At 43.9% G+C, this 42,387-nt stretch carries 47 protein-coding genes, 1 pseudogene and 1 riboswitch; of the genes and pseudogenes, 15 read left to right on the top strand and 33 right to left on the bottom strand.

The window, feature by feature from the left end:
- Nucleotides 1–273: 273 nt before the first annotated feature.
- On the bottom strand, nucleotides 274–1,191 hold the full coding sequence (locus tag VK097_RS00710; RefSeq protein WP_324209877.1) for a DUF7916 family protein: 918 nt from the start codon (nucleotides 1,189–1,191) through the stop codon (nucleotides 274–276).
- 570 nt (nucleotides 1,192–1,761) lie between these two features.
- Between VK097_RS00710 and VK097_RS00705 the strand changes: the two genes are divergently transcribed.
- The 3 genes from VK097_RS00705 (at nucleotide 1,762) to VK097_RS00695 (ending at nucleotide 4,739) form a co-directional block, all read left to right on the top strand.
- Nucleotides 1,762–3,336, top strand: a complete 1,575-nt coding sequence (locus VK097_RS00705) for a BCCT family transporter (RefSeq protein WP_324209876.1) — start codon at nucleotides 1,762–1,764, stop codon at nucleotides 3,334–3,336.
- Between the two features lie 127 nt (nucleotides 3,337–3,463).
- Entirely contained in the window at nucleotides 3,464–4,165 is a 702-nt protein-coding gene (locus VK097_RS00700; protein WP_324209875.1) for an NAD-dependent protein deacylase, read from the top strand.
- A gap of 385 nt (nucleotides 4,166–4,550) precedes the next feature.
- A complete protein-coding gene (locus VK097_RS00695) occupies nucleotides 4,551–4,739 on the top strand; it encodes an aspartyl-phosphate phosphatase Spo0E family protein (RefSeq protein ID WP_324209874.1) in 189 nt (62 codons plus the stop codon).
- Nucleotides 4,740–4,779: 40 nt separating this feature from the next.
- Here the strand turns inward: VK097_RS00695 and VK097_RS00690 are convergent, their stop codons facing one another.
- Together VK097_RS00690 and VK097_RS00685 are read right to left on the bottom strand one after the other, a co-directional pair.
- Nucleotides 4,780–5,043, bottom strand: coding sequence for a hypothetical protein (locus tag VK097_RS00690; RefSeq protein ID WP_324209873.1), 264 nt, complete (start codon nucleotides 5,041–5,043; stop codon nucleotides 4,780–4,782).
- Between the two features lie 57 nt (nucleotides 5,044–5,100).
- On the bottom strand, nucleotides 5,101–6,027 hold the full coding sequence (locus VK097_RS00685; RefSeq protein ID WP_324209872.1) for a DMT family transporter: 927 nt from the start codon (nucleotides 6,025–6,027) through the stop codon (nucleotides 5,101–5,103).
- A gap of 202 nt (nucleotides 6,028–6,229) precedes the next feature.
- Nucleotides 6,230–6,326: riboswitch (SAM riboswitch) on the top strand.
- Between the two features lie 120 nt (nucleotides 6,327–6,446).
- Between VK097_RS00685 and VK097_RS00680 the strand changes: the two genes are divergently transcribed.
- Nucleotides 6,447–7,553: a 5-methyltetrahydropteroyltriglutamate--homocysteine S-methyltransferase gene (locus VK097_RS00680; RefSeq protein WP_324209871.1), complete on the top strand. Its 1,107-nt coding sequence runs from the start codon at nucleotides 6,447–6,449 to the stop codon at nucleotides 7,551–7,553.
- 128 nt (nucleotides 7,554–7,681) lie between these two features.
- Here the strand turns inward: VK097_RS00680 and VK097_RS00675 are convergent, their stop codons facing one another.
- The 5 genes from VK097_RS00675 to csaA all read right to left on the bottom strand — a co-directional run bounded on the left by VK097_RS00675 (nucleotide 7,682) and on the right by csaA (nucleotide 11,430).
- Nucleotides 7,682–8,560, bottom strand: coding sequence for a cytochrome c oxidase assembly protein (locus tag VK097_RS00675; RefSeq protein WP_324209870.1), 879 nt, complete (start codon nucleotides 8,558–8,560; stop codon nucleotides 7,682–7,684).
- 182 nt (nucleotides 8,561–8,742) lie between these two features.
- Nucleotides 8,743–10,125 (bottom strand): FAD-binding oxidoreductase, encoded by a 1,383-nt coding sequence (locus VK097_RS00670; RefSeq protein ID WP_324209869.1) that lies wholly within the window; start codon nucleotides 10,123–10,125, stop codon nucleotides 8,743–8,745.
- Between the two features lie 188 nt (nucleotides 10,126–10,313).
- Nucleotides 10,314–10,700 (bottom strand): VOC family protein, encoded by a 387-nt coding sequence (locus VK097_RS00665; RefSeq protein WP_324209868.1) that lies wholly within the window; start codon nucleotides 10,698–10,700, stop codon nucleotides 10,314–10,316.
- A gap of 217 nt (nucleotides 10,701–10,917) precedes the next feature.
- Nucleotides 10,918–11,067, bottom strand: a complete 150-nt coding sequence (locus tag VK097_RS00660) for a hypothetical protein (protein WP_324209867.1) — start codon at nucleotides 11,065–11,067, stop codon at nucleotides 10,918–10,920.
- A gap of 30 nt (nucleotides 11,068–11,097) precedes the next feature.
- Complete coding sequence (gene csaA, locus VK097_RS00655) at nucleotides 11,098–11,430, bottom strand: chaperone CsaA (RefSeq protein WP_324209866.1); 333 nt, start codon at nucleotides 11,428–11,430, stop codon at nucleotides 11,098–11,100.
- Nucleotides 11,431–11,813: 383 nt separating this feature from the next.
- Here csaA and VK097_RS00650 point away from each other — a divergent pair, with 383 nt between their 5' ends.
- From VK097_RS00650 to VK097_RS00630, 5 genes are all read left to right on the top strand, one after another.
- Nucleotides 11,814–12,257: a DUF5392 family protein gene (locus tag VK097_RS00650; RefSeq protein ID WP_324209865.1), complete on the top strand. Its 444-nt coding sequence runs from the start codon at nucleotides 11,814–11,816 to the stop codon at nucleotides 12,255–12,257.
- Between the two features lie 289 nt (nucleotides 12,258–12,546).
- The gene (locus VK097_RS00645) at nucleotides 12,547–13,092 is read left to right on the top strand and encodes a sigma-70 family RNA polymerase sigma factor (protein ID WP_324209864.1); all 546 of its coding nucleotides are present in this window, start codon (nucleotides 12,547–12,549) and stop codon (nucleotides 13,090–13,092) included.
- Nucleotides 13,089–13,766 carry a hypothetical protein gene (locus VK097_RS00640; RefSeq protein WP_324209863.1) on the top strand — a complete coding sequence of 226 codons (678 nt, stop codon included), beginning with the start codon at nucleotides 13,089–13,091 and terminating at the stop codon, nucleotides 13,764–13,766. Before VK097_RS00645 ends, VK097_RS00640 begins: the two co-directional genes overlap by 4 nt.
- Nucleotides 13,767–13,798: 32 nt before the next feature.
- A complete protein-coding gene (locus VK097_RS00635) occupies nucleotides 13,799–15,049 on the top strand; it encodes a D-alanyl-D-alanine carboxypeptidase family protein (protein ID WP_324209862.1) in 1,251 nt (416 codons plus the stop codon).
- Between the two features lie 208 nt (nucleotides 15,050–15,257).
- Nucleotides 15,258–16,751, top strand: coding sequence for a BCCT family transporter (locus tag VK097_RS00630; protein WP_324209861.1), 1,494 nt, complete (start codon nucleotides 15,258–15,260; stop codon nucleotides 16,749–16,751).
- 61 nt (nucleotides 16,752–16,812) lie between these two features.
- Here the strand turns inward: VK097_RS00630 and VK097_RS00625 are convergent, their stop codons facing one another.
- Nucleotides 16,813–17,727, bottom strand: coding sequence for a ketopantoate reductase family protein (locus VK097_RS00625; RefSeq protein ID WP_324209860.1), 915 nt, complete (start codon nucleotides 17,725–17,727; stop codon nucleotides 16,813–16,815).
- Between the two features lie 324 nt (nucleotides 17,728–18,051).
- On the opposite strand from VK097_RS00625, the gene VK097_RS00620 reads away from it, so the two are divergent.
- Nucleotides 18,052–19,206, top strand: coding sequence for a pyridoxal-phosphate-dependent aminotransferase family protein (locus VK097_RS00620; protein ID WP_324209859.1), 1,155 nt, complete (start codon nucleotides 18,052–18,054; stop codon nucleotides 19,204–19,206).
- On the top strand, nucleotides 19,207–20,790 hold the full coding sequence (gene serA, locus VK097_RS00615) for a phosphoglycerate dehydrogenase (RefSeq protein ID WP_324209858.1): 1,584 nt from the start codon (nucleotides 19,207–19,209) through the stop codon (nucleotides 20,788–20,790).
- A 78-nt stretch (nucleotides 20,791–20,868) separates the two neighbouring features.
- Here the strand turns inward: serA and VK097_RS00610 are convergent, their stop codons facing one another.
- The 15 genes and pseudogenes from VK097_RS00610 to VK097_RS00545 all read right to left on the bottom strand — a co-directional run bounded on the left by VK097_RS00610 (nucleotide 20,869) and on the right by VK097_RS00545 (nucleotide 30,297).
- On the bottom strand, nucleotides 20,869–21,408 hold the full coding sequence (locus VK097_RS00610) for a histidine phosphatase family protein (protein WP_324209857.1): 540 nt from the start codon (nucleotides 21,406–21,408) through the stop codon (nucleotides 20,869–20,871).
- Nucleotides 21,409–21,415: 7 nt separating this feature from the next.
- Nucleotides 21,416–22,201, bottom strand: a complete 786-nt coding sequence (locus VK097_RS00605) for an HAD family hydrolase (protein ID WP_324209856.1) — start codon at nucleotides 22,199–22,201, stop codon at nucleotides 21,416–21,418.
- Between the two features lie 170 nt (nucleotides 22,202–22,371).
- The gene (locus VK097_RS15510; RefSeq protein WP_491712954.1) at nucleotides 22,372–22,473 is read right to left on the bottom strand and encodes a hypothetical protein; all 102 of its coding nucleotides are present in this window, start codon (nucleotides 22,471–22,473) and stop codon (nucleotides 22,372–22,374) included.
- A gap of 66 nt (nucleotides 22,474–22,539) precedes the next feature.
- Nucleotides 22,540–22,866, bottom strand: coding sequence for a hypothetical protein (locus VK097_RS00600; RefSeq protein WP_324209855.1), 327 nt, complete (start codon nucleotides 22,864–22,866; stop codon nucleotides 22,540–22,542).
- A 155-nt stretch (nucleotides 22,867–23,021) separates the two neighbouring features.
- Nucleotides 23,022–23,171 (bottom strand): hypothetical protein, encoded by a 150-nt coding sequence (locus tag VK097_RS00595; protein WP_324209854.1) that lies wholly within the window; start codon nucleotides 23,169–23,171, stop codon nucleotides 23,022–23,024.
- Nucleotides 23,172–23,195: 24 nt separating this feature from the next.
- Nucleotides 23,196–23,391, bottom strand: a pseudogene (locus VK097_RS00590) (GNAT family N-acetyltransferase); the annotation flags it as partial.
- 451 nt (nucleotides 23,392–23,842) lie between these two features.
- Complete coding sequence (locus tag VK097_RS00585; protein ID WP_324209853.1) at nucleotides 23,843–24,361, bottom strand: GNAT family N-acetyltransferase; 519 nt, start codon at nucleotides 24,359–24,361, stop codon at nucleotides 23,843–23,845.
- 21 nt (nucleotides 24,362–24,382) lie between these two features.
- Nucleotides 24,383–24,559 (bottom strand): hypothetical protein, encoded by a 177-nt coding sequence (locus VK097_RS00580; RefSeq protein ID WP_324209852.1) that lies wholly within the window; start codon nucleotides 24,557–24,559, stop codon nucleotides 24,383–24,385.
- 70 nt (nucleotides 24,560–24,629) lie between these two features.
- Nucleotides 24,630–26,381 carry a putative ABC transporter permease subunit gene (locus tag VK097_RS00575; protein ID WP_324209851.1) on the bottom strand — a complete coding sequence of 584 codons (1,752 nt, stop codon included), beginning with the start codon at nucleotides 26,379–26,381 and terminating at the stop codon, nucleotides 24,630–24,632.
- Entirely contained in the window at nucleotides 26,378–27,160 is a 783-nt protein-coding gene (locus VK097_RS00570) for an ABC transporter ATP-binding protein (RefSeq protein WP_324209850.1), read from the bottom strand. Before VK097_RS00570 ends, VK097_RS00575 begins: the two co-directional genes overlap by 4 nt.
- Nucleotides 27,161–27,344: 184 nt before the next feature.
- Nucleotides 27,345–27,497: a small acid-soluble spore protein P gene (locus tag VK097_RS00565; protein WP_010529733.1), complete on the bottom strand. Its 153-nt coding sequence runs from the start codon at nucleotides 27,495–27,497 to the stop codon at nucleotides 27,345–27,347.
- Nucleotides 27,498–27,564: 67 nt separating this feature from the next.
- On the bottom strand, nucleotides 27,565–28,197 hold the full coding sequence (locus tag VK097_RS00560; protein WP_324209849.1) for a YczE/YyaS/YitT family protein: 633 nt from the start codon (nucleotides 28,195–28,197) through the stop codon (nucleotides 27,565–27,567).
- A 601-nt stretch (nucleotides 28,198–28,798) separates the two neighbouring features.
- A complete protein-coding gene (locus VK097_RS00555) occupies nucleotides 28,799–29,092 on the bottom strand; it encodes a hypothetical protein (RefSeq protein WP_324209848.1) in 294 nt (97 codons plus the stop codon).
- Between the two features lie 23 nt (nucleotides 29,093–29,115).
- Entirely contained in the window at nucleotides 29,116–29,670 is a 555-nt protein-coding gene (locus VK097_RS00550) for an SLOG family protein (RefSeq protein WP_324209847.1), read from the bottom strand.
- A 24-nt stretch (nucleotides 29,671–29,694) separates the two neighbouring features.
- Nucleotides 29,695–30,297 carry a Dph6-related ATP pyrophosphatase gene (locus tag VK097_RS00545; protein WP_324209846.1) on the bottom strand — a complete coding sequence of 201 codons (603 nt, stop codon included), beginning with the start codon at nucleotides 30,295–30,297 and terminating at the stop codon, nucleotides 29,695–29,697.
- Nucleotides 30,298–30,510: 213 nt separating this feature from the next.
- Here VK097_RS00545 and menC point away from each other — a divergent pair, with 213 nt between their 5' ends.
- Entirely contained in the window at nucleotides 30,511–31,626 is a 1,116-nt protein-coding gene (gene menC / locus VK097_RS00540; RefSeq protein ID WP_324209845.1) for an o-succinylbenzoate synthase, read from the top strand.
- 76 nt (nucleotides 31,627–31,702) lie between these two features.
- Here the strand turns inward: menC and VK097_RS00535 are convergent, their stop codons facing one another.
- The 3 genes from VK097_RS00535 to VK097_RS00525 form a co-directional block, all read right to left on the bottom strand.
- Nucleotides 31,703–32,635 (bottom strand): manganese-dependent inorganic pyrophosphatase, encoded by a 933-nt coding sequence (locus VK097_RS00535; RefSeq protein ID WP_324209844.1) that lies wholly within the window; start codon nucleotides 32,633–32,635, stop codon nucleotides 31,703–31,705.
- Nucleotides 32,636–32,706: 71 nt separating this feature from the next.
- Nucleotides 32,707–33,267 (bottom strand): hypothetical protein, encoded by a 561-nt coding sequence (locus tag VK097_RS00530; protein ID WP_324209843.1) that lies wholly within the window; start codon nucleotides 33,265–33,267, stop codon nucleotides 32,707–32,709.
- Between the two features lie 83 nt (nucleotides 33,268–33,350).
- Nucleotides 33,351–33,863, bottom strand: a complete 513-nt coding sequence (locus VK097_RS00525; RefSeq protein ID WP_324209842.1) for a hypothetical protein — start codon at nucleotides 33,861–33,863, stop codon at nucleotides 33,351–33,353.
- 101 nt (nucleotides 33,864–33,964) lie between these two features.
- Here VK097_RS00525 and VK097_RS00520 point away from each other — a divergent pair, with 101 nt between their 5' ends.
- Together VK097_RS00520 and VK097_RS00515 are read left to right on the top strand one after the other, a co-directional pair.
- On the top strand, nucleotides 33,965–35,080 hold the full coding sequence (locus tag VK097_RS00520; RefSeq protein WP_324209841.1) for an NAD(P)/FAD-dependent oxidoreductase: 1,116 nt from the start codon (nucleotides 33,965–33,967) through the stop codon (nucleotides 35,078–35,080).
- Nucleotides 35,081–35,212: 132 nt separating this feature from the next.
- Nucleotides 35,213–35,377 (top strand): hypothetical protein, encoded by a 165-nt coding sequence (locus tag VK097_RS00515; protein ID WP_324209840.1) that lies wholly within the window; start codon nucleotides 35,213–35,215, stop codon nucleotides 35,375–35,377.
- Nucleotides 35,378–35,454: 77 nt separating this feature from the next.
- Here the strand turns inward: VK097_RS00515 and VK097_RS00510 are convergent, their stop codons facing one another.
- Nucleotides 35,455–36,414 carry a cation diffusion facilitator family transporter gene (locus tag VK097_RS00510; RefSeq protein ID WP_324209839.1) on the bottom strand — a complete coding sequence of 320 codons (960 nt, stop codon included), beginning with the start codon at nucleotides 36,412–36,414 and terminating at the stop codon, nucleotides 35,455–35,457.
- Between the two features lie 179 nt (nucleotides 36,415–36,593).
- On the opposite strand from VK097_RS00510, the gene VK097_RS00505 reads away from it, so the two are divergent.
- Nucleotides 36,594–36,896 (top strand): hypothetical protein, encoded by a 303-nt coding sequence (locus VK097_RS00505; protein WP_324209838.1) that lies wholly within the window; start codon nucleotides 36,594–36,596, stop codon nucleotides 36,894–36,896.
- On the opposite strand, the gene VK097_RS00500 is transcribed toward VK097_RS00505, so the two are convergent.
- The 5 genes from VK097_RS00500 to VK097_RS00480 form a co-directional block, all read right to left on the bottom strand.
- On the bottom strand, nucleotides 36,877–37,338 hold the full coding sequence (locus VK097_RS00500) for a GtrA family protein (RefSeq protein ID WP_324209837.1): 462 nt from the start codon (nucleotides 37,336–37,338) through the stop codon (nucleotides 36,877–36,879). The genes VK097_RS00505 and VK097_RS00500 overlap by 20 nt on opposite strands.
- Before the next feature lie 42 nt (nucleotides 37,339–37,380).
- Entirely contained in the window at nucleotides 37,381–38,550 is a 1,170-nt protein-coding gene (locus VK097_RS00495; protein WP_324209836.1) for a glycosyltransferase family 4 protein, read from the bottom strand.
- A gap of 46 nt (nucleotides 38,551–38,596) precedes the next feature.
- Nucleotides 38,597–39,745: an NAD-dependent epimerase/dehydratase family protein gene (locus VK097_RS00490; RefSeq protein WP_324209835.1), complete on the bottom strand. Its 1,149-nt coding sequence runs from the start codon at nucleotides 39,743–39,745 to the stop codon at nucleotides 38,597–38,599.
- A 245-nt stretch (nucleotides 39,746–39,990) separates the two neighbouring features.
- Nucleotides 39,991–41,388, bottom strand: a complete 1,398-nt coding sequence (locus tag VK097_RS00485; protein WP_324209834.1) for a hypothetical protein — start codon at nucleotides 41,386–41,388, stop codon at nucleotides 39,991–39,993.
- Nucleotides 41,389–41,565: 177 nt separating this feature from the next.
- Nucleotides 41,566–42,210, bottom strand: a complete 645-nt coding sequence (locus VK097_RS00480; RefSeq protein WP_324209833.1) for a YczE/YyaS/YitT family protein — start codon at nucleotides 42,208–42,210, stop codon at nucleotides 41,566–41,568.
- Nucleotides 42,211–42,387: the final 177 nt, after the last annotated feature.

The following is a 42,387-nucleotide window of genomic DNA, read 5'->3' as shown; positions in this document are numbered from 1 at the left end:
TTTTATTTCACTAAACTGTTAAATGTAGGTGATGAGAATGAAAAGTTATGAGCAAGAAAATCAGACCTCTATCGACATGAAGTCGCTTTACAAACAATTGGTATCAGCCGGCAAAGCCTGCAATACCGGATGCGGAAGTTTGGGCTTTAATGGGTCATCTATTGAAAATCACATTAGTCAGGTCAGTACATGCTAAAACGAAAGATTACACAGTTGATTCGCCAGATATTCACCCGCCCAGAACGCAGCTGTCTCAAAGAAAGGCCGCAACTCTTATCGATTAATCGACGTGGCCATTCTTACATAAGTATGCCGTTTCCCGCGAATCGCAAGCGAATAGTCCATGATATTTTCCGGTACAGCAATCCCATGCTCGCCAGCATCACCTATATGATGAATATCAGCCCCGGCCATTTTATTTTTTAATGCCATTTGCTGAATCGTTTCTTTTGCCGCCCCTTCCTGGCTTGTGCCAATCGCCGTCAACGCCAATGCGCCCTGTTCATGGACTGTCTGAACGAGCTGATTCGATTTCTCGAGTGTCGTCCCCGGAACACTGCCGACTGAAGGCAAAAGAATCACGTCAGCGCCCGCCCGAGCGAATTCCGTCACCACGTCCTTGCTCACAATCCCAGTGCCTGCTTCATTTCTGACACCGGCGCCATGCATTTTTCCGGCGATGATCATGATGTCATCCTGAAAAATTTCTTTTGCCTGCCTGATCGATTTTAAAATCGCCGTGTTCGTAACACCTGTTTTTGGATTGCCCGTCAGGCAAATAAAATCCACACCCAGGTCTTTGGCCTTTTTCAGTGATTCAGGGATTGCAGTACGTCCTCCCGGCAGATTATCCAGCATCTCCGAACCATCTGCTCCAGGATCAACCGGCTCCAGATTAATACCGACAGGACGGCCAATCAATTTTTTTAACTCTGTAATGACTGTCAGCGGATTTTCCACAGAAACACCTTCAACATTAGGCTTATCAACGTCAATTAAGTTGAGCAAAATCAGATCCGCTCCGAAAGCTGCCGCATATTCCGCATTGGTCAAACCCGGATATAGCGGTGTCGTTGCACAAATCACTTCGGACAACACCACCCTGCCCTCTGATGCTTCAATAGCTTCTCTCAGCTGATGTCCATTCATTTCCATAAAATCAGATGCCGTGCAATTCAGCAATCGCTTCATTCACCGTAACACCCTTTCTATTTAATTTATAACTATCATCATACTGCAAATGCCAAAAAGGAACACCATGGGGCCTATTAAACTGTGCCTCACATTTAAAAATACTTAAAAGTGCATGTTATGTAAACATGCCTGGTTCGCACATTCTACTATTTATCCAATAGCAGTGATTCGTCTTCTATTATTATAATCGTATCTAACTTTAAAATGGGGGTATATGAAAAATTTTTTGGTGTCACCAAAACGGAATTTGTTTCGATTATAGAAATGAAAGTAGTTCCAGCTTGACTGTCGAAATAGTCCTTCGTTTAAAAGTATCTTCAAACAACAAATATCATAGGCTGACGAAACAGCAATTCCAAGCGGGAATAAGCAATACGAATATCACGAATCAATTCAATACCTGCCAAACTATGTTCATTTTCGACAGAAACTATGATAATATAATTGATTGTATTCTTATTGAAGTTTATTAAAAAAATTAAATAAGATTGCTTGGCGACAACTTGTTTTACAACATCGGATAACCTGCAAACATAAGAAAAACTGGCTTAAGAAAGGATGAACATCATGAACAAAAAAATAATCGATTGGCCAACTTTTATAGCTGCTATAATTCTATTACTTGCTGTTTCAATACCTTTAGCGGTTTTTCCGGAGACAGGCAAAGTAATTGTCAATTTGGCTAACGATTTCATGACCGAAAACTTTGGCGTTATTTACTTAATTTTTGGTTTGACTACTTTTGCTTTTTTGTTATTTGTCGCGTTCAGCAAAAACGGACATATCAAGCTTGGAGATCAAAATGAAGATAAAGAATTTGGTACGTTTTCCTGGGCAGCCATGCTATTTGCTGCCGGAATAGGGTCGAGTATCCTTTATTGGGGAATGATCGAGTGGGCCTTTTACTATGAGGGACCGCCCTTTGGTATTGAAAGTGGATCACAAAAAGCTATTGAATGGGCGCCGGCATACGGGATTTTTCATTGGGGTCCAATTGCCTGGGCAATCTATACATTGCCTGCACTGCCTATAGCTTATTTTTACTACGTCCGAAAAAAACCCGTTCTGAAAATAAGCGAGGCGGTCCGTCCGGTGCTCGGCAAAGCTGTCGATACGCCTCTTGGTAATACCATTGATGTGCTGTTCATGTTCGGACTTATGGGAGGCGCCGGGACAACACTGGCCTTAGGCACACCGATGATAGCACAAGGTGTTAACAATATCACGGGACTTCCGGCCAACCTGGCAACTAAGACTATTATCATGCTGGTATGCACAACTATTTTTGCGATTAGTGCCTATTCTGGGCTCCGGCGTGGCATAAAAATACTAAGTGACATAAATTTATGGCTTGCCATCTTTGTTCTTGCTTTTATATTTATTATGGGGCCGACTCTATTTATTAGTGAGACTACCTTTACAAGTTTGGGGCTGATTTTGAATAACTTTTTCAAAATGGCGACATGGCTTGAACCGCTTGCAAATGTTGAGGGCTTTTCGGAAACTGGTTTCCCGGAGACCTGGACCGTCTTTTACTGGGCCTGGTGGGTTGTGTATGCGCCGTTTGTTGGTTTATTCGTGGCACGTATTTCCCGTGGACGTACCATTCAAGAAATGATTGTCGGCACGATTTTGTACGGCACGATTGGCAGTGTTCTCTTTTTTGGCATCATGGGAAACTACGGACTGCATCTGCAGCTTTCCGGAGCCTTCGACGTTATCGGGTACATGAATGAAACGAGCCCGCAAGCTGCCATTATTGCTATTTTGGATCAATTGCCAATGGCTGGGATTATGGTGACTCTATTTACTATACTGGCCATCGTATTTCTTGCAACAACGTTTGATTCTTCTTCCTATATTCTTGCAGCGGTTGTGCAAAGGAAAGTTCAAAAAGAACCATTGCGGTGGAATCGATTGTTCTGGGCTTTTACACTTTGTCTGATGCCATTGGTTCTTATGTATGTCGGTGATTTACAGACATTACAAACAGCCAGTATCGTCGCCGGGTTCCCAGTTCTGTTTATTATGGGGCTCCTGGCCTGGTCTTTTATGCGGGCATCCAATGAAGATATCCGTGCTACCAAGGATTATCAACCGCCTACCATTCATATTGATCAGAAAGAAAAGCGGAAGAAGTAAAACCCTGCTAAGAGCAGGCGATGGAAATGACTGTCAAAACCATTTAGAATGGGAATCATTTAATTGTGAGAACACATAATACGTGATACATTTTTCATATGAGGTCAATCACAAGGAGGTATAACTCATGAAACATTGGCTGAACGAATCGAATCATACGGTTGTTTTTACCGGTGCCGGCATGTCTACGGAAAGCGGTCTGCCTGATTTCCGCTCGGCCAATCAGGGATTGTGGAATCAGAAAGATCCAAGCAAAATTGCCAGTACCGATGCATTGAACAATAATGTTGAGGCTTTCATCGACTTTTACCGGACGCGGGTGCAAAGTGTAAAGGATTATAAGCCGCATAAAGGGCACCAGATTTTAGCAGAATGGGAAAAGCAAGGACTTGTCCAGTCGATCATTACGCAAAATGTCGATGGTTTCCACCAGGAAGCAGGCAATCAAAATGTTGCCGAACTGCATGGCACCCTAACTAAATTGCACTGCCAGTCGTGCGGGAAAGAATACAACAGTGAGGAATACGTCAATCAGGAATACTATTGCGAATGCGACGGCATTTTGCGGCCTTCGATCACACTGTTCGGGGAAATGCTTCCACAGGACGCTTTCCAATTTGCGCTGGCTGAGTCAGAAAAAGCTGATCTGTTTATTGTGCTGGGATCCTCATTGAGTGTCACACCGGCCAATCAGTTTCCGTTGATCGCCAAGGAAAATGGTGCCAGGCTGGTGATTGTCAACCGGGATCCGACTGACCTTAACAAATATGCCGATGAGGTCATTCATTCAAGAGAAATCGGCGACGTGCTGGGAGAATGGGACAGCTGAGTTGAAGTTTGCAGCACTTCCTGAACGCCTTTTCCTCCGCCTGCCCCGCTGTCAACACAAGAATGCGGTCCATCCTCCAATTCATCGCGGACCCTCTTTTTCGCCTTTCATATACGACGGGAAGCTTGTTAGGATCGGGGATTTGTATTGTCTGGAACACCTGAAACTACATCTGCCTACAAAAATTGATCATGACTCGCATTCCCGCCCTTTTTTAAATCTAATTCAATCTCCCTTTCTGATAAATTATGTCGCATTATGTAATGTTTTGACTTTGTTTGTAGAATCTATTGCGTTTGATATCAGTAATGGACATAATAGTTTTTGTGCGCGTTTTTAAGTCAAAGGTCCCGATAATTTTACATATTATGAAAGGTGGATATATATGAAAGTTTTTGAAGCAAAACCGCAACAATCGGGGTTGGAAATGGCTATCCTGGCCAAACAAAAGGAAATGATTGAAGCGGGATTGACATATGGCTTAACAGATCAAAAAACAATAAGGTGCAGTCAGCAACTTGACAAACTTTTAAACATGTATAAAAGCAACAGGGACTTTGAGCTCACTGGATGATCCCTGAATCCGGACAAATGACTTGTATATTAAATCAGAATTACTGAAACCGGGACTTGATGGTATCAAGGTCATTTATAAATTGCTCAACTTCCTCCTGATTCAGACGGACGAGCACTTGATCATATAACGTCAGAACTTGTCCGTCCTCTTCGCGTCTGTTTTCAGTCAAATAATCGAAAAGTGCATTCAGCTGCTTTTTGCTAAGGATTGTTTCGGTAGAGAAATGCTTCACCTTTTGCAGTATAAATGCTTGAGCCCTCGAGTCAAATTCTCCGGAAACGATCTCTCCGTTTAGCGCCATAACTTCACTCCTGTATCACTCTCAGTCGTTCTGTTAGTTTATGTAAACTGTAAGATTTTAATCTATTTCGTTAACGGCTTGCCGTATGTTTGATTCGGTCATTTCCTTACGTTTTTTTGTCGTCAAAATAACACCGGAAATGACGACCAAAGCACCAGCAATCTTCATCAATGTGATCGTTTCATCGAGCCAAAGATATGCTCCGATCATCGTGACCACCGGCAGAAAGTTTAAAAATATTGAAGCTTGTGAAGCACCAAGCTTCCCCACAGCACGATTATAAAAAATGAGTGCTATAAACGATGGAAAAATGCCGAGATAAGTCAGTCCTAACATGTTTGACGGAATCTTTAATTCAGTTGGCACTCCTGTGATAAACCATTCAACCATAACAATGGGCAGCAGCACAACTGCTGAAATACCGCTCATGACGAAAAGAGCTCCGAATTGCGGGAACAAATGCATATATTTATTTACCAGAATGGAATAGACCGCCCATGATATAATTGCACCGATCATAATGGCATCGCCGATATTCCAGTTCATAGCTGCGAGCGAGAAAATGTTGCCATCCAGCACGACCCAAACAGCACCCAACAAAGATATAAGCACCCCTAATAATTGCACGTTACGGAGTCTTTCCTTTAAAAGGATGGCACTCAGGACAACCGTTGCAACCGGAATAACCGCTTCCAGAACGGACACATTCGCAGACGTTGTAAACTGCAGCGCACTATAAATGAACGTATTGAAAAACGTAATCCCTGTTAATGTCATGATCAAAAACGGTTTTTTATATTTCAAAAACTTATGACGATATCGCCAGGCGCTGCGCAGACCTAAAGGCAGTGTAACGATAAACGCCACCGCCAGACGGAAAAACGCAATCGTGAATGGCGGCAGCTCATTAATCGCCCTTCCCGTTAGAATATTCCCCGCATAAAAAATCACCACAAAAAGCATCATGATGTAAGCATAGACCATGGAACCCCTCTTTTTATAACACTTAAAACATTGGCTTTTATCATCAATTAATTCTAATAACACTTGTATTGTCCTCGTTAAATATCAGTAAGTATAGATTATTGTAACATAACCACCTGACTTCTTTTTTTGAAAATTCCTTCTTGACATTCAAATATAACTGGTGTAATCTGTTCATTAATCTCATAATTGAATTAAAACATTCTTATCCAGAGAGGCGGAGGGACTGGCCCTTTGAAGCCTCAGCATCGGTCTATGACTGTGCTAATTCCAGAAGGCGTAATGCTTACAGATAAGAAGAGTGATGATGAATTTCAAACCTCTTCTTATCTGAAGAGGTTTTTTACGTTTCCGTTATTGATTCGGTTATCAATCACCTTGTATCCAAAACCAAATTTTAACAGAAAGAGGGTATGACAATGACTCAAACTGTAACAAAAGCACCATTCCGTGCAGACCACGTTGGAAGTCTGCTGCGCCCTGACCGGCTGCATGAAGCTAGAAGTGAATTTCAAAACGGCACGATTTCCGCCAACCGGTTACGTGAGGTGGAAAACGAAGAAATCAAACGGGTTGTTGACAAGCAAATTGAAGCGGGGTTGCAGGCTGTAACTGACGGTGAGTTCCGACGGACATGGTTCCATCTTGATTTCATGGAGCATCTGAACGGGTTTGAAGGCTATGTTCCTGAACACGGTTATGCATTTCAGGGCCAAGAATCGGAAAAATATAATGTCCGGAATTCGGGTGACATTTCCTTCAATCCGGACCATCCGTTTCTTGGAGATGTCAAAGATTTGATTGATATCGTGGACGGAAGATCTTCCGTAAAATTTGCCATCCCAAGTCCGAATATGTTTTTTAATGATGGGATCAGAAACCCTGATATTTACCCGGATCTGGAGAAATATGCTGAAGATATCATCCAAACATACCAGGATGCGGTTCAGGCGTTTTACGACGCGGGTCTTCGCTACCTGCAGTTGGATGATGTATATATTGCAGGACTTGCGGCAGACAGCGTGCCTTGGAATGAGGACTCCGGTGATGCCCGGGATTTTCTGATTGATTTGGCTGTCCGAGTCCTGAATGAAAGCCTTGCGAAGAAACCGGACGATTTAACCGTTACGGTACATCTTTGCCGCGGCAATTACCGCTCAACATGGGCATTTGAAGGCAGTTATGACCGTATTGCCCCAAAACTGTTTGCGAAGGGTAAAGTAGATGGATTTTTCCTTGAATATGATGACGAGCGTTCAGGGGGATTCAACCCACTCAAATACATTCCGGAAGATGGGCCGCGTGTTGTGCTCGGTGTGGTGACATCGAAAACGGGCGCATTGGAAGACAATAAAGACGTGGTTGACCGCATCAAAACAGCATCAGAATATGTCCAGTTGAACCAGCTGTGTCTGAGTCCGCAATGCGGCTTTGCTTCCACCCATCACGGCAACGAACTGAGTGAAGAACAGCAATGGGCAAAGCTGAAATTCATTGTGGATGTGGCAAAAGAAGTTTGGGGATAACGAAAAAACAGCTTGCAGATGATTTCTGCGAGCTGTTTTTTGCTCCCATAAAATTGCCGCTAAACTGTTCCGCCTATAATTGGAATTTCATTGAGTAATTGTTTGTCAAAGTTTGGCAAGTGTATAATTTATCGTTTTTTCCCTTTATTTCGTCTGTTGCGCTCATTCAATTTAATGACGACACCTTGAACAACACGCGTATCGTCATCCACTTTTCCTTCGTTTTCTTCCTCCTGCAACCCCCACATTTTCAACAGGTAAAACAGAGCGACCGAGTAACTGGACAACTGCAGAAATTTCAGCACACCGCCTGCCAGCTGCTGATCATAAACAGCTGTCAATGCAGGAAGCAGTTCGCCGGAAACCGCTGTGTAGGAGGTATACATCGGATCCTGTATGACCAACAGGAAAATACCAATCGGCATTAAAAACAATGCGGTGAAAAATACATAGGCCACACGCATGAAATAGCTATGATCGGATATTTCCCTCGATGGCTGAATGATGATCCACCATGTAAGAAGTGCGAATGTCACGAGCAATACCTCATAGAGAAACTGCAGCAGCGCATTTCCAGTAACGGCATTAAAAACCGACGGGATAAGGAATACCGTGACAAGGCCATTGAATACGACCGCCAGCGGCCATGGATGCGCAAATAAGAATTTGGCAATTTTTGACCGTTTGTGACGCCAGAAAAAGATTTTCAGATATGCTTTCGGGAAACTCAGAATAAATAGCGGCGCCACAATAAAGGCCATCGTAGACAACTGAAATACCAGCGCACTGACCAAATAATCATCAGCAGCCAGAGCAAATGGTGACCCTTCCACAAGATAGAATAAAATGACTGCTGAGAAAAAATAAGTCTTATGCTTACTTGTCACGTTATAGTGAGGTGATCTGATAATTGTTTTTCCATACCAATAACAAAGCAGCACCGCCGTCACCAGAGTAACGGGGCTAACCAGTTCATACCACGCATAATCGGCAAGTAAAGAGCCCATTCTGAATCACCACCATTCTTTCGCCGGCTGGCTTTTGTCCCTTTTAGTTTACCAAATTATGAAGAAAATTGATACAAATCACTTTCGAATTGCGGGATGAGCTTACTACGCCGCACTTCACATTAGTGTCCATTTCGATCGAGTATTAGCGGGAACTTTGGCAGTGCCAAGGTGTTTCCGCTTCACTCAATTATTTTTCCAGGATTCAAAAGATCTTCAGGATCGAGTGCCTGCTTAATTTTGCGCATGACACCGAGCGCCTCACCGTGTTCACGTTTCTGATATTTCTGTTTGCCTGTGCCGACACCATGTTCGCCGGTGCAGGTACCGCCGCGCTCGAGTGCGTAACCGACAATCCGTTCGTTCACCTGGTTGGCACGCTCAATATCATCCGGATTGTCCGGGTCAAGCATCAGCAGAATATGATAGTTCCCGTCACCAACATGTCCGACAATGCCGCCGGAAAGCCCTGATTCGCCAATGGCTACTCTTGCATCTTTAACCGCACCGGCCAATTCGGATATCGGCACACAGACATCGGTGACCATTTGTTTTCTGCCCGGGTGATTATGAATGAATGCATAGGCTGCATTATGCCGGGCCTCCCACAGTTTGTTACGTCCGGCGGTTTCCGTTTCGAATTCAATCTGCCGGCAGCGCATGTCACTGACGATTTCCTCCATGAACGCAATATCATGCTTCAGGCCTGCTTCATTACCGTGCAGTTCCAAAAATAATGTCGGTACTTCACTATAATCTGTTTCACTATACCGGTTCATTTGCTTAATCGATTCTTCATCGACCAATTCCACACGGGCAATTGGAATACCGGCTTGCATGATGGCGATGACAGCATCAACTGCATCATCCACACTGGTAAATTCCGCTCTGGCAGCCATAATATGCTCGGGAATCCCGATGACTTTCAGTGTCAGCTCGGTAAAACAGCCAAGTGTCCCTTCCGAACCGATAAAAAGTCCGTTCAAGTTGTAGCCGGACGACGATTTTGCCGCCATGCTGCCGGTATGTATAATGGTGCCATCTGCCAGTACAACTTCCATATCACGCACATTGTCCCGCATAATGCCATATTTGACCGAAGTTGTCCCGCTCGCGTTGGTCGATGCCATGCCCCCAAGCGTTGCATCTGCACCGGGGTCAACTGTGAAAAACAGGCCGTACTTTTTTAACTCTTTGTCCAGCTGCGACCGGGTGACACCAGGCTGCACCTTCACAAGAAAATCATCCTCGCGAACTTCCAGCACTTTGTTCATGTTGGCAAAATCAATCACAATCCCACCGTGCTCCGGGATGACATTGGCCTCAAGACTGGACCCGTAGCCATATGGCACAACAGGTATTTCGTACTTATTTGCCAGTTTAACCGTTTCACTCACTTCATCTGCATTTTCCGGAAACACAACAATATCCGGCAAATGCGGTGTGTGATATGATTCATCCGAGCTGTGCTGCTCCAGCATCGTCTGATTCGTGGTAACACGATCTTTTGCCAAAACTTGCTGCAATTCCTCCACCAGTTTTGTGTTCGTTTGTGTCCCCTCCATAAATACATTCCCCCTATTGTTTTTGCCTTATCCTTTACTCCGCATGTAACTGGCAGTAAGACCCCCTCTTCATGACGATGAGGTGAAAACAAAGAAGATTAGTCGGGAATTCAACTGCCAGGAAATGTCCGATTCGGCTCAACTAACATTCAGTGGCGGCAAAGCGCACCACTGAATGAAGTTTCACTTTAGCGGGCCTGTGAGATTTGAATCAGGTTGCCGCACGTATCATCAAAAATCGCAAATGTGACAGGTCCTGCTTCAGTCGGCTCCATCGAAAATTCCACATCGTGCTCCTTCAAGCGATCATATTCCTTATTAATGTCATCAACGACAAATGATGTGATTGGGATTCCCTGTTCATAAATCGCTTTTTGATAAGCCTTTGCCGCATCGTTTTCATTTGGCTCCAGGAGCAGTTCAACCCCATCCGGCTCTTCCGGCGATACAACGGTCAGCCATTTAAAGTCCCCTGCCGGCATATCCATTTTTTTCTGGAACCCAAGAACTTCCGTATAAAATTGCAAGGCTTTCTCCTGATTTTCTACAAATACACTTGTGATTTTAATCCGCATGTCGATCCTCCATTCAGTTATTTCTATTATAGCAGGAATGTTGGAATATTTTAAAGTTGCTATCAAAAAACGTCCCCATATCCATTCTGAAATGATTATGGAGACGTTTTGGATGATGTTTTTTTATGGAACCAAGTAGAATCAACCTCAGCATACCCCTCAGCATGATTCAACTGCTGTATCGCAGTAAAATCATCGTCATGAAATGGACGTACCTTTACTTGTTGATTGATTTTTTAATGTCAGCTCCATGTCTGACTTCCTTTCCAAGGTTACTTGTATTGATTGGACTAATTGTGAACTTTGGCGATTTAATTGTGAACTCCAGCGAATTTCCTGTGAACTTTGGCGAATTCCACGTCGGCATCGAACGCCTCCTCCCCCATTCAATCACTCACTACGATATCCGCGTACCATTCGCAACCGGTTCATCCGGTCTCAGCAGCACAACGTCATCTTCCTCCTGGACACCGCCAATGACCAGAACTTCAGATTTGTATCCGGCAATCCGCATCGGCGGGAAGTTCACGACACCGACAACCTGGCGTCCCTCCAGCTCTTCCGGCTCATATCTCCGGGTAATCTGTGCCGAGGATTGTTTCGTTCCAATCGCCTCACCAAAATCTATCTCCAGTTTAATGGCCGGCTTTTTGGCTTCCAGAAAAGGTTCAGCCTTTAAGACCGTACCAACACGCATTTCAATTTCCATAAAGTCATCAATCGTAGCCAACGTAAATCCCTCCAAATAATTTTCCTGCGGGACAACCATGCCCCAATTAACAATTTCGCGAAAGTGCTTGTATATTCCTGCTTTTTTGCCGTAACTGAGCAAAAAATTCTATATTAAGCTTTTAATATGACAAATAACGGCTATCATTATATAATAAAAATAAGAATAAATTCCTTAAGGGGAGTAGCTTTTACAGCAAAGCCGTCATTTCGGAGTGGACCTCATATTCCCGGCTTTGCTGGCAACGGACAGTTGTTAGCAAGACCTTGCCATTCGAATCGGCAGGTCTTTTTTCATACCATGGAGCATTTTGATCGGCACAACCTGAAGCCGATTCACGATATAAACTTGTTTAAATCATTTTTGAGGAGCGGAGAAGATATATGAATCAATTCATGTCCAAAGGGATGCCCACATTCATTGAGAAGGAACTGGAGATTATTGATGAGCTGGTCAAACCAAAACTCAAGAAAAGTTCCAAATATATGTTTGTTGCCCTTCCTTTATTGAGTATTTCGATTATCAATCTATTTTTCATGCTGGTTATTGAAGGGTACAGTCAAGACATGATGCTTGCGCTGGGCATCTACGCCTTGTTAGGTGCGATTGGTGCCGCACTGTATAAAGAATCCAAGCATATGAATAAAGAAATACGGCAAATCGGGATGGATCATATCATTAAGCGGATTAAGGAAAGCGAGCATGTGAATGATTATATGAAAAATCAGTACATCAATAATGTGAAAGCCAAGCCAAAATTCAGCATGCAAACCTTCTTTAACTTCCTGTCAGAAGAACACCGACGGAAAAAAATGATGGAAAACTGAAGTTCCAATGGAGAACCCCACATCATGGGATTCTCCTTTTTTTACTCTGCCATTTTCCCCAAAATCACTTGAGGTTGACCCCCCGGGTATCACGGTGACATTCTCTTTTACAATTTACCAATGCCGTAAAATCTGCATGATTTCCACCAAAATACTTAATTCTTATGTTAATTCCCCTTTCAATCTATTTTATAATGACTATAGCAAATTCTATCCACACAGTTGAATGATTTTATGATTTGATTCGTCTAATAATCAGAGGACAATAAGACGGGAGGTTGGTGCTCCGTTGGAAGAACTCGTCGAGCAATACCGAAACAACCAAATCGATAAAGATCAGCTGATCCAAACACTGATGACTCAATACGGGGCACAGGTCACCAGACTGGCCTACTCCTATGTCAAAGATGTACAGATTGCGGAAAATATAGCACAGGAAGTTTTTATTAAATGCTATAAAAAGATGCATCATCTTAAGAAAAACACGGCTGTTAAAGCCTGGATCAACAGTATTACCGTCAATAAATGCAAAGACCATTTCCGGAGCGGGTGGGTGAAAAACCTTAATCTGAATGCCAAGTTTATGCACCGGCTCCGGGGCACGGCTCCGTCTCCGGAAACAGAGCTGTCACAAAGAATTCAACATGACGAACTGACGGAAGAAGTCCTAGCGCTGCCTTTCAAGTACAGAGAAGCGATTATCTGTTATCACTTTCAGGAAATGTCGATCAATGAAATCAGTGCATTATTGAAAATCAAAGTACCGACAGTCTCGTCCCGATTACGAAGAGGACGTCAAATGCTGAAGGAAAGACTGGAGGGAGACCGGAAATGAAAGACAGACTTAACGATTTTTCCAAAAAATCCACTTTGAATGACATCCAATTCTCGGAAAAGAGTCGTCAGCAGGTGATGCAGCGCATATCTGCCATCAATAAAAAGCGCAGGTACGCAGGTTGGGGGAAAACAACATTAAGTGCAGCTGCATTAATCATCTTATTGATGATTCCCGGTTATTTCGTCATCGATTCGCTTCAGAATCAGACGTCAACGCCGGAAGAAAATTTGGCTGTGGAGAAAGACCAGGCTGTTACCGAAGAAGCATCTGAAATCACACCGGAAACGCCCCCGGTTGAAGAGCTGGAAAAACGGTACCGTGATTTGGTCGATCCGGAAATCGACGGACTCGAGGTAGTCAATTATAATAGTAAGGATGAATTAATCAACACGTTTACCGAGGTCATGAGTCAAAATCTGGCTGAACAAACTGCTGACGATTTTTTCCGGGAAGCTGACGGAGATTTGTATGTAAGTGAATCTGACAAACCGGTATATTTCAGTACAGAAAATGACTACGACCTGACCAAAAACAGCGATACACAATTTGAACTTGCCCAGACGGTGGAAAACCAGCTAAGCGGACGATACCGAATAAATATTACCTATCAATACCAGGATGATCACTGGACTATCCGGGAGCGAAAGGTGAATTTTCCGGAAAGCCAATAAAAAGACAATTAACAACCCAGGAGGTGACATTGATGTCTGTTAAAAAAGCAGGATTGCCGTTGCTGGCAGCCATTCTATGCTTCATTACACTTGTAGCTTGCACAAGTAATGAGCAGGTTGCAAATGATAACGGCAGCCAACAGGCGGAACAGCAGACAACGGAGAAACAGAAAAACAACTCTGACCAGTCTAACAATGAAACATCACAAAAAAACGACAGTAAACAAAAAGACGATGACAACCAAAATGAGAGTAATAAACAAAAGAATGAGTCGCAACACCAAAACGAAGAAAACACTGATAAGAAAAACACAAATACCCCGGAGGATGATAATATCTCTTCCGAAAATCAGAATTCAAGCGTTAACGACAAAAGGATGCTGCCGGATGGTACATTAACAAAAGGTGACCGAGGCAATAAGGTAAACATGATACAGTCAGCATTCAATAAAATGGGCTACTCATTGACGGAAGACAGTGTGTTTGGACCCGCTACCGCTTGGGCGGTAAAAGATTTTCAGGCACAGCAGTCAGCTTTAACGGTTGACGGTGTCTATGGCCCGGGCACACGGGAGTCTATAAAAAAAGCAATCAATGGGCAACTGAACATTACGCCCGGAAGCGGCATCAGTAAAGAGAAAATCAATGAGGAACAAACTGAAGACAAACAGGATCACAATCAGGATACGAATCAAGATCAAAACAATGTCATTTCCGATCCATCCAGCATTCTCGCCCTGGTCAATAAAAGCCACGAATTGCCGGCAGGTTACGTCCCGGATAATCTTGTCATACCGGATGTCCGTTTCCCGTTTGATGCCGACTTGCCAAAAAAGCAAATGCGCCGGTCAGCAGCAAACGCGCTTGAAAAAATGTTTGCCGCCGGGGACAAAGCCGGTATTGACCTTTTTGCACAATCCGGTTATCGTTCATACGATCGGCAGGAAGCTATTTTTGCATCAAATGTCCGGGAACATGGCAAAGAAACGGCTAATCAATTTAGCGCTCAGGCCGGTGAAAGCGAGCATCAGACCGGACTCACGATGGATGTCACAAGTGCTGACATCGGGTTCAAACTGACCACAGAATTTGCCAATACCGATGAAGGTCAATGGGTCAAACAACATGCCAGCGAATATGGATTCATTATCCGCTATCCAAAAGGCAAGACGAGTATAACCGGTTATCAATATGAACCGTGGCATCTGCGTTATGTTGGAAAGAGTGCCAGGGCAATTGATGTACAGAATATAACGCTTGAAAAATTCCTTGGCGTCCAGTAAAAAATGACTGCTCCATTTCAATTTGGAGCAGTTTTTAACTGTTATATCTCCTGTCTGTGACTGTCCATTAAATATTATTTGTATTTCTTAAGCATTGGCGTATAATAATAAAAATAGCGGTTCTTTTAACGTTGCATAGGGATCATTTGTCCATATGATAAGATTATACATATCATTGTCACTACGTCAAAATTCACCAGGGGGTTTCATGAAAAACAACGTATCAAGGGTTTTTTACATCACAGTTACTTTAGTCATCATAACCGTTATATTCGGAGCTGTATTTCCGGCTCAATTTGAGGAAATAACCGGAAGCATCAAATCTTACGTGGCCACGACATTCGGATGGTATTACATGCTCCTCATGTCCGCACTGGTTATCGTGGCCATTTTTATTGCCCTTAGTCCAATGGGCAAAATCCGATTGGGAAAGGATAACGACAGTCCTGACTTCTCAACATTAACATGGACTGCCATGCTTTTCTCAGCGGGAATGGGAATCGGGCTCGTGTTTTACGGTGCCGCTGAACCGCTCTTCCACTATATGTCAGATGCTCCGACAGCAGAAGTTGGCTCTGATCAGGCATTCAAGGAGGGTCTTACATACGCTTACTTCCATTGGGGGCTCCATGTGTGGGCCATGTATGGTGTTACAGCACTGGCACTGGCTTTCTACCAGTTCCGAAAAGACGAGCCGGGACTGATTTCCACAACACTGAAACCATTATTCGGTAAAAAGATGGATGGTCCGCTTGGCACATTGATTGACGTGCTTGCTGTCTTTGCAACCGTTTTTGGGGTGGCCACCTCACTCGGTTTCGGCGCTGTACAAATTAACGGCGGGCTGGCACATTTGTTTGATTTCGAGGTTGGCTTCACCGCACAATTCATCATTATTACCGCTGTGACGCTGCTGTTTCTTATCTCAGCATGGTCCGGTTTGAGCAGAGGCATTAAATATTTATCAAATACTAATATGGTGCTTTCCATTATCCTGCTGATTGCTGTATTGGTTATCGGTCCGACATTGCTCATCCTTAACATGTTTACCGAGACCTTTGGCATGTACATGCAAAACATCATTCAAACAAGTTTCCGTACGGCACCACTGGAAAGCGACAACCGCGCCTGGCTTGATGGGTGGACCATATTCTATTGGGCATGGTGGATCTCATGGGCGCCATTTGTCGGAATGTTCATTGCCCGTGTATCACGCGGACGTACTATCCGCCAATTTATGACCGGTGTATTGATTTTGCCGACATTGCTTGTTGCCATTTGGTATGCGACGTTTGGTACGACAGCAGGTAACATGCAAAACAGCGGTGTTGAACTGACACAATACACAACTGAGTTGGTACTGTTCAATATGTTTGATCAACTGCCCTTGTCACTTATTCTGTCAGTCATCGCGATTCTGCTGATTGGCTCATTCTTTATCACATCTGCCGACTCAGCAACATTCGTTCTTGGAATCCAATCGACTCACGGTTCGCTTGAGCCGCCAAATAGAGTGAAGATTGCATGGGGGATTGCCCAGTCATCCGTTGCATTGATTTTACTTTATGTCGGGGGACTGCAGGCGATTCAGAATACCATCATAGTCGCGGCACTCCCGTTCTCGTTTGTGATGATACTTATGATTATTGCACTGTTTAAAGCACTCAACGAAGAAACGCAAGCGATTAAAGGACGCAACTAATGAAACTTTTAAAAGCCATCCTGCATGCTATTCAGCGTGCAGGGCGGCTTTTATTCTGCTTTTAACCATGTTCAAAAGGCTTTATCATCCCCAGGACAGCCCTGGTATAAGGAACATCCAAATTCACACTTTCAGCCAATCTTACAGCTCCTCCCTGCAAATGATCGACTTCAAGATGCAGCCCCTTACGCCGGTCCTTATGCATGGATGATGTGGCTTCAGGATCCAGCGATTGTGCATTCTTCATTGCCGCGTCAACATCGGTGTCAGTGATGACGGCACCATATTTTTTCGCCAATTCCTGGATTTCGCGAAGCATCATTTCGGCAACATGCAGTGTTTCAGGGTGCTCCCGTATTGTTCCGATCGGCAAATTTACAGCCGTGGTCACTCCTGACAGTGCCGTGATGAACATATATTTTTTCCAGAGCTCCTGCATCATCTCAGTGCTGTTTTTCGAAATGAATCCTGCGTTCTCTGAAATATCCGCCAGCTTTTTGCAGACTTTTTGCTGGGAAGATTCGAGCGGTCCAAAATATAAATGATGCATATCCCCGGCCTGTTCAACATGCCCTTTATCATTTAATGTCGCAAAAATGTATGACAAGCCGCCAATCACATATTCCTTGCCGATTCTTTCCTGCAAAATCTTTATATGTTCGATGCCATTGAGTACCGGCAAGATATAAGCCCCTTTTGACGCTAGTGCGATTAAATTGTCCAATGCCCCTTCAAGATGAAATCCTTTGACACTGAACAGTACAAGGTCTGCTGATTCTATCTCACTGGGAGACGTTATTACGTGAGGGGCCTTGATCTCGTAATCCCCGTGTGTACTTTCAATTTTCAATCCCTTTTCTTTGATTTGCGCTGCTCTTTTTTCTCTGACCATAAATGTCACATCGGCTCCTGCTTCAATCCAACGCCCGCCGAAATAGACACCTAATGCTCCTGCGCCCAATACAACAATTCGCATAAGAAACATCTCCTCCCAGTTTGGGTTGTTAATATTAAGAATAATCTTCACATATCATTTTGTCTACCTTTCCAAGTTAAAGAAAAATCTGAACTAAGTAGAGGTTATAGTTGGTGCATTTACCCCGCTACGGAAATATACTACGCTTTCCACGGGCGGCTGGCGAGCCTTCTCGTGCTGCGCGGGGTCTCACCTATGCCCTTTCTCCCGCGGGAGTTTTCGTATACAATTTTTCTGATATTAACGAATTATTGACAATAATAGCATTTTTGCTATGATGGATGAATCAAACTAACGACGTTCAAGACAGAAAGGAGATGTAGCATGCTGCCGGATCAGCAATTTTTACGGATTCCGGGGCCAACACCTATCCCGCCAAGCGTCCAGCACGCGATGAGCCAGCCAATGATTGGCCACCGTGATCAGGAAACGAAAGATTTACTACATAGTATTAAACCAAAATTAAAGCCAGTGTTTGGAACCAATCAGGATGTCCTGATGATTGCCGGAAGCGGCACTGCCGGTTTGGAGACCGCGGTCACTAATGCCGTTCAGCCGGGTGATGAAGTTATGGTCATTGTGACAGGTGCGTTTGGTGACCGTTTTGCCCAAATTTGCACTGAACACGATATCTCCACTCATCGTTATGACGTGGAGTGGGGAGAGGCTGTTGCTCCGCAGGCAATCGAAGAACACTTAAAAAAACATCCGCATATTAAAGCAGTTTTTGCGACACTTTGCGAGACTTCAACCGGAGTTTTGAATCCTGTTAAGGAACTTTCCCGGGTTATCCGGTGGCATTCGGATGCGCTTTTTATCGTCGATGGCGTTTCCGCTGTTGGTGGTGTGGACGTTAAAATGGATGAATGGGAGATTGATATACTTATAACCGGTTCACAAAAAGCGATGATGCTCCCGCCGGGTCTGACATTTGCTGCCGTTAGCGAACGGGCCTGGGAAGTGATTGAAAATAATAACCGTCCTTCCTTTTATTTTGATTTAGCAAAGCACCGCAATCAACTGGACAATGACTCGACACCTTTCACCCCGGCTTTATCGTTATTATTTGGACTCAGCCAGGCGCTTGAGCTTATAGAGCAGGAAGGACTTGAGGCAGTTTTTTCACGCCACCGGCAGTTGATGAATATGACCCGGGCGGCTTTTAAAGCACTTGGCATCCCGCTTCTGACGAGTGATAAGGACGCATCCACAACGGTGACAGCCATGAAACCGGACGATTTTGATCCGGATGCTCTCAGAAAAGTGCTGAAAAATGAGTTCAATCTGACTGTTGCTGGCGGTCAGAAGCACTTAAAAGGAAGTATATTCCGGATTGGTCATATGGGATACTGCTCACCGGCGGACATATTGCAGACCATAAGTATGATTGAAGTGGCATTAAATAAAATCGGAAAATCTGTGGAGCTTGGAAAAGGAATAAGTGCAGCTCAGGAAATTATGCTTTCGGGAGGTTCTTAAATGTTTCATATTTTAATAGCAGACCCTGTCAGTGATGAAGGACTGGACGTTCTGCATAAAGGTAAAGATGTTTCCATCACAAAGGAAACCGACTTAAAACCCGAAGAACTGGAAAAACGGATACCTGAGTTCGATGCCCTGTTGGTAAGGAGCCAGACTAAAGTGACCCGCCGCATCATTGAACAAGCAGAGAAGCTAAAAATCATTGGGCGTGCCGGTGTCGGTGTTGACAATATTAATCTTGATGCTGCAACTGAAAATGGGATTATCGTCGTCAACGCACCCAACGGCAACACCAACTCAGCGGCCGAACACACCATGGCCATGATTATGACGCTTTCCCGCAAGATCCCGCAGGCACACTCAGCCTTAAAAAATCATAAGTGGGAACGTTCAAAATATATCGGTGTTGAAGTAAAAAATAAAATACTCGGCATTGTCGGCCTCGGGCGAATTGGAACTGAAGTAGCTTATCGTGCCAAGGGACAGCGGATGAACGTCATCGCTTATGATCCGTTTTTAACAAAAGAAAAAGCAGACAAAATGGGCATTGAGTGCGGAGAGCTTGAAGATGTTTTAAAGAAAGCGGACTACATTACCGTCCATACACCGCTCATGAAGGAAACGCGGCACATGATCAGCACCGATGCTTTCCGGCAGATGAAAGACGGGGTGCATATCGTCAACTGTGCACGCGGCGGCATCATTGAGGAAGAAGCACTGTATGATGCAATTGTTTCCGGAAAAGTTGCCGGTGCTGCCATCGACGTACTGGAAGAAGAACCATTTCAGGATCATAAACTGCTGGAATTGCCGCAAGTGATTGCCACACCGCACTTAGGGGCCAGCACCGTTGAAGCACAGGAAAATGTGGCCATCGATGTCTGCCATGATGTACTCAGCCACTTGAACAACGAAATGGTCAAAAATCCGGTCAACATGCCGTCAGTCCCAAGTGACATCCTCAGTCAGATTGAACCGTATTTCAATCTGGCCGAAAAGCTCGGCAAATTCCTGATTCGTTTAACAGAGGATGTACCGGAAGAAGTAAACATCTACTACTCGGGAGACCTGTCAGATGTTGAAATAGCTCCGATCACCAGGAACGCCGTAAAAGGACTGCTGGAGCGCCACCTTGGCAGTCACGTGAATGATGTGAACGCGCTGTTTCTTGCCGAGAAAAAAGACATTACCATACATGAAAACAGGACATCAACTACAAAAGGGTTCACTAACCTGATGACTGTTGAAGTTAAAACGAAGTCGGGCGTACGCAGTGTTTCCGGAACACTTCTGAATGGACTCGGGGCCCGCATCGTCCGGGTTGACGATTACAGCGTGGACGTGATGCCTGAAGGTCACCTCGTTGTCATCCATCACAAGGACCAGCCAGGTGTCATCGGGAAAATGGGAAGCCTCCTCTCCGATCAGAATATCAACATTGCCACCATGCAGGTCGACCGCTCTGATGTCGGCGGCAATGCCATCATGATTCTGACCATTGATAAATATCCGGAGCATCATGAACTTGGAGCATTGGAAGAACTTGAAGAGATTAACGACGTGACCGCAGTTGATTTGTAATAGCGAGTAAGATGGCTGCCGTTAGGCTGTTGCACGTAAAAAAGCGCTTGGAGTATTTCAAGCGCTTTTTTATCCTTCTTACCACAAATGCTCTGCCTTTACTCCTTTGTTTTCAAATCTTAACAAATAAATATCCGGATTTGTCATATTTTTCCATTGTTCAAACCCAAAGTTGCCATGATAATGTTTGAGGAGCAGAGCCATCAGATTTCCGTGGGTAACCAGAATTGTGCTCTCATGCTCACTGCCCAAAACATCAGCCACAACACCGCTTGCACGCCTGGCAGCGTCATTCCCGGACTCCCCGCAGTCATACACCAAATCCATATCATCAAATGATGCTTTCAGTTTTTCTGGCCAGTCAGGGAGGTTTTCTGCACTGAGAACCCTTTCCGTTAAGCGTTCATCTTTCTCAATGATAAGCTGATGCCCCTCGCTGATTGGCCCAACCGACTGAATTGCCCGCTTGAATGGGCTTGAAATAATATGGTCAATCTTAATATTAGAGAAAAACTCCGCTAAAGCTCCTGCCTGTTTTAATCCTCTATCTGTTAACGCCGCATCACGCGGTTGACCCTCTGCCTCACAATGTCTGATAACGTATATCTTTTTCTCCATGTATATCTCAATCCACCCGCTCCAGTACATCCAAAACCTCTTTTAACCGCGCGATTTCAAATGTAGGTTTGATATCACCGATTTCATATTTTTGGTGATTGATCCAAACAGATTGAATACCAGCCCGTGAAGCGCCCAATATGTCTGAATTCGGGTTATCACCTACCATCAGCGCTTCGTCTTTTTCAACGGCTAACAACCCAAGTACATGGTCAAAAATAGATGGATCCGGTTTACCTTTTCCAAACGCACCTGAAATGACGATATGCTCAAAATAAGGCTTTAATTCCGGTGTGATATTCAGCTTGGTCTGCTGGAGATCAGGTGAACCATTAGTCAGCATGATCAGATGATATTTACCTTTCAATTCATTCAACACATCAAATGTTTCTTCAAACAGAAACTGATTTTTCCGCCGCTCTGCCTGGAATGTCTCAGCCAGCTCCGTTGCCAGATTCGGATCATTAACGCCCGCTTCACTTAACGCTTTCGTCCAGGCCTCATTGCGATAAACCGGGGCAATTTCATTCAGCTGACGGAAAGATTCACCTTCATCATCAAATTCAGCCCACAGCCCTTCGAACGGACTGATGCCGATCATTTTGGTAAAGTCATATGTATCATAAGAAGCAAAGAGCACCTGCGCATTTTCCCGGATCTTTTGTTCAAGCAGCTCTGGATCAATATCTGACTTGTCAGCAGCATGTCTGCAAGCTACCTTAAACGCTTCATCAACACTTTTTTCATCCCAGATCAATGTATCATCCAAGTCAAACATGATTGCTTTAACCATCTGTGTACCACCTTTTTTAAAATGATAGATTAATATTATCATGTTCCGGTGAAAGTTTATAGACTATTTAGGTTAAAAGCTTTGGGGAAGCATCATAAACGTCGTGAGTTAAAAAATGACATGAACATTACATTCACGCCACTTTTTAGGAAGTTGGAAGCCTCCCTTAGTTAACGGTTGTACTGTTTATTTTTTCGTTTGTTCAAAAACTTTCGCACCATCGGATAAATGATTGGACCGTATTTGATTAATCGTCTTATCAGCTTTTTCATATGATTTCCTCCGCTTTCATTTGGTTGTTTATATTGTTCCTTTTCCACGGAGTTTTAAAACAAGAGTCATTTCCAATTCATTAAAATCCAGAATGGGAAAAACAGCCATGATCTGACGAAGACGACCAGCAATGCACCAATAATCAGACCCAACAGCAGAAAAAACATATAGTGCAGACTACTCTTTATCCAATGGAACGAATGCGCTGCAGCCAGTGTGATAAATACAAAGGTTAACCCAACAGTAAGCTGGCCAACTGAAAAACCTGCCAAAAAGCTGAAAATATAGCTGCTCAGCGCTGCAATCCAATACATTCGATATCTGCCCATAACAGCAAGTATGACTGATATCAACGTAACCAATAACATGGCATATGCGATAACTGTGAGCATATTATACCGCCTCTGTTCAATATTCAGACTGCCTGGCCGGAACAATCACGGAGCAAATGTGTTATTTTTCCCCATTTCAAGCTGCCGATAATGGCAAAATCGCTGTAGTTCAGCTGAGAATCGTTATAGATTGAGCAGAAATCGCTATAGATTGATTAATCCTCATACTTAATCAGGGCTGCATAACTTCCAAACCCGGCGGAAATTTGGATATCGATAACGTTTGGCCGTTCCCTTTCGATAAAATTGTTCACTTTATTCTCAAGTCTCCCTGCACTCATTGCATCTAAAATTTTGACTTTCATATTCATTCCTCACTTCAGTATTATTTAAAGTTCCATCGCCAACCTGATCATATCCCGACATATAATTCCATTCTCAGTAATTTTTTCATCGTAATTTTTGATAAAAAGCAAGCTGTCCGATGCTTGAGTTTCCGGTTCCGGCTTCAATTGTATGATATCCTTGAGATCGCACGGTTTCGATCGCGTGATGGACCAGTTGTTTTCCAATCCCCTTACCCTGCTCCAGATATTTTCTACTTGTTCTTTGGATGGATCTGCCAAGAGCAGCAACTCAATGGGTGCTGCTTTATTTGATTGTAACTTTTGTATGTCTATTCCTTACCTTCCTTTTTCCGGAGAATTACCTGCTGCGATTTTAATATACCTTTAGTGGCGCATCTCTTTTTCCAACCTCCATGCTTATATAATCCGATGCCCATCAGACGGCATACCATTATAAGCTCCCATCCATGTGGGGTAAATAATCGGGATTGCCGTGCAAATAAATTGCCATAAATTAACAATGACTATAGCAGGCTTATCCCCAACTATGTTCCAGACGACGTTATCCGCAAAAAATTCCCTGACAATGCTTGTATCACTTACTGCAGAGGCTGCGGTCACATTCTTCAAGAGCCCTTTTTCAGGCGAATTCCTACAATCCTCGGTGCATATTATTTTTATATGCGTACTTATCTCTCCTTCGTTAACCCATAAAGGTCCGGCCAGCCATATGCAATTTCCTTCAACTTCGTACCGGCAATCGTGATGTCGGCTGTATCGATATATTGACCGCCAAGTTTCTCATAAAAATATTTGGCATCATTATCTTTTAGCACCCATACAAGCATCGAACTGCATCCGATTTGAACAAGTTCATCAACTACCGGCTTGACAAGTTTTTTGCCGACTCCATTTCCCTGATATTCCTCAACAATATAGATGGCATAAAGTTCCCCATCATAAGCATCGTACTTCCCCTCGCGTTCTTTGCCGCCTGAAGAAAATCCGACAATCTTGCCCTCAACAGTTTCCGCAATATAAACATTTCCCTCACCCATGTTTCGCTCCCAGCGTTTTACGCGTTCATCGTAATCCAAACTGTCCAAAAAAACATCTGGAACAATATTTTTATAAGTCGTCCGCCAGCTGTCGATGTGAACTTTTGCAATACCCGCCGCATCCTGCTCAGTCGCTTTTCTAATGTTCATAGTATGGAAGCTCTCCCTTCTTTAATCCTTATCCAAATCATCTTTAGGGTGAAATTTTTCTGCCTCATAATCATACTTTTTCTTCAGCATTTTCCCGACGTCTGAATTATCGATACCATGCCTGACTGCCAGGGTAATCACCCAATATGCGAGACATAGCAGTAATGCAAGAAAAAATAAATTAACAATCATACCCATTTGGATCCCCCCGCGTGCATCTAAAATTCCACAATTCAGAGTGTATAAAAGGAGGCGTTGCACCTCCCTTTTATAGACTGCCTGGCTTTTTGCCAAGTAACGATTTTGTTCTTGTTTTCTGCACCATTTCAATCTCTATCCCCTGGTCAATTTTACGTGCACCCATCATTGTGAAAAGATATGCGGCACCCAGTGAAATGATGAGCACCAGTAGAATCCCTATTATTGTAATCATGACCGGGCTTGCTGCCTTCCAGCTCAACACCGTGTACACAAAACCGGCTACCCAGCCAAAGAACCCGTCAATATCTTGACTGACCTGCTGTGCAAAATCCATTGTCTCAACCGGAATTAGCAACATAACAAAAGGGATCAGTGCAAAGAACAGATATATATAGGATACAACCATAAGTACGATTGAAGTTCCGAACTTCAGCCTGTTCTGTGGATTGGCGGGATTGTATTTGGCTCCAATTGTGCCAAGCCACATACCGATACCGCTGATGCCAATCGTAATGACTGCCTTCATGAGAATGCCGCTGATGAATTGAATCAGTGTCCAGCCGAAGAACAGACCTGCCACGATTTCAACCACTGTTAAAATCACGAACGGAAGCAGCCAGCTGAGCCACAATTTACCAAAGGCGATATCCTTTCCCGATAAGGGCAAAACTCTTAATATCCAGACTGATTTCGCTTCTCTGGCAATGGTCGAGCTGGCAATTTGCCCATTGAACATCGCATACATGAACAACAGGATTGCCTGCGCAATCGGCCAGGTAACTTCAGTCGGACCGCGCAGATCGCTCAGTCCGCCGCCGCTTGAAAGAAAACCGGCAAATCCGAATACAAAAAAGAATATAAACGGCAGAAACACCAGCCATTCGCGCATATCGCGCTTAATCGCATACCATTCTTTTTTTCCGACAGCAATGACAGGATGATTCAGCTTTGCGGTTCTTTTCGCAGCATTTTTCCTCCGTTTATTACCGCTGCCTTCACTCAACTTAACCCATCCGGTGCGAAATCCCCGTTCAACCAGTGTCGATGTCAACGTGAAAAATATAGCTGCGAGAACCAGAATCATCAGAAATGGCATGAGAAAATCAACCGATCCGGCGACCGCACCTGTGATAGCATCACTTGCCCACGTCACCGGCATCCATTCCGGAAATAGCGGCAACCCGGCTAATATCATTTCAGATAATGGACGGTCATTTGCCAGGTTCGGAATCATGAACAATAAATAAACAAATATACCGGATAGTACACTCATTACGGTCATGAACTCATTTGCTTTGCTGGCAGGTACGATCTGAACCAACAGCAAATTAAACAGGTACGCAACTGACAGACCGATCACAATAATGGACAGCAAAACGAGCAGTACAACCGGATAATACAGCACATTTGCGCCGATAAACGCACCATAAACAAACAATGGGACGATATAAAGAATAAAGACCAATAATGGAACGCCCACAAAACTCTGCAAATATTTGACCCAGAATATGTAGCGGGTCGGGATCGGCATCGTAAACAGCAAATTGAGATCTGTCGCTGAATAAAGATGCTTAAACACTTGCGGAAGTCCCAGCAGAATAATAAATCCTATGACTAACAAAAAGCCGTATGACAATATACCGGCAAATACCGGTTCTGTTATCACATCAGCAATAGCCCAAATTCCAGTCGACAACCAGTACAGCAATATGGCAAATACTGCAAACATCACAACATAACTGAAATAATTTTTGCCGGGCTGTGACTTCATTGTATTGATGAATATCTTCCATTGGTTTTTTAAAAGAGCTTTCATCATTTGGCATCACCTTCGCCGGAAATCTCGCTGATGATGGCCTGCTGATCCTCGCCGCCGGTCAACTCGAGAAAAATATCTTCCAGACTCTGATCAGCGTGATCACCTGCTTTCAATTCGTCCATTGTGCCCAGCGCGGTGATGTCCCCTTCGAAAATAATTCCGACCCGGTCACACATCTGCTCGGCAATTTCGAGAATGTGTGTGGACAGAAAGACTGTCATGCCATTATCACAAAGCTCACGGAGCAGATTTTTCAAACTGCGTGCACTCTTTGGGTCTAAACCGACAGTCGGTTCATCCATAAATAATACATCCGGTTCCGAAGTGAGCGCGCCGCATATCGCAATTTTTTGCTTCATGCCATGCGAATAGCTTTCGATTAAATCATTCGCCTGTTCGGTCAGGCTGAAAATTTGCAGCAGCTCATTTGCCCTAGACTGGAATTGGTCTTTCGGAATCCGGAAAACAGACGCTACAAACTCAAGATAATCCCACCCTGTTAATTTCGGATAAAGATTTGGCTGATCAGGCACATAGGCGATTTTCTCTTTTGCCTTAAGCGGATTTTGCCAAATATCGATGCCCTTGATTTGCGCCGAACCGCTTGTCGGTTCCAAGAGCCCGGTAAGCATCTTGATTGTAGTTGTCTTCCCCGCCCCGTTCGGACCAAGAAACCCGAATAACTCGCCTTTATTCACTTCCAGATTAAGATTTTTGACAGCTTTATGTTTTCTGTATGTTTTTGCAAGATTATTTAATTTGATTGATGCGCTTTCCATCGTATATTCCCCCTCGAGATAGAGCCTACGCCCATTATAGCAGAAACTTTCAGACGAGAAGAAGCTTTATTAGCAACCTACAGCGATTTCCATCGAAACTACAGCGATTCTCCCTCATTCTATGGCGTAAAACTCTCAACATAAAAATAGCACGCTTTTTTTTGCGTGCTATTTTCGTCAGCTGCTACATATCATGATGCGGGTTCTGTTTTTGCCGTGAATGATTCCTTTGTTTCACTTTATGGGAACCTTGCATTGGCTCGCCGTATGGCTGCTTTGGGCTCTTTGGAAGATTTGGTTTTTCCTGCTGTTTCGGTCCTTTAGGTTTTCCGCCCATTTCCATTTCCTCCTTTGCACTTTCTCGCATAGTTTTTAACGAGGAAACGGAATCTATACGTACTTGCTCAAGAGACCATGTTCTCCCTGTGTTTCCGGAATCCTGTTTTAATCATTTTCACATATGGCAAAAAGAAGCTAATGATAAAACCGCCAAATAATGCGTTGATCAATGTGCCAATTCCAACGGCGCCGCCAAAACTGACTGCCAGGATAACAAGCACAACGCTGATGGCTGCCCTTGAATAGGAAACATTCCAGCCGGTCAGGCTTGATATGACAAGCATGGAACGATCCAGCGGGTTAGGGGCGATCTTTGACTGCAGATAAAATGCCACACCAAGCGCCATCAGTATCGTCCCCAATAACAGTGCTGCCCATTCGCCATACCACATCACCGGGTTTACAATATCGCCAAGCACAAACAGCCACGAATCAATGCCAATCCCGGTAACCAGCGAGGTGATCAGAGCAAAAAATTCCGGTCTTTTTCTTTCCGCCAGGGCATTACCCAGCACCATTGTTAAACCAACAATAATCTCGAAGCTGCCGACCGTCAGCCCAAACGTCCGGTGCAGCCCTACCAGAAGCGCATCAAACGGCGAAGCACCCATTGTTGATTGAATGGTCAATGCAATACCAAGCGTCAGGATAACAAGACCTGTCAGATAAAAATGAACACCTGCACGAATCAGCCGCATGATACCACTTCCTTTTTGTTTAAAATCTCTATTGAATATCAGCTTTCCGCCTCTCTTTAGCCGGCAAAAGCTCTGTTAAATGACTGCAACAATTTTATTCCCACTCCTATACCTTAACAAAGGTTATCAAAAGAAGAAACTAAGTAACTTCTTAAACACTTTCCATAAGAACTGTGACCCGCGTGTATATGCCTGTTTTGGTGCTTCCGCCTATACGCGTTCACCCTTGCATTAATATACTGGATTAAGGCTTAAAGGGAGGTCTTATATGAACAGATATCAAATTTATTATCTCGTTGGAATAGGACTTTTGATGGCTGGTGCTGTCATTTTAGCCCTTTTTCTGTACAATTGATTAGACGGAATCCGACAGATGCGATCGAATCCGAACAGTGCACCATTGATACCAAATGAAATGCCGGAGCCCAACACCAAAAAAAGGAAGGTCCCGCACTTTAGTGCACGGGGCTTCCTTTCATTTTGCAAACTTTAAACACCTTAAATGTGGACGTTAGCGGGTTAAACGTAAATTTCAGCGTTTTGATATTGAGCTTTTTGCGAACTACAAAAATTTACTATTAAAGAATATTCTGTGGTCCACTCATACCAGGTCCTGATTTTCTTCAACCCATTTCCTGGCGCCTTCAATCGGTTCCTCAGCATCGTTCACATATGTCATGAGCTGACCGATTGCATCGTCATCCATTTGCTCGCTTTTGGAAAGCACTCTATCACGATACATCACGATATCCGAAATGATTTTATCGTTGGTAAGGTTTCGCAGATAAGTGTCATCACGGCTGTAGACAGCAATTTTTTCGATTGGAACAGACAGAAAATCATCCTTGCGAAGCCAGCTTAAAAATCGTCTATGTTGAAGGTTTATCTGTTCCACGGGGTTGGTATATATTTTTTAATTCAATCCCAATATTCGGGTTCAGTCATTCGCATTTCTTCCGCCATATCCTCGAGGTCTGCCGGGGTGATCAAATAAATCGGATAATCGCCTGGAGCCTGTTTTGCTTCGTTGTAAAAATAGCGGTTGCTGCCGGGGAACTCTTCATCCAAAAGCATCAGGCAGCCGGCACTTTTATCGATCAGCCACTTGTTGTTAGCCTGATACTGATACGGTCCGCTGTAGCTGCCTTTATAAAGGGGCCTAAAGAAGTCTGCAGCCATTGTCAGCTGCTGATAAGCCTGCTGAATAGGCTCCGGCCAGCGCTCTTCCTGATTTTCAAACGGCGGGATAACAGCAAGTTTAAGGCCGTACTGTTCCCGCAACTCAAGTGCCGCCTCCCCGGTCCAAAGCTCAACACCCATTTTGCCCGAAATGAGTACCCATTCAAGACCATCCTCAATAAAAGCAATCAATCGTTTTTCAATTGCCGCCTTAACAATGTTGGTCCGTTCATCATCATGCTTAAAGATATTAATTTCCATCGGTTTATAGCCAGTAACCGCCAACACTTTCATGATGCTCTCCCCTTTCTGCGCCTGTCACCGTTCCTTCTTGAAAATCGGCCCGCCGTGCACATATGTATGATACTCACCTGATTCTCCCATTGGGCAGACATCCTCATACGCCAAAATATCTGTCACAAATGCCTCATCAACGTACCGGCCAGTCCAGCTTTCGGGGAGTTTTTCCGCGTCCACCTTGATTACTTCCGCCTTGAAGCCAAGTACTATAAATTCCCTCAGCAAACGGACAACTTCACTCTGATCCGACCATAACGGATAGACAGCCTCAACACCAGCTTCCTTCGTGACCTGTTCGCCCCACTTGCGATGGCCTTCAAGGTAAATATCCCCGAATGCCATCCCATCAAGCCCATAACGCTGTTTCATCTCGTTTATATGAAAAACAAAATCATTCGTATATGTATTAAAATCCGTTTTGATAAAATGTACCGGAATGCCCAGCCGATCCGCCTGACTCAATACACGTTCACGCTTCTCATCATGGGCAACCGTTTCCTGACTCTCTTTCCAGACCGTCGTAAGCAGGCACGCAACCTGTACATCCTGCTTTTGCAAATAATAGAGCGCCAGACAGCTGTCCTTCCCGCCGCTGAATGACAGAGCTACTTTTTCAGCCATTCGATCACTCCTTCTCAAAATTATCACTCTATATTATATTACGTGATGCTCCAGCATTTTTCAAAACTGCTCTTCCCTGTCTTTCCCGGTTCTTGATTAAGAACTATCTTTTGGCAGGAATGTTGACAAGTTTCATAGCACAGCCCGATTTCATGAAAAGAAGGTATTCATATAGTAAACTTATAAATAGAATACATTACGGAGGCGCGAACAATGACATTTCCAATCATGCAAATAAAGCTCAAACGACTGAAAATGACCCTCAAAAACCCGTTCACCACCAGTTTCGGAACCATGCAGGAAAAAGAATTCTTCATCACTGAAGCGATTGATGACAGCGGGAATCGCGGGTTCGGTGAGTCGGTTGCCTTCCCCGCTCCATGGTACACAGAAGAAACAGTTGAGACGAACAATCATATTATGAAAGATTTTTTAATTAAATTACTCCAAGAAAATGACATCCGCCACCCGGAAGATGTCCGAAAAATATTCCAGCCAGTTAAGCGGAATAGTATGGCCAAAGCAGCACTGGAAGGGGCCATCTGGGACCTCTATGCCAAGCGGAAAAACATCACACTTTCCGAAGCGCTCGGCGGCACTACGGCACAAATTGATGCCGGCATCAGCATCGGGATCCAGCCGAGCATGAATGATCTGCTGCAAAAAATCAGTCATCATGTCAATCAGGGATATAAACGGATAAAAATGAAAATTAAACCGGGATGGGATTATGAGATGCTGCGTGAAGTCCGAAGCCATTTTCCCGATACCCCGATTATGGCCGATGCCAATTCTGCTTACACACTTGAGGACATTGATCAACTGAAAAAGTTGGATGAGCTGGATCTGATGATGATTGAGCAGCCTTTAGCTCACGATGATATCGTTGATCATGCAAAACTTCAGGCTTCCATCCGGACGCCCATCTGCCTTGATGAAAGCATCCATTCGGCGGAAGATGCACAAAAAGCAATCGAACTGGAAAGCTGCCGAATCATCAATGTGAAAATCGGCCGGGTCGGTGGAATCACCGAAGCAAAGCTGATTCATGGTCTATGCCGGGAAAACAACATTGATATCTGGTGCGGCGGCATGCTGGAGACGGGAGTCGGCAGGGCGCATAACATCGCCTTGTCCACCCTTCCGCAATTCACACTGCCCGGGGATACTGCGGGATCGCCGCTGTATTGGAAAAAAGACATTGTCAAACCCGAAGTCACGGTTAACAATGGTATCATTACCGTACCCGACAAACCGGGCATCGGCTATGAGATTGATGATGCCGCCCTGGAAGCTTTTACAGTAAATGAAGAAGTTTTCGATATGTGAAATTTTCGAGGCGGAGGTCTTACTACCCGTTAAAAATCCCTGCAGCCATCAGGCGTGCAGGGATTTTTTAATCATCTTATTTCGTAAATTCTTCCGTCAGATTCGTTACAATCTGCTTTTTACGGGAAACGACGCCTTTTAAGAGTGCACGATTTCTTTCATCAAGGGTAACATCAAATGCTTTTTCGACATGACCTTTCGCAGCACCCATTGCCAATGCGTCTGAATCATTTTCCAAAATATCAGTTGCAACAAACAGGAATAATTCCAATCCATTATCACCGATGATTTGTTCCATTTCTTTCTCAATGGCTTCCTGTGATTCATAAATCTGGCTCGTATCTACCGCATTTACCTGTGCAATCTGCACTTTTGCACCGCCCATGGTGAATTCTTTGGCATCCATTGTCACCAGGTCAAGTGCTGATTTATCGCTTAAGTCAGCACCGGCCTTCAGCATATCAAGGCCATACGTTTCCAAATCCACCCCGGCGATTTCCGCCAATTCATGGGCTGCCTCTATGTCCTCCGCTGTGCATGTCGGTGATTTCAACAACAATGTATCAGAAATGATTGCAGAAAGCAGCATTCCAGCGTTTTCCTTGGAAAGAATCACACCGTTCTCTTTGTGCATCTTATTTAAAATTGTCGCCGTACAACCGACAGGCTCTGCACGGAAGTAGAGTGGTTCTTTTGTTTCAAAATTAGACACTTTGTGATGGTCAATTACTTCACTGATGCGCACATCATTAATGTTATCGACACTTTGCTGAAATTCATTGTGATCGACTAAAATGACACTATCGACGCTCTCATCCACTTTTTCGATATATGCCGGTGCTTCCACACCAAAATAGTCGAGCACAAATTGTGTTTCTTTGCTAATCTCACCCAGTCGTGCAGGGTGTGCTTCAACGCCTAATGTATTTTTCAGATCGGCATATACTAATGCAGATGCAATCGTATCCGTATCAGGGCTTTTGTGTCCAAAAATTAATGTTTTGCTCATATCCATTACTCCTTTAGTCCAGTTATCTTTACCCAACCATTAGATTATCATAAAAATATGTCGATTGAACACTAATTTGTTGTTTCCAATGTCTTTGTAGCGTTCCAAATAACATCATATGCATTGTAATCATTTAATGCAATATCAAGGTCATGAAACATTCGGTGCAGTGCGCGCACATCTTCTGTTTTCTCCTGGTTTATAACGGCATCCGCCAATTTCTGAATCCGCTCCAGGTCTTTTGTCAGCACCTCATCATTGACGTCTGTCATCTTTTCGTCGAGTACCGATAAAATTGTGTTGGCTTTTTCTGTCTGCTTATTCCAATCGAGTGAAGAAATGCCGCCATAACCGGTTGTTTCATTATAAAATTCGTGCGTTTCCGAAACAAGTTGCCCGATATCCTGATTCTTTTTTCCAACAGTTTCCCGTACTTCCTCGACCTTTTCAACGGTCTCTTCAGATAATTCGTCCGACGCTGTTGCCTGATCATCACTGTCACTGAAGAACGACATGGCATCCAAATTAAATATATTAAAAAAGAACAGTACAGAACCAATTAACGTGACAGCAACGACGGCTATAAATGTGCGGCCGAACCATCCCATTTTCAAAAACTTCCCTTTAGCCAAAAAGACATCCCTCACTTTAAATCAGTATCTGAAAGTATAACATACAGGCTGTGCATTGTTATGCACTTAAAAATAGATACAATTCAGTATTTTTCATTATACCATTGGATGATGGATTGTCTTATGCCGGTGTCATCTGTCTCCTGCACCCCAAACCCGCCAACATAAACAACTTTTACATAAAATTCATCACCGCTTTGGAATCTGATCAAACAATAATCTTCTTTAGGTGATGGGACAATCTCAACAATCGTTTCGTCCTGATACGTTTCATAAACCTTTGCTTTTTCATCTTCACCTAAAGTCCATCCTGTTTCTAAGGTCTCTATTTTCGGGTCCGCCATATTTCGTACTTGCTTTGATTTGCGTTCCAACGGCGCGGTTTTTTCATTGATTCTATGAAGCAAGCGTATATTTTCGGCGAATCCGATAAACAGCATTCCACTCACAAAGCCGCCGCCGGCCCAGGCAAAAAATATGGACCAGCTTACCATATAATAATTGACAGATACTGCAGTAATACCGATGATTAGTCCCCCTGCCATTTGGGCAACGCCAATAATGAATAAAATTTTGGCAATCATATTTTCAGTCATGACATCTGCCTCCTTTCTTTTAGGTATACCGGCGATGTATTACTTTCAATTATACAAGTTTTTTCTTATAGTTGATGAAGAAAGTTAGAAAGGGTTTTTTGATGAAAAAATTTATTGTGATCGGCGCAGGTATATTAGGTGCCACTACCGCATACAAATTGGCCAAATCCGGTGCCGAAGTTGCCGTCATTGACCGGCATGATACGGGACAGGCAACTGACGCTGCTGCCGGCATTATTTGCCCCTGGCTCTCCCAACGCAGAAACAAAGCGTGGTACAAGCTGGCAAAAGGCGGCGCACGTATTTACTATGATTTAATCCGGGAGCTTGCCAGCGATGGTGAAACAGAAACAGGCTATGCGCAGACCGGTGCCGTCAGTATTCATACCGATGAGCAAAAACTTGCCAGTATGAAAGAGCGTGCATTGAAACGCCGTGAAGATGCACCGGAAATCGGCGAGGTGACACTTCTTGATGCAAATGAGACGAAAGAGGCATTCCCGCACCTTGCTGACCGTTTTGCCTCCGTCCATGTCAGCGGCGCCGCCCGAGTTAACGGACGCGAACTGCGAAATGCATTCATCCGCGGCGCTGAAAAGCATGGTGCAGTAATCTTAAAAGGCGATGCCCAGCTGACTCAGGAGGGCTCCCGGATCACCGGAGCGTCCGTTGATGGTCAAACAATCGCAGCCGATCAGGTTATTGCGGCATGCGGTGCATGGATTCATCAATTGCTTGATCCTCTAAATGTTAAGTTTAAAAGCACTTCGCAAAAAGCGCAAATATTGCATTTGCAAACTCCCGGGAGAGACACGTCCGGCTGGCCTGTTGTCATGCCTCCCAACGATCAATTCATGCTGACACTCGATGACCGGATTATTGTCGGTGCAACCCATGAAGATAATGTCGGATTTGACGGTCGCGTTACCGCCGGAGGACTTAATGAAATTATAACCAAAGCACTGGATATAGCCCCGGGGCTTTCAGATAGCACAATACTGGAAGCACGCGTTGGTTTTCGCCCGCATACACCCGGATACCTGCCTGTCGTTGGCCCGCTTCCAGGCTTTGAAGGTCTGCTGGTTGCAAACGGCCTCGGTTCTTCAGGGCTCACAACCGGACCATATGTTGGAAGCCAACTTGCAAACCTAGCATTGGGAATTGAACCGGAGATTGACCTGTCCGACTATAATGTAGCCGGTGCTGTAGACAGCTGAGAGGGATTTTGCTAATCTTATTATAGGGGTAAAGTAAAACTTCATTCAGTGGGGCGCTTTCCTCCACTGAATATCAGTCGTTTTTTGGCGGGTTACTGACCATTAGATGCGGGAAAATAAGGGGGCATGTCCATGGGAAAAAAAGCGGTTCTGATTGTAGTTGCTGTCACACTGGCCGTCTTAATCTTTGGCTGGTACTTTTTGCAAAATGTCATGATTAACTTCGATGTGGACCACGATACATCCCAGCCTGAACTTAATATAGCTATCGAATCAGCAAATTTCGAACGAGTATAATAAAGGAGAATCAGCAAAAAGCCGATTCTCTTTTACTTCCCTTTATGACACCAATACATCTGTCGTTTCGAAAGCAGTTAGCTTTCTTTTTGCTCCCAGCTCTTTTTATCATCATCTTCAATGATGCCTAATACAACATCCGCCACTTCAGATAAGCTCAGCAGTTCCTCAGTAAGACGGAATTTGACATCATCCGCTTTAGACAATGATAAACCTTTTGTCAGTTCAACAGTGCCTTCCACATGGTACGTCCGGCCTTCCTGAATAACCCTCAGTTTATAAATATCGACGACCTGATCATCCTCAAGCAGTTTCTCTGACAGCTTTTTTTCCACTTCTGCCGGGGCCGATACCCCAATGAGGCCAACCATATTATCATACCCTACCCGGAAGGCAACGAGCAGCATCAACACACTGATCAGCATCGTAAAAATCCCGTCTGCCCTTAGAATACCAAAAGCCTGTGCCAATACGACTCCAAGCATGGCAAATACGGCACTTGATGTCGCTACTAAATCCTCATAAAAGACAAGACGCGTAGCAGGTGTTGCTTTTTGTGCACTTTTAAATGCTGTCGTTATCAACGGGCCGTCCTGCTCTGAATCCGTTTCTTTTTTTATTTCCCTCATTGCCTTAACCAGAATTAAACCATCAACCAAAAAGGATACAGCCAGAACTCCGACGTTCAGCCAAATATTACCTGACTCAGAAGGGTTGCGGAACACGTGCCATCCTTCTTTAAATGTTTCATATGCCAAAATCGTTATAACAACCACGGCAACCATACAAAATATATTAATAACCCTTCCAAAACCTGTCGGAAACCGCTCGGACGGCGGCGTTTCAGCAAGTACACTGCCAATAAACACAAACCCCTGGTTGACTGAATCTGCCAGCGAATGCATGGATGTTGCAAACATAGAGCTGTTCCCGCTAAAAAACGCTGCAACACCTTTTAGTCCGGCTATAAAGATATTGCCAAGTGCAGCAAGGCCTGAAGATACATTTCCCTTCTTTATACGCTCCATAAATCCCATAAGAGGATCCTCCTGATATGAAAACGTTGATACATTTATTTAGTAGCATACTTAATTAAAAGCATTCTATACATCCAAAAGAACTAGCCGCCTTTCTGCTATCCCAAAACAGGAACAAAGGCCGCAAGCGCCCGTTTAGCGACGTACGGACTGCGCTCAGCGCTGCAGGTGGGTCGGCGTTGCCGCGCATCGCGGCGGTTTTAGCCGATCTTCCCCACTGGCCGCAGGAGATAAAGGAAACATGCCCCCTTATAGGGGGTATGCCGACGTTGGGCGTAAAGCCCGGGTTTAGTCGGCCTTCCTTGAACTCTGGAATCGCTGTTGACTTATCGGACGGAGGTGAAGGAAGTCACGCTACAGCTTTAGTGCTGGAGCCGGACGTGGCTATTTTTGATAAAGCATTCCTAGAGCCAAAAATTTATACTTTCTTTCTTAGTAAAGAACTGAGCCCGATAAAATGGCTCAGTTTTTTTCGTTTATAAATCGTTTGCCAAAGTCTTTAAACACAAAATATTTTATCATGAAGAAACTGGCAAGGAACGACAGAAACATGGCCATTCCTTTCGCTATATTATAGCGCAGCCAATTTGGAACAGATGTGAGCTGCAGTAATTCATTAACACCAAGGAAGACAAGGTTGCTCACTCCCAGGCTGATAAGACCCTGGACGATAAACAAAATACGCTGACGGTTGTTTCCTTTTGCCGAACGTTTAAACGTAATACTGGCATTCCAGTAGTAGCTATTAACTATAGCCAGCGTATACGCGATGGTGTTATACAATAAAAGCATCATTCTGTCGTCTGTATGGAATAGAATTAATAACAGGTTCAACGTCCCGATATCAATTCCTGCATTGGCAAATCCGATGACGCCAAACTGCAGAAATTGCAGGGGGCCTCGTTTTGGTTTATGATGTGCCATGGAACTCCTCTTGTATTCCCAGTCTTGTTAGCAACTCAGTACTTATTTATTTCCTGCTTTTACATCAGATGGATTGATGTTATTATGCTTTAAGTTCTTTCCGGCTATACTGACGATTTCTTTATAATAGTCAAGAACCTGCTTCGATTGGCCGTCCCAGCTCATTTCTGCGATATCATCGCGGGCATCTTTCGCCAGCCGTTTTCTTAATGTTTCATCTGCAAAACGCAAAACTGTTTTTGTGAAGTCGTCTTTCTTATCCTTGTCGTAAAGCAGACCGGTGCGGTTATCTTCAATCTGTTCACAGGTTGGGCCGCTTTTGGCTGCCACCAACGGCAGTCCCGACGCCATCGCCTCAGTAATCACAAGTCCGAGTGTTTCAGACGTTGACGGAAACACAAAAACATCAGAAGATGCATACGCTTTGGCAAGCTCTTCACCGTGCATAAATCCGGTAAATATCGTGTTGGTTCCCGCAAAGTGCTTTTCGAGCGGCTGACGGTGCGGACCGTCCCCAACAATTGCCAATGCAAATTCGTTCGATGCATTCAGCACGGATTGGATTTTTTCGATTTCTTTTTCCGGAGCGAGCCTTCCGACAAATAACAGAAGTTTTTTATCCGGCTGTCCGCCCGTAAGTTTTTCGCGTATTTCTTTGTCATATTTATTTGGATGAAACAATTCCGTGTCCACTCCGCGCTTCCAGACGTGAACATTAGGAAAGTTCTGTTCCTCCAGTTCTTCTTTTACCGCTTCGGACGTACACAGGTTCAGCTCTGCCTGATTATGGAGTTTTCGAAAATACCACCACAGGAATCCCTTAAACATTGGCAGATTGTAATAATCCGCATATTTCGGAACCTGCGTATGAAACGAAGCAAGCATCGGAATTCCAAGTTTTTTGGCGTAGTGGACACCGGACATTCCTACCAGAGCCGGATTCACCACATGAACAACATCGGGGTCATACGCTTCAAGCATACTTTTCACTTTCCGTGTCGGCAGTGCGAATTTTTTGGAACGGTAAAGCGGAAGAGTCCTTGCGGGGACCCCCTCTATTTTCACTCCCTCAAATTCATCCACACCAAGGTCCGGGGCAATCACGCGCACATCATGACCCTCTCGTTTAAAATATCGGATACATGCTTTTAGTCTCGTCACCACACCATCTGTGGAAGGTACGAATGTTTCTGTTACTATGGCAATTTTCAATCTCGACACTTCCTCAACTGTTTGCCTGAATTACTATTCAGGCTGATTATTTCCAGGATACTTGCGGCAGGACATTTTCCTTGATAACCCGATCCTTATGACTGATGACAGTGTTAAAGATTTCGCGAATCACATCATCATCAAGCAAGTGCGGCTCGAGCCCAAGATCTCTAAGCTTGGTATTTTCCGCCTGGAAGAAGTGTTCCTCCTGTTCAACCCTTGGATTATCAAGATTGGCAACGGATGTTTCGCGCCCTTCTTCCTGTGCCACCTTTTTCACTTTCTCAGCCAGCTCTCCGACTGAAAATTCTTCCGTAAACTGGTTGAAAACCCGGAATTCACCCTTGTCGGCAGGATTTTCTGCAGCAATTTCAATGCACCGTACAGTATCTTCAATATTCAGGAATCCGCGTGTCTGACCGCCTTTCCCATAAACGGTGATGTCATGGTCGATAGCAGCCTGAATGATGAAGCGATTAAAGGCCGTACCAAATACCCCATCATAGTCAAGACGGTTCGTGAGCACCGGATCCATTTTCGTTTCCTCCGTATCCAATCCATAAACAATGCCCTGGTTTAAGTCGGTTGCTCTTATACCCCAAATTTTGCATGCAAACGTAATGTTATGGCTGTCATGCACTTTGGAAAGATGGTAAAAAGAACCGGGCTGTTTTGGATATGGAAGCACATCTTTTCTTCCTTTATGCTCAATTTCAATATACCCTTCTTCAATAGGAATATTCGGTGTTCCATATTCCCCCATTGTTCCAAGTTTAATCAGATGACAGTCCGGTACAAATTCTTTAATCCCATAAAGAATATTCAATGTACCGGCAACATTATTTGTCTGGGTATATACCGCATGTTCACGATCAATCATCGAATATGGCGCTGAGCGCTGTTCAGCAAAATGCACAAACGCATCAGGCATCTCCTGTTTTAACACTTCACGCAGAAAATCATAGTGTGTCATATCCCCATCATACACGCGGATTTCCTTCCCGGTCAGCTCTTTCCACTTTGCCACACGCTCCTCAAGGGAAGCAATCGGTGTGAGGGAATTTGAGTGCAATTCATTGTCCATTTTTCTTCTGATCATATTATCGAGAATTGCTACATCATGTCCTTGTTTTGATAAATAAAGAGCAGTCGGCCACCCGCAGAAGCCATCTCCTCCAGCAACTATAATTTTCACGTTATTTACCTCCAGTTTTCAATATACCCGCCTAAAAATCAATTCAAGCAGGTTAGATAAAATGTACACATTTTTTCATACTTATCTTCTCATAAAAAATTATCATGTTACAAGCATTTTTACAAATGATGTGGTTAAATCGAACACCAAAAACTGATTCCGCTCATTCAGGGAATCAGAAAGCTGAAAATAAAAACAACTTGCTTCTTCATTATTTGATTGTTGATTCATCCCTCCCTTTGTTCCTAAGCCCGCTTCTGCAGGCTGGAAAGCAATTGTCGATAGGCCTTCGATTCCTGCTCCATCCCAAGTTCCTGGTAAATTTTAGATAACCATTTGAGTGGTGTCGGGTCTTCAGGCTTCAACTCCATCTCCCAGCTGAAGCACTCGATTGCCTGATCAGACTGACTGAATTCGTAATATAATTCGCCGAGCATTTGCATTTGATCCAGGTCATCATTGAACGTTATCAGCCTGTTCACTTTCTGATAAACCGGATGGATTTCCCGGCGTTCAGCAAAAGGCTTCAGCAGTTCTCTGAGAAAAACCGGCTCGTTTGTTTTCAGCAATGCCGAAGTATAACCGTGAATCAAATCCCCAGCTTTTTTCGGGTGAAAATCGATGACTATTTTAAATAAGGACTTTAGCTGTTCTGATGATAATGATTGTGATACCAGGTCGAGTTGTTCAAGCATTTCTTTCATGGATTCAGCTTGTGAGGCATTCAGTTCAAAATCAGGATTATTAAACAAATTTAATATGTTTTCAAGTTTATTCAATTCAATATATTGTTTCAACAAATCCTTCTTCAGCGGGACAAATCGGGGTAATTCGCGGTGTAAATCTTCCAATATTTGCATGACTTGCGTGTTTTTCAAATATCTATTCAACAGTTTTATGAACGGGTCGTAGTATTCCTCCGAAGGGTTATCGATTAACCTGCCGAAGTATAACGCGACTATATCCATCCATCTTGATTGTTCATACAAAAGGTTTATGAGCTGCTGAAAATAAGGATCGTTATTCGTTTCGGAATAAAGGACTTTCTCAGCAAAGATCAAATCTTTCATCATTATTTCGTCAGATTGGTTATTGTACATATCGGCATACCGTTTAAAATTCAGATCAGATCTCAGCTGTCTGACAAGGTCCTGATTTGGTGCAAAATCCATTAAAATCCGGACAATCTGATAAGCCATCATATTCTGGCCATTCCTGCGATAAACATAGAAAATGGATTTTATTTCATTGAACAGGCGCTTTTTGGAGATGAAGGATTCAAAGAATGTTAATATAAAAGCTTTTTCTTGGGGGGTGTAATGCTTGTCCAGTTTTTTCAACAGCGGCTCGAAGCGGCTGATACGGCAGTGGTTGTTCGCGGAAAATAATTCTTCGATAAACGGGTGAGGCGCATTGAAAACAATTCCCAGTTTAAAGGCGGACTCGATGAATGAATGACGCCGAAGCTTTTTCGCCTTGGAAGCTGTAAGAAAATCATGTTTATAAAAAAAGAGATAATAGATGTCATAGTTGTCACTGACTGCTTCTATTATTTCGGCCTGACGATATAGGGCGATTCTCTCCGGATTAACGTGCAATGGCTTCCCGTTCATTTTGTATATATAAAACTGGTTTTGTTCCACTATTGATCCCCCTCTGCTTTTCCACCACTATAACATACTTGCACCGTGATAAACATGTTTATGAGACTATGAGACATAAATATGTATGACACCGGACGCTAACTGACCTTAAATGCCCGATTCTGTTCAACTAACATTCAGGGGGGATAAAGCACCCCGCTGAATAAAGCTTCACTTTTATCCAAGGTTGCTTGAATTTGAATACTGCTTCTTTGTTAAGGACGCCCATTCGACAACACGCCGCATCTGCAGATATGTTCGTTCAAAAATCGGACTCTGAATGAACGTAAAAATAAATGTGAAAATGAAGACAGGGCCGCTCAATATCAACCCCAGCACAAGCACGGCACTTTCTGTTATAATCCGCACCTTGCCAATTGATGCACCTGTTTTATCAGAAATAGACAGCATAAAACCATCACGCGGGCCTGAACCCACACCGGCCGAGTTGTAAATGCCGCCGCCCAGGCCCATAATGACAATACCTGCAACAATACTGACAATATCTGTCCAGCTGCCAGCTGCTTTTGGAAGGAAATCCAGCCACATATAAAAATCGACAAAGGCCCCGACAAGCACCGCATTTAAAAACGTGCCGATTTTAATATAGGATTTATCGAGGGTCCACGAAATCACAATCAGTACAATCGAAATAATGATTGTCCAGGAACCAATGGACAACCCGACCAAGTCAAACAATGCAACATTCAATACATCCCACGGGTGAATCCCCAAATGCTGCATATTGACCGTGATCGTAATCCCCATACTGAAAATCATAATCCCAATAAAATAGATCGACCAGCGAAATACATTTATCATGCATCTTACCTTCTTTCTGCGTACAGTTACGGAATTTCAATTATATCATATTCAACAGCCGATTACTGATTTCCGGCACACGCTTCATCAGACGAAATTCGGCAATTATTTTAAATATGCTTTGATTCAGATAGCTTTCGTTCAGACAATACCGGGGACCTATCATAGGCGGCTTTA

Source organism: Lentibacillus sp., from assembly GCF_035301675.1.
In the GTDB taxonomy this organism is placed as follows: domain Bacteria; phylum Bacillota; class Bacilli; order Bacillales; family Amphibacillaceae; genus Lentibacillus.
Note: the sequence above shows the minus strand (reverse complement) of the source record. Positions and strands in the feature narration are given on the sequence as shown.

Excerpts from the sequence above, each read along its gene's own strand:
- VK097_RS00710 (WP_324209877.1), bottom strand. The coding sequence starts at position 1,191 with ATGAAGCGATTGCTGAATTGCACGGCATCTGATTTTATGGAAATGAAT.
- VK097_RS00705 (WP_324209876.1), top strand. The coding sequence starts at position 1,762 with ATGAACAAAAAAATAATCGATTGGCCAACTTTTATAGCTGCTATAATT.
- VK097_RS00700 (WP_324209875.1), top strand. The coding sequence starts at position 3,464 with ATGAAACATTGGCTGAACGAATCGAATCATACGGTTGTTTTTACCGGT.
- VK097_RS00695 (WP_324209874.1), top strand. The coding sequence starts at position 4,551 with ATGAAAGTTTTTGAAGCAAAACCGCAACAATCGGGGTTGGAAATGGCT.
- VK097_RS00690 (WP_324209873.1), bottom strand. The coding sequence starts at position 5,043 with ATGGCGCTAAACGGAGAGATCGTTTCCGGAGAATTTGACTCGAGGGCT.
- VK097_RS00685 (WP_324209872.1), bottom strand. The coding sequence starts at position 6,027 with ATGGTCTATGCTTACATCATGATGCTTTTTGTGGTGATTTTTTATGCG.
- VK097_RS00680 (WP_324209871.1), top strand. The coding sequence starts at position 6,447 with ATGACTCAAACTGTAACAAAAGCACCATTCCGTGCAGACCACGTTGGA.
- VK097_RS00675 (WP_324209870.1), bottom strand. The coding sequence starts at position 8,560 with ATGGGCTCTTTACTTGCCGATTATGCGTGGTATGAACTGGTTAGCCCC.
- VK097_RS00670 (WP_324209869.1), bottom strand. The coding sequence starts at position 10,125 with ATGGAGGGGACACAAACGAACACAAAACTGGTGGAGGAATTGCAGCAA.
- VK097_RS00665 (WP_324209868.1), bottom strand. The coding sequence starts at position 10,700 with ATGCGGATTAAAATCACAAGTGTATTTGTAGAAAATCAGGAGAAAGCC.
- VK097_RS00660 (WP_324209867.1), bottom strand. The coding sequence starts at position 11,067 with ATGCCGACGTGGAATTCGCCAAAGTTCACAGGAAATTCGCTGGAGTTC.
- VK097_RS00650 (WP_324209865.1), top strand. The coding sequence starts at position 11,814 with ATGAATCAATTCATGTCCAAAGGGATGCCCACATTCATTGAGAAGGAA.
- VK097_RS00640 (WP_324209863.1), top strand. The coding sequence starts at position 13,089 with ATGAAAGACAGACTTAACGATTTTTCCAAAAAATCCACTTTGAATGAC.
- VK097_RS00635 (WP_324209862.1), top strand. The coding sequence starts at position 13,799 with ATGTCTGTTAAAAAAGCAGGATTGCCGTTGCTGGCAGCCATTCTATGC.
- VK097_RS00630 (WP_324209861.1), top strand. The coding sequence starts at position 15,258 with ATGAAAAACAACGTATCAAGGGTTTTTTACATCACAGTTACTTTAGTC.
- VK097_RS00625 (WP_324209860.1), bottom strand. The coding sequence starts at position 17,727 with ATGCGAATTGTTGTATTGGGCGCAGGAGCATTAGGTGTCTATTTCGGC.
- VK097_RS00620 (WP_324209859.1), top strand. The coding sequence starts at position 18,052 with ATGCTGCCGGATCAGCAATTTTTACGGATTCCGGGGCCAACACCTATC.
- serA (WP_324209858.1), top strand. The coding sequence starts at position 19,207 with ATGTTTCATATTTTAATAGCAGACCCTGTCAGTGATGAAGGACTGGAC.
- VK097_RS00610 (WP_324209857.1), bottom strand. The coding sequence starts at position 21,408 with ATGGAGAAAAAGATATACGTTATCAGACATTGTGAGGCAGAGGGTCAA.
- VK097_RS00605 (WP_324209856.1), bottom strand. The coding sequence starts at position 22,201 with ATGGTTAAAGCAATCATGTTTGACTTGGATGATACATTGATCTGGGAT.
- VK097_RS15510 (WP_491712954.1), bottom strand. The coding sequence starts at position 22,473 with ATGAAAAAGCTGATAAGACGATTAATCAAATACGGTCCAATCATTTAT.
- VK097_RS00600 (WP_324209855.1), bottom strand. The coding sequence starts at position 22,866 with ATGCTCACAGTTATCGCATATGCCATGTTATTGGTTACGTTGATATCA.
- VK097_RS00595 (WP_324209854.1), bottom strand. The coding sequence starts at position 23,171 with ATGAAAGTCAAAATTTTAGATGCAATGAGTGCAGGGAGACTTGAGAAT.
- VK097_RS00585 (WP_324209853.1), bottom strand. The coding sequence starts at position 24,361 with ATGAACATTAGAAAAGCGACTGAGCAGGATGCGGCGGGTATTGCAAAA.
- VK097_RS00580 (WP_324209852.1), bottom strand. The coding sequence starts at position 24,559 with ATGGGTATGATTGTTAATTTATTTTTTCTTGCATTACTGCTATGTCTC.
- VK097_RS00575 (WP_324209851.1), bottom strand. The coding sequence starts at position 26,381 with ATGATGAAAGCTCTTTTAAAAAACCAATGGAAGATATTCATCAATACA.
- VK097_RS00570 (WP_324209850.1), bottom strand. The coding sequence starts at position 27,160 with ATGGAAAGCGCATCAATCAAATTAAATAATCTTGCAAAAACATACAGA.
- VK097_RS00565 (WP_010529733.1), bottom strand. The coding sequence starts at position 27,497 with ATGGGCGGAAAACCTAAAGGACCGAAACAGCAGGAAAAACCAAATCTT.
- VK097_RS00560 (WP_324209849.1), bottom strand. The coding sequence starts at position 28,197 with ATGCGGCTGATTCGTGCAGGTGTTCATTTTTATCTGACAGGTCTTGTT.
- VK097_RS00550 (WP_324209847.1), bottom strand. The coding sequence starts at position 29,670 with ATGAAAGTGTTGGCGGTTACTGGCTATAAACCGATGGAAATTAATATC.
- VK097_RS00545 (WP_324209846.1), bottom strand. The coding sequence starts at position 30,297 with ATGGCTGAAAAAGTAGCTCTGTCATTCAGCGGCGGGAAGGACAGCTGT.
- menC (WP_324209845.1), top strand. The coding sequence starts at position 30,511 with ATGACATTTCCAATCATGCAAATAAAGCTCAAACGACTGAAAATGACC.
- VK097_RS00535 (WP_324209844.1), bottom strand. The coding sequence starts at position 32,635 with ATGAGCAAAACATTAATTTTTGGACACAAAAGCCCTGATACGGATACG.
- VK097_RS00525 (WP_324209842.1), bottom strand. The coding sequence starts at position 33,863 with ATGACTGAAAATATGATTGCCAAAATTTTATTCATTATTGGCGTTGCC.
- VK097_RS00520 (WP_324209841.1), top strand. The coding sequence starts at position 33,965 with ATGAAAAAATTTATTGTGATCGGCGCAGGTATATTAGGTGCCACTACC.
- VK097_RS00515 (WP_324209840.1), top strand. The coding sequence starts at position 35,213 with ATGGGAAAAAAAGCGGTTCTGATTGTAGTTGCTGTCACACTGGCCGTC.
- VK097_RS00510 (WP_324209839.1), bottom strand. The coding sequence starts at position 36,414 with ATGGGATTTATGGAGCGTATAAAGAAGGGAAATGTATCTTCAGGCCTT.
- VK097_RS00500 (WP_324209837.1), bottom strand. The coding sequence starts at position 37,338 with ATGGCACATCATAAACCAAAACGAGGCCCCCTGCAATTTCTGCAGTTT.
- VK097_RS00480 (WP_324209833.1), bottom strand. The coding sequence starts at position 42,210 with ATGATAAATGTATTTCGCTGGTCGATCTATTTTATTGGGATTATGATT.